At 72.5% G+C, this 56330-nt stretch carries 51 protein-coding genes (1 of these 51 cut by a window edge); 34 read left to right on the forward strand and 17 right to left on the reverse strand.

Annotation, left to right across the window (positions count from 1 at the left end):
- Window positions 1-118: 118 nt before the first annotated feature.
- From ACZ6RT_RS02025 to tkt, 5 genes are read right to left on the reverse strand one after another with little or no spacing between them, the layout of a single operon-like run.
- Window positions 119-1030, reverse strand: coding sequence for a glucose-6-phosphate dehydrogenase assembly protein OpcA (locus ACZ6RT_RS02025; RefSeq protein ID WP_470151917.1), 912 nt, complete (start codon window positions 1028-1030; stop codon window positions 119-121).
- Entirely contained in the window at window positions 1031-2716 is a 1686-nt protein-coding gene (gene zwf / locus ACZ6RT_RS02030) for a glucose-6-phosphate dehydrogenase (RefSeq protein ID WP_344903439.1), read from the reverse strand.
- A gap of 19 nt (window positions 2717-2735) precedes the next feature.
- Complete coding sequence (locus tag ACZ6RT_RS02035) at window positions 2736-4364, reverse strand: glucose-6-phosphate isomerase (protein WP_470151919.1); 1629 nt, start codon at window positions 4362-4364, stop codon at window positions 2736-2738.
- An 8-nt stretch (window positions 4365-4372) separates the two neighbouring features.
- Window positions 4373-5476: a transaldolase gene (gene tal / locus ACZ6RT_RS02040; protein WP_470151921.1), complete on the reverse strand. Its 1104-nt coding sequence runs from the start codon at window positions 5474-5476 to the stop codon at window positions 4373-4375.
- Between the two features lie 2 nt (window positions 5477-5478).
- A complete protein-coding gene (gene tkt, locus ACZ6RT_RS02045) occupies window positions 5479-7512 on the reverse strand; it encodes a transketolase (protein ID WP_470152123.1) in 2034 nt (677 codons plus the stop codon).
- 444 nt (window positions 7513-7956) lie between these two features.
- Here tkt and ACZ6RT_RS02050 point away from each other — a divergent pair, with 444 nt between their 5' ends.
- Together ACZ6RT_RS02050 and ACZ6RT_RS02055 are read left to right on the forward strand one after the other, a co-directional pair.
- Window positions 7957-8916 (forward strand): heme o synthase, encoded by a 960-nt coding sequence (locus ACZ6RT_RS02050; RefSeq protein ID WP_399188374.1) that lies wholly within the window; start codon window positions 7957-7959, stop codon window positions 8914-8916.
- A 323-nt stretch (window positions 8917-9239) separates the two neighbouring features.
- Window positions 9240-10418: a PrsW family intramembrane metalloprotease gene (locus ACZ6RT_RS02055; protein ID WP_470151923.1), complete on the forward strand. Its 1179-nt coding sequence runs from the start codon at window positions 9240-9242 to the stop codon at window positions 10416-10418.
- On the opposite strand, the gene ACZ6RT_RS02060 is transcribed toward ACZ6RT_RS02055, so the two are convergent.
- Complete coding sequence (locus tag ACZ6RT_RS02060; protein ID WP_470151925.1) at window positions 10406-11089, reverse strand: SanA/YdcF family protein; 684 nt, start codon at window positions 11087-11089, stop codon at window positions 10406-10408. The genes ACZ6RT_RS02055 and ACZ6RT_RS02060 overlap by 13 nt on opposite strands.
- A gap of 130 nt (window positions 11090-11219) precedes the next feature.
- Complete coding sequence (locus ACZ6RT_RS02065) at window positions 11220-12251, reverse strand: COX15/CtaA family protein (protein WP_470151926.1); 1032 nt, start codon at window positions 12249-12251, stop codon at window positions 11220-11222.
- A 177-nt stretch (window positions 12252-12428) separates the two neighbouring features.
- Between ACZ6RT_RS02065 and ACZ6RT_RS02070 the strand changes: the two genes are divergently transcribed.
- The 12 genes from ACZ6RT_RS02070 to ACZ6RT_RS02125 all read left to right on the forward strand — a co-directional run bounded on the left by ACZ6RT_RS02070 (window position 12429) and on the right by ACZ6RT_RS02125 (window position 23929).
- Window positions 12429-13661: an NAD(P)/FAD-dependent oxidoreductase gene (locus ACZ6RT_RS02070; RefSeq protein ID WP_470151928.1), complete on the forward strand. Its 1233-nt coding sequence runs from the start codon at window positions 12429-12431 to the stop codon at window positions 13659-13661.
- A 160-nt stretch (window positions 13662-13821) separates the two neighbouring features.
- The gene (locus tag ACZ6RT_RS02075; RefSeq protein WP_470151929.1) at window positions 13822-14262 is read left to right on the forward strand and encodes a (2Fe-2S)-binding protein; all 441 of its coding nucleotides are present in this window, start codon (window positions 13822-13824) and stop codon (window positions 14260-14262) included.
- The gene (locus ACZ6RT_RS02080) at window positions 14259-15806 is read left to right on the forward strand and encodes an FAD-dependent oxidoreductase (RefSeq protein WP_470151931.1); all 1548 of its coding nucleotides are present in this window, start codon (window positions 14259-14261) and stop codon (window positions 15804-15806) included. Before ACZ6RT_RS02075 ends, ACZ6RT_RS02080 begins: the two co-directional genes overlap by 4 nt.
- On the forward strand, window positions 15803-16696 hold the full coding sequence (locus tag ACZ6RT_RS02085; RefSeq protein ID WP_399188390.1) for a dihydrodipicolinate synthase family protein: 894 nt from the start codon (window positions 15803-15805) through the stop codon (window positions 16694-16696). The genes ACZ6RT_RS02080 and ACZ6RT_RS02085 overlap by 4 nt, the downstream gene beginning before the upstream one ends.
- 109 nt (window positions 16697-16805) lie before the next feature.
- On the forward strand, window positions 16806-17807 hold the full coding sequence (locus ACZ6RT_RS02090; protein ID WP_399188392.1) for a proline racemase family protein: 1002 nt from the start codon (window positions 16806-16808) through the stop codon (window positions 17805-17807).
- A gap of 387 nt (window positions 17808-18194) precedes the next feature.
- Complete coding sequence (locus ACZ6RT_RS02095) at window positions 18195-19370, forward strand: branched-chain amino acid ABC transporter substrate-binding protein (protein WP_399188394.1); 1176 nt, start codon at window positions 18195-18197, stop codon at window positions 19368-19370.
- Window positions 19367-19585, forward strand: coding sequence for a hypothetical protein (locus ACZ6RT_RS02100; RefSeq protein WP_470151933.1), 219 nt, complete (start codon window positions 19367-19369; stop codon window positions 19583-19585). The genes ACZ6RT_RS02095 and ACZ6RT_RS02100 overlap by 4 nt, the downstream gene beginning before the upstream one ends.
- Window positions 19582-20475, forward strand: a complete 894-nt coding sequence (locus tag ACZ6RT_RS02105) for a branched-chain amino acid ABC transporter permease (protein ID WP_399188398.1) — start codon at window positions 19582-19584, stop codon at window positions 20473-20475. The genes ACZ6RT_RS02100 and ACZ6RT_RS02105 overlap by 4 nt, the downstream gene beginning before the upstream one ends.
- Complete coding sequence (locus tag ACZ6RT_RS02110) at window positions 20472-21437, forward strand: branched-chain amino acid ABC transporter permease (RefSeq protein ID WP_399188400.1); 966 nt, start codon at window positions 20472-20474, stop codon at window positions 21435-21437. Before ACZ6RT_RS02105 ends, ACZ6RT_RS02110 begins: the two co-directional genes overlap by 4 nt.
- Window positions 21434-22381 carry an ABC transporter ATP-binding protein gene (locus ACZ6RT_RS02115; protein WP_470151935.1) on the forward strand — a complete coding sequence of 316 codons (948 nt, stop codon included), beginning with the start codon at window positions 21434-21436 and terminating at the stop codon, window positions 22379-22381. Before ACZ6RT_RS02110 ends, ACZ6RT_RS02115 begins: the two co-directional genes overlap by 4 nt.
- Complete coding sequence (locus ACZ6RT_RS02120) at window positions 22374-23081, forward strand: ABC transporter ATP-binding protein (protein WP_399188404.1); 708 nt, start codon at window positions 22374-22376, stop codon at window positions 23079-23081. The genes ACZ6RT_RS02115 and ACZ6RT_RS02120 overlap by 8 nt, the downstream gene beginning before the upstream one ends.
- A gap of 164 nt (window positions 23082-23245) precedes the next feature.
- Window positions 23246-23929 (forward strand): GntR family transcriptional regulator, encoded by a 684-nt coding sequence (locus tag ACZ6RT_RS02125; protein ID WP_399188406.1) that lies wholly within the window; start codon window positions 23246-23248, stop codon window positions 23927-23929.
- 101 nt (window positions 23930-24030) lie between these two features.
- On the opposite strand, the gene ACZ6RT_RS02130 is transcribed toward ACZ6RT_RS02125, so the two are convergent.
- From ACZ6RT_RS02130 to ACZ6RT_RS02145, 4 genes are all read right to left on the reverse strand, one after another.
- Entirely contained in the window at window positions 24031-24948 is a 918-nt protein-coding gene (locus tag ACZ6RT_RS02130) for an EamA family transporter (protein WP_399188408.1), read from the reverse strand.
- 202 nt (window positions 24949-25150) lie between these two features.
- Window positions 25151-26599, reverse strand: coding sequence for a glycosyltransferase family 39 protein (locus tag ACZ6RT_RS02135; RefSeq protein WP_470151937.1), 1449 nt, complete (start codon window positions 26597-26599; stop codon window positions 25151-25153).
- An 80-nt stretch (window positions 26600-26679) separates the two neighbouring features.
- Complete coding sequence (locus ACZ6RT_RS02140) at window positions 26680-27447, reverse strand: ABC transporter permease (RefSeq protein ID WP_399188412.1); 768 nt, start codon at window positions 27445-27447, stop codon at window positions 26680-26682.
- Between the two features lie 29 nt (window positions 27448-27476).
- The gene (locus tag ACZ6RT_RS02145; RefSeq protein WP_399188414.1) at window positions 27477-28385 is read right to left on the reverse strand and encodes an ABC transporter ATP-binding protein; all 909 of its coding nucleotides are present in this window, start codon (window positions 28383-28385) and stop codon (window positions 27477-27479) included.
- A gap of 297 nt (window positions 28386-28682) precedes the next feature.
- On the opposite strand from ACZ6RT_RS02145, the gene ACZ6RT_RS02150 reads away from it, so the two are divergent.
- The 10 genes from ACZ6RT_RS02150 to ACZ6RT_RS02195 all read left to right on the forward strand — a co-directional run bounded on the left by ACZ6RT_RS02150 (window position 28683) and on the right by ACZ6RT_RS02195 (window position 38991).
- On the forward strand, window positions 28683-29918 hold the full coding sequence (locus ACZ6RT_RS02150) for a multidrug effflux MFS transporter (RefSeq protein WP_470151939.1): 1236 nt from the start codon (window positions 28683-28685) through the stop codon (window positions 29916-29918).
- 104 nt (window positions 29919-30022) lie between these two features.
- Window positions 30023-30823, forward strand: coding sequence for a helix-turn-helix transcriptional regulator (locus ACZ6RT_RS02155; protein WP_399188418.1), 801 nt, complete (start codon window positions 30023-30025; stop codon window positions 30821-30823).
- Window positions 30820-32232: a Fe-S cluster assembly protein SufB gene (gene sufB / locus ACZ6RT_RS02160; RefSeq protein WP_399188420.1), complete on the forward strand. Its 1413-nt coding sequence runs from the start codon at window positions 30820-30822 to the stop codon at window positions 32230-32232. The genes ACZ6RT_RS02155 and sufB overlap by 4 nt, the downstream gene beginning before the upstream one ends.
- Window positions 32232-33356, forward strand: a complete 1125-nt coding sequence (gene sufD / locus ACZ6RT_RS02165) for a Fe-S cluster assembly protein SufD (protein WP_399188422.1) — start codon at window positions 32232-32234, stop codon at window positions 33354-33356. The genes sufB and sufD overlap by 1 nt, the downstream gene beginning before the upstream one ends.
- Window positions 33353-33670, forward strand: coding sequence for a Rieske (2Fe-2S) protein (locus ACZ6RT_RS02170; protein WP_399188424.1), 318 nt, complete (start codon window positions 33353-33355; stop codon window positions 33668-33670). The genes sufD and ACZ6RT_RS02170 overlap by 4 nt, the downstream gene beginning before the upstream one ends.
- A gap of 37 nt (window positions 33671-33707) precedes the next feature.
- Window positions 33708-34445 carry a Fe-S cluster assembly ATPase SufC gene (sufC, locus tag ACZ6RT_RS02175; RefSeq protein ID WP_470152124.1) on the forward strand — a complete coding sequence of 246 codons (738 nt, stop codon included), beginning with the start codon at window positions 33708-33710 and terminating at the stop codon, window positions 34443-34445.
- On the forward strand, window positions 34445-35704 hold the full coding sequence (locus ACZ6RT_RS02180; protein ID WP_470151942.1) for a cysteine desulfurase: 1260 nt from the start codon (window positions 34445-34447) through the stop codon (window positions 35702-35704). Before sufC ends, ACZ6RT_RS02180 begins: the two co-directional genes overlap by 1 nt.
- 118 nt (window positions 35705-35822) lie before the next feature.
- On the forward strand, window positions 35823-36260 hold the full coding sequence (gene sufU / locus ACZ6RT_RS02185) for a Fe-S cluster assembly sulfur transfer protein SufU (protein ID WP_470151943.1): 438 nt from the start codon (window positions 35823-35825) through the stop codon (window positions 36258-36260).
- A complete protein-coding gene (locus ACZ6RT_RS02190) occupies window positions 36257-36646 on the forward strand; it encodes a metal-sulfur cluster assembly factor (protein WP_344903351.1) in 390 nt (129 codons plus the stop codon). Before sufU ends, ACZ6RT_RS02190 begins: the two co-directional genes overlap by 4 nt.
- 659 nt (window positions 36647-37305) lie before the next feature.
- Window positions 37306-38991 carry a DEAD/DEAH box helicase gene (locus ACZ6RT_RS02195; RefSeq protein WP_399188433.1) on the forward strand — a complete coding sequence of 562 codons (1686 nt, stop codon included), beginning with the start codon at window positions 37306-37308 and terminating at the stop codon, window positions 38989-38991.
- A 217-nt stretch (window positions 38992-39208) separates the two neighbouring features.
- Here ACZ6RT_RS02195 and ACZ6RT_RS02200 read toward each other — a convergent pair whose 3' ends face one another.
- The gene (locus ACZ6RT_RS02200) at window positions 39209-39733 is read right to left on the reverse strand and encodes a GNAT family N-acetyltransferase (protein WP_399188435.1); all 525 of its coding nucleotides are present in this window, start codon (window positions 39731-39733) and stop codon (window positions 39209-39211) included.
- Window positions 39734-39886: 153 nt separating this feature from the next.
- Entirely contained in the window at window positions 39887-40357 is a 471-nt protein-coding gene (locus ACZ6RT_RS02205; protein ID WP_399188437.1) for a winged helix-turn-helix transcriptional regulator, read from the reverse strand.
- A gap of 295 nt (window positions 40358-40652) precedes the next feature.
- On the opposite strand from ACZ6RT_RS02205, the gene ACZ6RT_RS02210 reads away from it, so the two are divergent.
- Entirely contained in the window at window positions 40653-41501 is an 849-nt protein-coding gene (locus ACZ6RT_RS02210; RefSeq protein WP_470151947.1) for an endonuclease/exonuclease/phosphatase family protein, read from the forward strand.
- A gap of 56 nt (window positions 41502-41557) precedes the next feature.
- Here the strand turns inward: ACZ6RT_RS02210 and ACZ6RT_RS02215 are convergent, their stop codons facing one another.
- A complete protein-coding gene (locus ACZ6RT_RS02215) occupies window positions 41558-42592 on the reverse strand; it encodes a LacI family DNA-binding transcriptional regulator (RefSeq protein WP_399188441.1) in 1035 nt (344 codons plus the stop codon).
- 168 nt (window positions 42593-42760) lie between these two features.
- Between ACZ6RT_RS02215 and ACZ6RT_RS02220 the strand changes: the two genes are divergently transcribed.
- The 8 genes from ACZ6RT_RS02220 (at window position 42761) to hisG (ending at window position 52198) form a co-directional block, all read left to right on the forward strand.
- Entirely contained in the window at window positions 42761-44542 is a 1782-nt protein-coding gene (locus ACZ6RT_RS02220) for an ABC transporter substrate-binding protein (protein ID WP_470151950.1), read from the forward strand.
- Between the two features lie 72 nt (window positions 44543-44614).
- Entirely contained in the window at window positions 44615-45610 is a 996-nt protein-coding gene (locus ACZ6RT_RS02225; protein ID WP_470151952.1) for an ABC transporter permease, read from the forward strand.
- Window positions 45607-46467 (forward strand): ABC transporter permease, encoded by an 861-nt coding sequence (locus ACZ6RT_RS02230; protein WP_399188446.1) that lies wholly within the window; start codon window positions 45607-45609, stop codon window positions 46465-46467. The genes ACZ6RT_RS02225 and ACZ6RT_RS02230 overlap by 4 nt, the downstream gene beginning before the upstream one ends.
- Before the next feature lie 13 nt (window positions 46468-46480).
- Window positions 46481-47422, forward strand: coding sequence for an ABC transporter ATP-binding protein (locus tag ACZ6RT_RS02235; RefSeq protein WP_399188448.1), 942 nt, complete (start codon window positions 46481-46483; stop codon window positions 47420-47422).
- Window positions 47423-47464: 42 nt separating this feature from the next.
- A complete protein-coding gene (locus ACZ6RT_RS02240) occupies window positions 47465-48367 on the forward strand; it encodes an ATP-binding cassette domain-containing protein (protein WP_470151955.1) in 903 nt (300 codons plus the stop codon).
- A gap of 56 nt (window positions 48368-48423) precedes the next feature.
- Entirely contained in the window at window positions 48424-50850 is a 2427-nt protein-coding gene (locus tag ACZ6RT_RS02245) for a glycoside hydrolase family 2 protein (RefSeq protein ID WP_470152125.1), read from the forward strand.
- 178 nt (window positions 50851-51028) lie between these two features.
- Window positions 51029-51292, forward strand: coding sequence for a phosphoribosyl-ATP diphosphatase (locus tag ACZ6RT_RS02250; protein ID WP_399188452.1), 264 nt, complete (start codon window positions 51029-51031; stop codon window positions 51290-51292).
- A 60-nt stretch (window positions 51293-51352) separates the two neighbouring features.
- Window positions 51353-52198: an ATP phosphoribosyltransferase gene (gene hisG / locus ACZ6RT_RS02255; protein ID WP_399188455.1), complete on the forward strand. Its 846-nt coding sequence runs from the start codon at window positions 51353-51355 to the stop codon at window positions 52196-52198.
- Window positions 52199-52334: 136 nt separating this feature from the next.
- Here the strand turns inward: hisG and ACZ6RT_RS02260 are convergent, their stop codons facing one another.
- From ACZ6RT_RS02260 to ACZ6RT_RS02270, 3 genes are all read right to left on the reverse strand, one after another.
- On the reverse strand, window positions 52335-53186 hold the full coding sequence (locus ACZ6RT_RS02260) for a siderophore-interacting protein (RefSeq protein WP_470151958.1): 852 nt from the start codon (window positions 53184-53186) through the stop codon (window positions 52335-52337).
- Window positions 53187-53236: 50 nt separating this feature from the next.
- Window positions 53237-54598 (reverse strand): aminotransferase class V-fold PLP-dependent enzyme, encoded by a 1362-nt coding sequence (locus ACZ6RT_RS02265; protein WP_470151960.1) that lies wholly within the window; start codon window positions 54596-54598, stop codon window positions 53237-53239.
- Between the two features lie 180 nt (window positions 54599-54778).
- Complete coding sequence (locus ACZ6RT_RS02270) at window positions 54779-55924, reverse strand: EAL domain-containing protein (RefSeq protein WP_470151962.1); 1146 nt, start codon at window positions 55922-55924, stop codon at window positions 54779-54781.
- Between the two features lie 130 nt (window positions 55925-56054).
- Between ACZ6RT_RS02270 and ACZ6RT_RS02275 the strand changes: the two genes are divergently transcribed.
- Window positions 56055-56330, forward strand: partial view of an acVLRF1 family peptidyl-tRNA hydrolase gene (locus ACZ6RT_RS02275; protein WP_470151964.1) — the 5' portion only. Its footprint extends 381 nt past the window's final position; 276 of the gene's 657 nt are visible here — the first part of the coding sequence; its start codon is at window positions 56055-56057; the stop codon falls past the right edge of the window.

A 56330-nucleotide genomic window follows, 5' to 3' on the forward strand; every position in this document is an offset into this window, starting at 1 on the left:
CCGACCTTCTCCCGTGAAATGCCGAAAAGGGGAACGAGCGCCATTCCTCGTTTCGGGACCCCCCCCCCGGGGGAGCGGCGCGCGGCCCCCCCCCCCCCCCCCGGGGGCCCCCCACCGCTCAGGACCGGTTGGTCTTGGCGAGCCGCTGGAGCGCGGCCGCGTAGACCTCGTCGGGGTCCAGCCGCCGCAGCTCCTCGGCGAGCAGCTCCGACGTCGGGCGCCGGGTCAGGGCGACCCGGCGGTCCGGCTGACGCGGACGCGAGAGCGTGGCCAGGTGGCCGTCGGACCGTGTGATCACGATGTCGCCGTCGGCGGCCGACAGCCTCACCGCGGTCAGGCCCGGGCCCTCGGACTCGGAGACCTTCACGGACGCGCCCAGCCGGTCGCTCAGCCAGGCCGCCAGCAGCAGGGCGCTGGCGTGACCGGGCACCGCCTCCACGCCGCCCCGCTTGACCTTGCCCACCGGCTGGTCGAACGCGGCGGCCAGCAGGCTCCGCCACGTGGTCAGCCGCGTCCAGGCCAGGTCGGTGTCACCGGGCACGTAACCGCGGGCCCGGCCGACGATGGCCTTGACCGCGTCGGCCGCGGCCCGCGCGTCGACGATGCGCCGCTGGGCCAGCATGCCGATCGGGTCCTTGGCCGGCACGTCCGGGCACTCGCCCGGCCACCAGGCCACCACCGGGGTGTCGGTGAGCAGCAGCGGGCTGACCACCGAGTCGGCGTGCCGGGTCAGCTCCCCGTACAGGCGGAGCAGGATCACCTCGCCCGGCGTCGACTCGCCGAACCGGATCTCGGCGTCCAGCCGGTTCGGCTCGTTCGCGTCGCGGGAGATGACGACCAGGATCCGGGAGGGGTGCTCCCTGGCGGCCTCGGTCGCCGCGCGGACCGCGTCGTACTGCTCGCTCTCGCCGCAGACCACCACCAGGGTCAGCACCATGCCGACCGCGGGGGTGCCCATCTGGTGGCGCAGGTGGGTGAGCTGCGAGGAGATCTTCGAGGCGGTCGTGCCGCTCAGCATGAAGCTGGTCATCTACAGCCGCCTCCAGACGCGCCCGTCGCGGGCCATCATCTCGTCGGCCGAGGCCGGCCCCCACGTGCCCGCCGGGTACTCCTCCGGCGGGCCCTGGGAGCTCCAGTACTCCTCGATCGGGTCGAGGATCTTCCACGACAGCTCCACCTCCCGCTGGTGCGGGAAGAGCGGCGGGTCGCCGATCAGCACGTCCAGCAGCAGCCGCTCGTAGGCCTCGGGGGAGGACTCCATGAACGACTCGCCGTAGGCGAAGTCCATCGAGACGTCCCTGACCTCCATCGCGGTGCCGGGCACCTTGGAGCCGAACCGCACCGTGATGCCCTCGTCCGGCTGCACCCGGATCACCAGGGCGTTCTGCCCCAGGATCTCGGTGTCGTCCTTGCTGAACGGCAGGTGCGGCGCCCGCTGGAACACCACGGCCACCTCGGTCACCCGGCGGCCGAGCCGCTTGCCGGTCCTCAGGTAGAACGGCACCCCGGCCCAGCGCCGGTTGGCGATCTCCACCTTGACGGCGGCGTAGGTCTCGGTGATGGAGTCCGGCGGGATGCCCTCCTCCTCGGTGTAGCCGATGACCGGCTCACCGCCCTGCCAGCCGGGACCGTAGCGCCCGCGCGCGGTGGCCAGCGACAGGTCGGCCGGCAGCCGCAGCGCCTTGAGGACCTTCTCCTTCTCCCTGCGCAGCGAGTCGGCCCCGAACGACGTCGGGTCCTCCATGCCGACCAGGGCCAGCAGCTGGATCAGGTGGTTCTGGATGACGTCGCGGGCCGCGCCGATGCCGTCGTAGTACCCGGCCCGGCCGCCGATGCCGATGTCCTCGGCCATCGTGATCTGCACGTGGTCGACGTAACCGCGGTTCCAGATCGGCTCGAACAGGTTGTTGGCGAAGCGCAGCGCCAGGATGTTCTGGACCGTCTCCTTGCCCAGGTAGTGGTCGATGCGGAACACCGAGCTCTCCGGGAACACCGCGCTGGTGATCGCGTTGAGCTCCTGGGCGCTCTTCAGGTCGTGCCCGAACGGCTTCTCGATCACGACCCGCCGCCAGGAACCGTCCGGGCCGTCGGCCAGGTCGGTCCGCTTGAGCTGCTGGACCACGACCGGGAAGAACTTCGGCGGCACCGACAGGTAGAAGCCGTAGTTGCCGCCGGTGCCCCGGGTCTGGTCGATCTCCTTGAGCATCATCGCCAGCGCGTCGAACGCGCCGTCGTCGGTGAACTCGCCCCGGCAGAAGAAGATGCCCTCCGACAGCTGCTTCCAGACCTCCTCGCGGAACGGCGTCCGCGCGTGCTCCTTGACCGCGTCGTGGGTCAGCTGCGCGAAGTCCTGGTCCTTCCAGTCGCGGCGGGCGAAACCGACCAGCGAGAAGCCCGGCGGCAGCAGCCCCCGGTTGGCCAGGTCGTAGATCGCCGGCAGCAGCTTCTTGCGGGCCAGGTCGCCGGTCACGCCGAACAGCACCAGCACGCAGGGCCCGGCCACACGCGGCAGGCGCTTGTCGCGCGGGTCGCGCAGCGGGTTGGCGTCGATCACGGCCTCGGTGATGCCGACGCTGGAGGCGGCGGTGGCCGCGGTGGTGGTGTCCGTCCCCTTCGCGGGACTCTTGTGCCCCTTGTGCCCGCCCTGCCGGTCGGACGCGGCCGGGGAGCCCGTCCTGCTCTCCCCGGCGGGCGCCGGGGAGCTGTCCTTGCTCATGCGAACCTCCAGCGGCCCATCAGACCTCCCTGGCGGCGGCCAGCAGGCGCGCGACGCCCGCGACGCGGTCGGTCAGGTGCAGCCGCACGACGGGACGTCCGCGGCCGGCGAGGGCTCCCAGGTCACCGAGCGCCTGGGCGAGCTGGAGCCTGCCCAGGGTGTACGGCTTGCCGGGTACCTCGAGATCGTTCTCCACGGCCCCGGTGATCTGCAGGAACGCCCCGTTCTGCGGGCCGCCCTTGTGGTACTGGCCGGTGGAGTGCAGGAAGCGGGGGCCCCAGCCGAAGGTGACCGGGCGGTCGGTGCGGACGGCGAGCATCCCGCGCAGCGTGGCCGCGTCGGCCCCGCTCCACACGTCGGTCATCTCCTCGAACGAGGCGCCCTCGGCGTAGGGGGCGTCGAAGGCCGCCTCACGGTCGAGGTAGGCCATCACCGCGAGGTAGCCGTCGGAGGGGATCGCCTCCAGCAGCCGGGTGAGCACGTCGGACAGGTCCTTGGCCTCGCCCTCCCCGGGAAGCTCGCCGTAGACCTCCACCGGGCCGTCCACCAGGAGCGGCGTGCCGACCGGCAGCTCGGCCCGGTCGAGCAGCGCGGCGGTGTTCTCCTTGGACTCCGACACGTTCGGCTGGTTGAACGGGTCGATGCCCAGCACCCGCCCGGCCACGGCCGTGGCGTACTCCCAGACGAGGAACTGCGCGCCCAGCGGACCGGCCACGGTCACCACGCCGTCGGTGTCGATCCCGGCGAGCAGCTCGTCCTCGGCGTCGCTCGGGTCGGCGCCGACCACGGGCAGGATGCCCTTGCCGGACTTGCCGGTGGACTCGGCGACCAGCTGCTCGATCCAGTCGGGCAGGCCGTTGATCTCCGACAGGCCGTCCTCGATGACCAGCTTGTCGCGCCCGGCGGCCGCGGCGGCCCCCAGGGCGGCGCCGAGGTCGAGGCCTGGGTTGCCCTCGGTGCGCGACAGCAGCGGCAGCACCTCGGCCGCGTCGTCGAGCAGCCGCTCGACGTCGGCCCCGGCCAGCGCGCTGGGCACCAGGCCGAACGCGGTCAGCGCGCTGTAGCGCCCGCCCACGTTCGGGTCGGCCAGGAACACCTGGTAGCCGGCCTCGCGGGCGGTCTGCTCCAGCGGCGAGCCCGGGTCGGTGACGACGACGATCCTGCTCGCCGGGTCGATCCCGGCGTCGCGGAAGGCCTTCTCGTAGATCCGCCGGTGGCTGTCGGTCTCGACGGTCCCGCCGCTCTTGCTGGCCACGACCACGATCGTGCTCTCCAGCCGGTCCGACAGGGCCCGGCGCACCTGGCCGGGGTCGGTGGTGTCGAGCACGGTCAGCGGTACGTCGTCGGAGGCCGTGATGACCTCGGGGGCCAGGGAGGAGCCGCCCATGCCGGCCAGGACCACGTGGTCCAGGCCCTCGGCGCGGGCCCTGCGCACCAGCGCGTCGATCTCGGGCAGCAGCTCCCGGCTGGTGTGCGGCAGGTTCAGCCAGCCGAGGCGGACGGCCGCCTCGGCCTGGGCCTCGGGCCCCCACAGGCGGGAGTCGCCCGAGGCCAGCGCCTGGGGGACGCCCTCGGCGGCGAGCCGCCCTGCGGTCTCGGCGGCAAGCTCGGTGAGATCGTCCTCACCGAACGTCACGGACACTGACATGTGCTCCCTCACGCCTTCTTCAGCTCGGCGGAGACGGTCGCCAGCAGCTCGGTCCAGGAGGCCTCGAACTTGTTCAGGCCGTCCGTCTCCAGGAAGCCGACGACGTCGTCGTAGTCGATGCCGGCCTCCTTGAGGGCGGCCATGGTGTTCCAGGCCTCCTCGTAGGAGGAACGGATCGTGTCGCCGTCGATCTTGCCATGGTCGGCGGTGGCCTCGAGGGTCTTCTCCGGCATCGTGTTGACCGTGCCGGAGGTGACCAGCTGGTCGACGTAGAGCGTGTCGGGGTAGTCGGGGTTCTTGGTCCCGGTGGAGGCCCACAGCGGGCGCTGCGGCCGGGCACCGGCCGCGGCCAGCGCCTTCCAGCGCTCCGAGGCGACGACCTCCTCGAAGGCGGCGAAGGCCAGGCGGGCGTTGGCGAGCGCGGCCTTGCCCTTGAGGGCCAGCGCCTCGGGGGTGCCGATCTTGTCGAGCCGCTTGTCGATCTCGCCGTCCACCCGGCTGACGAAGAACGAGGCCACCGACTCGATGCCGCCCAGCTCCAGGCCCTTGGCCTTGGCCTGCTCCAGGCCGGTCATCCAGGCGTCCATGACCGCGCGGTAGCGCTCCAGGGAGAAGATCAGCGTGACGTTGACGCTGATGCCCTCGGCGATCACCTGGGTGATCGCGGACAGGCCCTCGACGGTGGCCGGGATCTTGATGAACAGGTTGGGCCGGTCGACCAGCCACCACAGCGCGCGCGCCTCGGCGACGGTCTTGTCGGTGTCCTTGGACAGCCGCGGGTCGACCTCGATCGAGACCCGGCCGTCGGTCTGACCGCCGCTCTCGTAGACCGGCTTGAGCACGTCGGCGGCCCAGCGGATGTCGTAGGTGGTGATGGCGCGCACCGCCTCCTCGACGTCCACGCCGCGGATCTTCAGGTCGTGCATCTGCTGGTCGTAGGCGTCGCCCTTGCTCAGCGCCGAGGCGAAGATCGTCGGGTTGGACGTGACGCCGACCACGTGCCTGTCGCGGATCAGGTCCTGGAGGTTGCCGGTGCGCAGGCGCTCGCGGCTGATGTCGTCCAGCCAGATGGAGACGCCCTGCTCGGACAGTTTCCTGAGAATCTCACTCATGATCAGTTTCCCGTCGTCTCGCCCTTGTCGGCTCCGGTCTTGGCGAGGGTCGCCTTGGCGGCGGCGGCCACGCGCTCGGCGGTCAGCCCGAACTGCTCGTACAGGGTGCGGTAGGGGGCCGAGGCACCGAAGTGGTCCAGGCCCAGGATCACGCCCTCGTCTCCCACGAACTCCCGCCAGCCCAGCGGGATTCCCGCCTCGACCGCGACGCGCGCCTTGACCGAGGGCGGCAGCACCGACTGGCGGTAGGCCATGTCCTCGGCCTGGAACCACTCCACGCACGGCATCGACACGACCCGGGCGGTGATGCCCTCGGCCTCCAGGAGCTTGCGGGCCTCGACGGCCAGCTCGACCTCGGAACCGGTGGCGATCAGCAGCACCGACGGCTGGCCGTCGGAGGCGTCCTGCAGGATGTAGCCGCCGCGGGCGACCTTGGTGGCGTCCCGGGTGCCCTCGTAGACCGGCAGGTTCTGCCGGGTCAGCGCCAGCGCGGCCGGGCGGTCGTGGTGCTCCAGCACGACCTGCCAGGCGGCGGCCGTCTCGTTGGCGTCGGCCGGGCGGACCACGTCCAGGCCCGGGATGGCGCGCAGCGACCACAGCTGCTCGATGGGCTGGTGGGTCGGGCCGTCCTCGCCCAGGCCGATGGAGTCGTGCGTCCACACGTAGGTGACCGGCAGCTTCATCAGCGCCGCCAGCCGCACCGCCGGGCGCATGTAGTCGCTGAAGACCAGGAACGTGCCGCCGTACGGGCGGGTGCCGCCGTGCAGCGCGATGCCGTTCAGGATCGCCCCCATGCCGTGCTCGCGGATGCCGAAGTGCAGCGTGCGGCCGTAGGGGTGGCCCGGGAAGTCCTTGGTCTGGAACTCCTCGGGGATGAAGGACGGCTCGCCCTTCATCGTGGTGTTGTTGGACTCGGCCAGGTCGGCCGAGCCGCCCCACAGCTCGGGCAGCACCGGCGCGAGGCTGGTGAGCACCTCGCCGGAGGCCTTGCGGGTGGCGACCGAGGAGCCGATCTCGAAGGTCGGCAGCGCGTCGGTCCAGCCCGCGGGCAGCCGCCGGGAGGCGATGCGGTCGAACTCGGCGGCGCGCTCGGGCTCGGCCTCGCGCCAGCTCTCGTAGCGCGCGTTCCAGTCGGCGCGGGCGGCGCGGCCGCGCTCGACGACCTCGCGGGCGTGCCCCAGCACGTCGGCGGGGACCTGGAAGTCCTTCTCCGGGTCCAGGCCCAGGACCTTCTTGGTGGCGGCGACCTCCTCGGCGCCCAGCGCCGAGCCGTGGATCTTGCCGGTGTTCTTCTTGTTCGGCGCGGGCCAGCCGATGATCGTGCGCAGCCGGATGAACGACGGCCTGCCGGTCTCGGCGCGGGCCTCCTCCAGCGCCTGGTACAGCGCCTGGACGTCCTCGACGTAGTCGCCGGTCTGCGTCCAGTCGACGGTCTGGGTGTGCCAGCCGTACGCCTCGTAGCGCGCGACGACGTCCTCGCTCAGCGCGATCTGGGTGTCGTCCTCGATCGAGATGTGGTTGCTGTCGAAGACGACCGTCAGGTTGCCCAGCTTCTGGTGCGCGGCGAGCGCGCTGACCTCGTGGCTGACGCCCTCCTCGATGTCACCCTCGGAGGCGATGCACCAGATGTCGTGGTCGAACACGCTGGTGCCCGGCGCGGCGTCCGGGTCGAACAGGCCGCGCTCGCGGCGGGCGGCCATCGCCATGCCGACCGCGTTGCCCAGGCCCTGGCCCAGCGGGCCGGTGGTGGTCTCCACACCGGCGGTGTGACCGTGCTCGGGGTGGCCGGGGGTCAGGCTCTGCCACTGGCGCAACCCCTTGAGGTCGTCCAGGCTCAGGCCGTAGCCGGACAGGTAGAGCTGGATGTAGAGGGTCAGGCTGCTGTGCCCGGCCGACAGGACGAACCGGTCGCGGCCCGTCCAGGAGGGATCCGACGGATCGTGCCGCATGACCCGCTGGAACAGCAGGTAGGCGGCGGGCGCCAGACTCATCGCGGTGCCGGGGTGTCCCGAGCCCGCCTTCTCAACCGCGTCCATGGCCAGAGCCCGTACGACGTCGACCGCGCGGCGGTCCAGGTCGCTCCATTCAAGGGTTGGCACGAGTTCACTGCTCAAGTGCTCGATCTCCGGATCTTTAATCGTGTGATGATGGCGCCGATCTGGCTAGTTCCCGCCCACACCGGACCCTAACGGTTTCGGCCGCGCCGTCGTGGCGCGAGCGGCTCCCGGGCGGGCCCGCAGGAGCCGTGATCCGTCCGTGCCGTCGTGGCGCGGGCGTTCCCCGACGGGCCCGCGGGATCGGTGAGCGGCCCGGACGCCGTCCCCGCGGGGTGGCGCGCCATGCCGCTTCCGTACCCCGTGCCGGGACCGTCCCCCCCTGCAACTACAGTTGAGTCCTCAAGGCTGGCTGGTGCCCGCATTCACGGATCCGCTCTAATCAGAGGTTACGCGTTGACCCCGCACGTGCTGGAAGCGCCTTAGATGGTGCTCACCGACAAGCAATCGACGGCCCCGCACGAGCCGGGCGCGACCCCGCACACGCCGGGCGCGCCCCGCTCCCTCGGCGACGTCGTGAAGGCGTACGTGGCCCTCACGAAGCCGCGGATCATCGAGCTGCTGCTGATCACGACGCTGCCGGTGATGTTCCTGGCGGCAAAGGGCCTGCCGCCGCTCTGGACCGCCGTCAACACCCTGGTCTTCGGCACCCTGTCGGCCGGTAGCGCCAACGCCCTGAACTGCTACATCGACCGGGACATCGACGCGGCCATGCGCCGCACCCGGCGCCGGCCGCTGGCCCGGCACCTGGTGCCGCCCACCAACGCGCTGATCTTCGGGATCGTCCTGGGCGTGCTGTCCACCCTGGGCCTGGGCCTGACGGTGAACTGGCTCGCCGCGGGCCTGTCGCTGGCCGCGAACCTGTTCTACGTGCTGGTCTACTCGATGATCCTCAAGAGGCGGACCTCGCAGAACGTGGTCTGGGGCGGGCTCGCCGGGTGCATGCCGGTGCTGATCGGCTGGGCCGGCGTCACCGGAAGGCTCGACTGGGCCCCCGTGGTGCTCTTCGGCGTGGTGTTCTTCTGGACGCCGCCGCACACCTGGACCCTGGCCATGCGCTACAAGGAGGACTACGCCGCGGCCAAGGTCCCCATGCTCCCGGTGGTCGCCACCGAGCGCCGCGTGGTGATGGAGAGCATCGTCTACACCTGGGCCACCGTGCTCTGCTCGCTGCTGCTGTGGCCGGTGGCCGGCACCACCGCGCTCTACCCGGTGGTCGCCGCCGTCCTGGGCGCCGCCTGCCTGTGGGAGGTGCACCGCCTCATGGGCCGGGTCAACGCCGGCAAGACCGGGGTCGACCTGCGCCCGATGCGCTTCTTCCACTGGTCCAACGCCTACCTGGCGCTGCTGTTCCTGGCCGTGGCGATCGACTCGATGCTCGTCTGAGGCCGCCCGTCGGGCCGTGGTCTCCACGCGCCCCGGGGCGGGCCCATGGGGGAGACGGGAAGGGACGCTCGTGGTCACCGGTGACGGGTACGGGCCGGATTCCGGGTTCGCTCGCGAAAGCGGGCCCCCACCCGGTAGGGTCACGGGATTCCAGGCGGCCGTACGGGGCCGCCGGACCGTCGGCAGGGTGTGGGGGCCCCGCCGCCGGACGATCCGCCGTCCGGTCGCCCACCCGGTGATCCGCGCCCGGCCGATCGCCGACGCCGGAGGTGGAATCCCCCTGTACGAGCCGTGGTGTGCACATCAGCGGTTACGGTTGCCACATGTCCAGCAGTGATCCCCGATGGGTGCTCAGGGACCGCCCGTCACGCGCGCTGATCGGCGGGCTCGTGGCGACCGGGCTCTGCGGCCTGGTGTCGCTCTCCTTCGACGTGCTGAACGGCGACCCGGTCTACTTCTTCATCGCGCTCCTTCTGGCGCTGGCGCCCGTCCCGGTGCTGCTGGCCGCGGTGCTGGCGCTGGACCGGATCGAACCGGAGCCGCGCGGCAACCTGGTCTTCGCGTTCGCCTGGGGGGCGGGGGTGGCGGTCCTGTTCGCCGGGGTGATCAACTCCTTCAACCTGATCTACCTGGAGAACACCGTCCGGCTGGGCTACGACTACGCGCGCAACCTCACCGCCACGTTCGGCGCCCCGGTGGTGGAGGAGACGATGAAGGGCCTGGTCCTGCTGGGCCTGCTCAGGTTCAGGCGCGCCGAGCTCGACGGGCCCACCGACGGCATCATCTACGCCTGCATGGTCGGCCTCGGCTTCGCCATGAGCGAGAACGTCAGCTACTACGTGGCCGCGCTCGACGAGATGGGCGCGCAGGGCCTGGCGGTGACCGTCGTGCTGCGCGGGGTCCTGTCGCCGTTCGCGCACCCGCTGTTCACCTCGATGATCGGGGTCGCGGTGGCCTACGCGGCGCAGCGCAGCGGGCCGGGCCGGATCCTCGTCATCGTCGCCGGATGGGTCGGCGCGATGCTGCTGCACGGCATCTGGAACGGCTTCGCCTCCTACGTCGGCATCGCCGGCCTGGCCATCGCGTACGTGCTGCTGATGATCGTGTTGTTCGTCCTGATCTGGATCGTCTTCCGCGACCGCAAGCGCATCATCGGGCTCATCCAGGCCTACCTGCCGGCCTACTGGGCGACCGGCCTGGTCTCCTCCGCCGACGTCGCGATGCTCTCGTCCCTGCCGGGCCGCCGTCACGCCAGGCAGTGGGCCAGGGCCAACGGGGGGCGGCCCGGGTTGCGGGCGATGAGCGACTACCAGCTCGCCGCGACCGAGCTGGGCCTGCTGCACGAGCGGGCCAGGGGGCACGTGATCGACGAGCCCACCTTCAACGCCGAGCAGCGGGCGCTGCTGGAGTGCATGGCCGCCGCCCGCACCCGGTTCCCCGCCGTGCCCCCGCCGCCCTCGCCGTTCCCGGGGCCCCCGGCCGGGGGCGCTCACCTCGGCTGAAGCGCCGCGTCCAGGGTGGTCTCGCGCGGCCCGGGGAAGACCGGGGCGGAGTCCAGGACCACCGAGTCCAGGAGCCCCTTGGCCGCGGCGGCGAACTCGCGGGCCGCGTAGGCGTAGGTGGGCGCCGCCCACGCCCGTGAGGAGTCGTCGCCCACACCGAAGGTCTCCAGGCCCGCGGTACGGCAGAGCGTGACGGCCCTGGGCAGGTGGAAGACCTGGGTGACCACGGTGAGCCGGGTGGCGCCGAACACGGTACGGGCCCGCACGCAGGAGTCCCAGGTGTCGAAGCCCGCGTGGTCGAGGACGAGCGAGCGCCCGGGGATCCCCCGGGCGAGCAGGTAGTCGCGCATCACGGTCGGCTCGTCGTAGCCCGTCCGGCCGTTGTCGCCCGAGAGCAGGATCGCTTTGACCCTGCCGGCCCGGTACAGCTCGGCGGAGATGTCCAGGCGCCTGGCCAGCATGGCGGAGGGGGTGCCCCCGAAGGCGGCGGCCCCCAGCACCAGCGCCACCGGCGCCGCGGGCACCCCGGCCGTCCAGCCGGGGGAGGTTCCGGCGACCACGCGGTGTCCGGAACTGGCCAGCCAGACCCAGGTCAGCGGCGCGATCGCCAGGACGCTCAGCAGCACGGCGCCCTGGTAGCAGAGGCGGAGAGCCCGTCGTGACGGTGACATCCGATCATTGTCCCGGCCGGGCGGGACCGTGTCGAACCTGCGGGGCGGGCGCGGGTCCGGGCACGGGGTCGGGGACGAGGCCGGGACAGGGACGGGACGGCCGCCGGGAGGACGCGGGGGCGGGCGAGGGTCAGGCGTGGACGGTGGGGGCGGGGGCGGCGGGGGCGGCGGGGGCGCCGTCGAGCCGGTCCGCGTCGCCGGTCCCGGAGGTGCCGGTGGGCTCGGCCGGGACGTACGGGCGGGTCGCGAAGAGCACCCGCAGCGCGCAGACCCAGACCAGGGCGGCGCCGAGCACGTGCAGGTTGACCAGGGCCGCGGGCACCCCGGTGAAGTACTGGACGTAGCCGACGAGGCCCTGGGCCGCCTCCACGGCCAGCAGTGTCCACGCGGCCTTGCGGGCGCGTCCGGAGGCGCCGGTGAGGTGGAACGCGAACGCCAGCGCGAAGGTGAGGCCGACCGTCACGTAGGCGATGTCGGCGTGGATCCGCGCCACGGTCTCGATGTCGAAGCCGAACCGGGAGGCCATCTCGTCGCCGGAGTGCGGGCCGGTGCCGGTGACCACCACGCCCGCGACCACCAGGACGAACGTGGACGCCAGCAGGGCCCAGGCGAGCGCGCGGACCTCGCGGCGGACCGGCGGCTCGGGGCCCTCGTACCGGCGGGAACGCGCGTACAGCGCGTACGCCGCGGCGGTCATGCCGATGGAGACCAGGAAGTGCACGCTCACGGTGACCGGGTTGAGCGCGCTGCGCACGACCAGGCCGCCCCACACGCCCTGGAAGGCCACGCCGATCGGCTGCACCCAGGCCAGCAGGACCAGGTCGCGGCGCCGGGGCAGCAGCCGCAGGGCGGCGAACAGGCAGCCCAGGGCGATGATCAGCACCACGAAGGAGAGCAGCCGGTTGCCGAACTCGATCGCCATGTTGATCGGCGAGATCTCGTCGTGGGCCCTGGGGATGAAGCTCTCCGGCGTGCACCGGGGCCAGGTGGGGCACCCCAGCCCGGAGCCGGTGACCCGCACCGCCGCGCCCGTGACGGTGATCAGGACGTTGACGGCCACCGCCACCAGCGCCCAGCGGTGCACGGTGGGAAGGGTGGGGGGCCCCACGATCCGTGCCGCGCTCAGGGCGCGCCGGCCGGCCCGGTCAAGGAGGTGTTTCACGGCTCATATGGTAGGCGGCCAGGTGGGCGGTCCCGTGGCGGACCCCGGCGGGCGAGGGGGCCGGGCGGGCGAGGGGCCGGGCGGCGCGTCCCCTCGATGCCTGATTTGGGGCATTGATCCGGTTAAGGGTATGTGACATAGTACTGACGGATCCGGGCCGCGAGAGCGAGGTGGGACATGCCGGACGTCGTGGTCATCGGGGCCGGGGTCGTCGGTGCCGCCTGCGCCTACTACGCCGCCCGCGCCGGACTCGACGTGGTGGTCGTCGACCGAGGACCCGTGGCCGGGGGGACGACCGGCGCCGGCGAGGGCAACATCCTGGTCTCCGACAAGGAGCCCGGACCCGAGCTGGACCTGGCCCTGCTGTCCAACCGCCTCTGGCGCGACCTGGCCGGGGCGGAAACGGGCGACGGACCGGGGAACGGCCGGGGGACCGGGCCGGGGAACGGGTCGGCGGACGCGGCGGGTCGCGGGAACGGGGCCGCGGCGGGCGGGTTCGAGTTCGAGGCCAAGGGCGGCCTGGTGGTCGCCGAGACGGACGAGGTCCTGGAGGCGCTCACCGGCCTGGCCGCCGCGCAGGGGGTCGAGCACGTCCTGGCCGGTCCCGGAGAGCTGCACGACTACGAGCCGCACCTGGCCCGGGGCTTCGCCGGGGGCGTGTTCTACCCGCAGGACGCCCAGGTCCACCCCATGCTGGCGGCGGCAGGACTCATCCGGCGGGGCGCCGAGCGGTTCGGCCACGGCGCCCTGATGCTGCGCACCGGCGTCACCGTGACCGGCTTCGTCCGCCGCGGGGGCCGGATCGCCGGTGTCACCACCGACCAGGGCGAGATCCTCGCCGGGGCCGTGGTCAACGCCGCGGGCACCTGGGGCGGCCAGGTCGCCGCGCTGGCCGGGGTGCACGTCCCGATCCTGCCCCGGCGCGGCTTCATCCTGGTCACCGAGCCCCTGGCCGGGCCGCTCGTCCGGCACAAGGTCTACACCGCCGCCTACGTCACCGCGGTGGCCAGCGACTCCGCCGGGCTGGAGACGTCCGCCGTGGTGGAGAGCACCCCGTCCGGGCCGGTGCTCATCGGCGCCAGCCGGGAGCGGGTCGGCTTCGACCGCACGGTCTCGATCCCGGTGCTCGAACGCCTCGCCCGCCAGGCGGTGGAGCTGTTCCCGGCCCTGGCGGACTACCGGGCGATCCGCGCCTACTGCGGGTTCCGCCCGTACTGCCCCGACCACCTGCCGGTGATCGGCGAGGACCCCCGGGCGCCGGGCCTCTACCACGCCTGCGGCCACGAGGGCGCGGGCATCGGCCTGGCCCCGGCCACCGGCCACCTGATCGCCCGGCTCCTGGCGGGCCTGCGCCCCGAGCTGGACCTCACCCCCTTCCGCCCGGACCGTTTCGCCGAGGAGGCATCGTGAACCCCGCCGACGGCGACCCTCCGAAGGGCGGTCCGGTCCTGGACGGCCGTGCCCGCGGCTCCACCCGGAACGGCGCCGACGGCGCCGACGGTGCCGACGGTGCGGTCCGGGACGGCTCTGCGCGGGGTGCGGCGACGTGCCCGGCCACCGGGAGCGCCCGATGAGGGGGCCGTACGACCTGGTGCGGGCGCGTCCCGAGCCGGGGTTCGAGATCAGCGTGGACGGCGTCGGTGTCCCGGTGGTCCCGGGTCAGACGATCGGCGCGGCCATGCACGGCGCGGGCATCCGGTCCTGGCGGACCACCAGGTTCGGCGGGCGCCCGCGCGGGCTGTTCTGCGGCATCGGGGTCTGCTTCGACTGCCTGGTCACGGTGAACGGCGTCCCCTCCCTGCGCGCCTGCCTGATCGAGGCCCGCCCCGAGGACCGGGTGACCACCGGCGCCACCGGGGACACAGGGGACACTGGGGACACTGGGGACACCGGGGACACCGGGGACACCGGGGACACTGGGGACACGGCAGGCAAAGACAGTGGCGGGGACATCGGGGACCTCGGGGACGAGGGCGGGAGCGACGGAGGACGGGCGGTGAGCGGTCCGTGACGCGGGTCCACGACCTGGCCGTGGTCGGCGCGGGCCCCGCCGGGGTCGCCGGTGCGCTCACCGCCGCCCTGGCCGGGCTGGACGTGGTGCTGCTCGACGGCGCGGCCAGGCCGGGCGGCCAGTACTTCCGCCGTCCGGCCGAGGGCTTCCACGCGGCCCGGCCCGGCGCCCTGCACCACGGCCTCGACGGGTTCACCCGCCGCTGGGAGCTGCTCACGGAGCACGCCGAGGTGCTGCTGCGCCACAGGGTGTGGGCGGTCGAGCGCACCGGGGAGACGGTCGTGCTGCGCTGCCTGGAGGGGGACCGCGAGGAGCGGCCCCGCACGGTGACCGCCCGCGGGCTGCTGATCGCCACCGGCGCGCACGACAGGCCGCTGCCCTTCCCCGGCTGGGACCTCCCCGGCGTGCTCACCGCGGGAGCGGCACAGGCGCTGCTCAAGGGGGACCTGGTCCTCGCCGGCCGCGAGATCGTGGTCGCCGGCACCGGCCCGTTCCTGCTCCCGGTCGCCGCGGGCCTGGCCGACGCCGGCGGACGGGTGGCCGGCGTGTACGAGGCCAACGGCCGGTTCGGGCTGGCCGCGCACCCGATGCTGGCGGCCGGCCGGGCCGGGGAGGCCCTGGGGTACGGGGCGCGCCTGGCCCGCCACCGGATCCCCTACCGGGGACGGCGGGCGGTGGTCGCCGCGCACGGGGACACCGCGCTGACCCACGTCACCGTCGCGACCCTGGACGCCGCCTGGCGGCCGGTCTCCACGACGACCGTCGCGTGCGACACCCTGGCCTGCGGCTACGGCTTCGTCCCCCAGCTCGACCTGCCGGTCCAGCTCGGTTGCGCCACCCGCCGCGACCACGACGGCAGCGCGGTCGTCACGGTGGACGCGGGCATGCGCACCAGCGTGCCCGGCGTGTACGCGGCCGGGGAGAGCACCGGCGTGGGCGGCGCCGTCCTGGCCGAGGTGGAGGGCCGCCTCGCGGGCCGCTCCGCAGTCACCGACCTGGGCCGATCCACTGCCGCCGACCTGGGCCGATCCACTGCCGCCGGCCGGCCCGGTCCCGCGGCCGACCGGCCCGATCCCGCGCTGACCCGCCGCAGGGACCGGCTCGCGGCCTTCGCGCGGGCCCTGCAGGAGGCGTACCCGGTACGGCCCGGCTGGCAGGAGTGGCTCCGCCACGACACGCTCGTCTGCCGCTGCGAGGAGGTGCCCCTGTCGGCCGTGCGCGAGGCCCAGGCCATGGGCGCCGCCGACGCCCGTTCGGTCAAGCTGCTGGCGCGGCCCGGGATGGGCTGGTGCCAGGGCCGGATGTGCGGGTACGCGGTCGCCTGCCTGGCCGGTGAGGATCCCGCCCCGGCCGGGCGCCCGATCGCCCAGCCCATCCGGCTCGGCGCCCTCGCGTCACAGACCGGACCCGAGACCGCACGGACCGATCCCGGGACCGCGCGACCCGGACCCGAGCCTTTTCCCACGGAACCGCCGGTGTCCCCGGCGGGCCCGGACCGGCCCGAACCCCCTCGGGACCGACCCCACCGGAAGGATGAACGATGACGACCCGCGTGAAGCCCTGGCACGGCGTGATGGTGGCCACCGCGCTGCCCCTGGCCGAGGACCTCTCCGTCGACCTGGACGGCTACGCCGAGCACTGCCGCTGGCTGGTCGAGTCCGGCTGCGACGGCGTCGTGCCGAACGGGTCGCTGGGGGAGTACCAGACGCTGACCCCCCAGGAGCGCGCCGCGGTCGTGGAGACCGCGGTGGCGGCCGTCGGCGGCGACCGGGTGATGCCCGGGGTGGCGGCGTACGGCTCCCTGGAGGCCCGTCGCTGGACCGAGCAGGCCGCGGAGGCCGGGTGCCGGGCGGTGATGCTGCTCCCGCCGAACGCCTACCGGGCCGACGACCGGACCGTGGTGGAGCACTACCGGGAGGTGGCCGCGGCCGGCCTGCCGGTGGTGGCCTACAACAACCCCTTCGACACCCGCGTGGACCTGACCCCCGAGCTGCTGGCCACCCTGTACGGCGAGGGCCTGATCGTCGGGGTCAAGGAGTTCAGCGGCGACGTCCGCCGCATCTACGAGATCGCCGAGCTCGCGCCCGGCCTGGACGTGCTGGCCGGGGCCGACGACGTGCTGCTGGAGCTGGTCACCGCGGGCGCGGTCGGCTGGGTCGCCGGGTACCCCAACGCGCTGCCCGTCTCGACCGTGGCGCTGTACCGGGCGGCCGCGGAGGGGGACATGGCCACCGCGCTGCCGCTCTACCGCGCGCTGCACCCGCTGCTGCGCTGGGACTCCCGGCCGGTGTTCGTCCAGGCCATCAAGCTCTCCATGGACCTGGCCGGGCGCACCGGCGGCCCGTGCCGCCCGCCCAGGCTCGCGCTCGCCGGCGAGCAGGAGGCCGCCGTGCGCGCGGCCACCGAGAAGGCGCTGGCCGAGGGCATGCGATGACCCCGGCGCCACCGGTGCCCGCCCGGCCCGTATCCGTACCCGTGCCGGTGCCCGTTTCGCCGGTTCCCGGCCCGTCCGTGGCGGGAGACCCCTCCCGCGAGGAGCGCCCATGAGAACGAAGAGGGTCTTCCACGCGGTGGACTCCCACACCGAGGGCATGCCCACCCGGGTGATCACCGGGGGAGTGGGGGTGATCCCGGGTGCGACCATGGCCGAGCGGCGCGAGCACTTCCTGGCGACGATGGACCACGTCCGCACCCTGCTCATGTACGAGCCGCGCGGCCACTCGGCGATGAGCGGCGCCATCCTGCAGCCCCCCACCCGGCCCGACGCCGACTACGGGGTGCTCTACATCGAGGTCTCGGGCTGCCTGCCCATGTGCGGGCACGGCACCATCGGGGTCGCCACCGTCCTGGTCGAGACCGGGATGGTCGAGGTCGTCGAGCCGGTCACCACGATCCGGCTGGACACCCCCGCCGGGCTGGTGGTCGCCGAGGTACGGGTCGCCGACGGCGCGGCCGTCGAGGTGACCATCACCAACGTGCCCTCCTTCAGCGTGGGCCTGGACCGCGTGGTCCGGGTGCCCGGCATCGGGGAGGTCGTCTACGACCTCGCCTACGGCGGCAACCACTACGCGATCCTGCCGGTCGAGTCCGTGGGCCTGCCGTTCGAGCGCTCGCACAAGCAGGAGATCCTCCAGGCCGGCCTGGCCGTCATGGGGGCGATCAACGAGCAGGACGAGCCCGTCCACCCGCTGGACGCCGCCATCCGGGGCTGCCACCACGTGCAGTTCACCGCGCCGGGCTCGGACGCCCGGCACTCGCGGCACGCGATGGCGATCCACCCCGGCTGGTTCGACCGCTCGCCGTGCGGCACCGGCACCAGCGCCCGGATGGCCCAGCTGCACGCCAGGGGGGAGCTCCCGCTGGGGGCCGACTTCGTGAACGAGTCGTTCATCGGCACCCGGTTCGTCGGGCGGCTGGTGGAGGAGACCCGGGTGGCGGACCTGCCCGCGGTGATCCCGACGGTCACCGGCAGGGCGTGGATCACCGGCACCGCGCAGTACTTCCTGGACCCCTCCGACCCGTTCCCTGCCGGCTTCCTGCTCTGACCCACCGGCCGCGGCCCCGTCGCGACCGTGTCGCGGCTCGCCTGTCATGACCGGGTCGCGGCCCGGCCCCGTCACGACCGGGCCGTGGCCCCGGGGGCCCGTTCCGGTCCTGTCACGAACCGGGTCGCGGCCCCGGGGGTCCGCTCCGGGGACCCGCTCCGGCCGGGGCCGGATTCGGGCTGTCCGGAAACCCCGCGACACCCCCGTGACACCTCCGTACCCAGGGCCGGGCAGGGGCCGCCGGGGCCGTCGCGACGACGGTTCATGCCCGACGAGATGGTTTCGCGGGGAAACGGCCACTTAACGCTAACGGTCTGATTTCGGCCCTTGACGTTGTGCTTCCCTTACCCATGCAATGTCACACATCACCAGATGTGAGGAGCGGCAATGCGCGCCATCCCCCTGAAATCCTTCACGTCCCTGGCCGTCCTCGGTCTCCTGGTCACCGGATGTGGCCAGGGGCTGCTCGGCGGCGGCGAGGACGGCGGCCAGGCGGCCGGCAAGAAGGACGAGCCGATCGTGCTCGGCATGCTGATCCCGCAGTCGGGCAGCGAGGCCGCCATCGGTCCGTACATGAGCAACGCGGCCCAGCTCGCGATCGACGAGATCAACGCCAAGGGCGGCGTGCTCGGCCGCCAGCTGCAGCTGAAGACCGCGGACGACGCCTGTGACGCCCAGTCGGCGGCGGCCGGTGCCAACAAGCTGGTCACCGAGGGGGTCGACGTCTCCGTGGGCGGTTACTGCTCCGGGGCGACGCTACCCACCCTGCCGATCTTCGGCAAGGCCGGCATCCCGATGATCATCCCGGCCGCCAACTCCCAGGAGCTGGTGGACCAGAAGCTCAAGCACGTCTTCCTGATCAACGGCACCGGCTCCCAGCAGGCCGCCGCCGCCGAGAAGTGGATCACCAAGCAGGGCGCCGAGAGCGTCGCGCTGATGCACGACAACACCAGCTACTCCAAGGACATCGCGCTGCGCACCGAGACCCTGCTGAAGGCCCCCGACGGGGCCGAGGCGGTCATCACCGAGGCGGTCACCCCCAAGGAGAGCGACTACAGCGCCAACATCACCAACGTGCTGGCCAAGAAGCCCGACTTCGTCTACTGGACCGGCTACTTCCAGGAGGGCGGCCTGATCGCCCGCCAGCTGCGGCAGGCCGGCTACAAGGGCTCCATCATGGTCGGCGACGGCTCGGTCTCGCCCAAGCTGATCGAGATCGCCGGGGACGAGGCCGCCGAGGGCGTCTACGCCACGATGACCCAGACCCCCGACACCCTCGAGGGCGCCGAGGGCTGGATCGACGCGTACAAGAAGAAGTTCGGCACCGACCCCGGGCCTTACTCCAACCAGGCCTACGACGCGGTGCGGCTGGCCGCCGAGGCGGTCACCAAGGCGGGCGGCACCGACGGCCCGAAGGTGATCGCGGCCCTGGAGGCGGTCGACGGCTTCTCGATGTTCTCCGGGCCGCTGAAGTTCACCCCCGAGCACACCCTGGCCAACGGCGGCTTCCAGATCCTCGTCGTGAAGGGCGACGCCTTCACCCTGCAGGACTCCCTCAAATGACCGGCAACACCTCACCCGGCGCCTACGGCGGCGACGCCGGGTGCGACAGGGCCCGGGGCGGCGAGAACGACGCCCGCCCAGAGCCCTCCGAGGACCGGCAGCCCGCCGGGTACCGGGGCCGTCACCGGCGCTTGGGCACCGGCGGCACCGGCAACGGCGGCAGCGGCGGGCACGGCGGCCCGGACCGCCCGCCGGGGAAGCGGGCCGCGCGATGACGCAGCTCGTCTGGAACGGCCTGTTCGTCGGCTCGTTCTACGCCCTGGTGGCACTGGGCTACAGCATGGTGTACGGGATCATCAAGCTGCTCAACTTCGCCCACGGCGACCTGTACATGCTCGGCGCGTTCGCCGGCTTCGCCATCCTCGGCGCGGTCGGCGGCGTGACCTCCTCGATGGCGCTGCCGCTGCTGCTGGCGGTCCTGCTGGCGAGCATGGCGCTCACCGGCCTGGCCGGGGTCGCGCTGGAGCGGATCGCCTACCGGCCGCTCCGCCGGGCCCCGCGCCTGTCCCTGCTGATCACCGCGGTCGGCGCCTCCTTCGCCCTGGAGTACGGGATGCGCGCGGTGGCCGGGGCCGACCCGCGGGTCTACCCGGTACGCCTGGGCGGCACCTCGATCGAGATCCTCGGCGCCCGGATCACCCTGCAGCAGCTCGCCCTGATGGGGGTCGCGGTGGTGCTGATGGCCGGGCTCAACCTGCTGGTCACCCGCACCCGCGAGGGACGGGCCATGCGGGCCATCGCGCTGGACCCGCGCACCAGCGCGCTGATGGGCATCGACGTCAACGCCGTGATCTCCCGCACCTTCTTCATCGGCTCGGCCCTGGCCGGGGCCGCGGGCGTGATGGCCGGGGCCTACTACGGGAAGATCGACTTCCTGATGGGCTTCCTGATCGGCCTCAAGGCCTTCACCGCGGCGGTCATCGGCGGCATCGGCAACATTCCGGGCACCATGCTCGGGGGGCTGCTGCTCGGGCTGCTGGAGTCGTTCGGCACGTTCTGGCTGGGCGGCGAGTGGCGCGACGTGTTCGCCTTCGGGGTGCTGATCCTGTTCCTGACCGTGCGGCCCACCGGCCTGCTCGGCGAACGCGTCACGGAGCGGGTGTGACGGCCGGGACCAAGGTCCGCCGCCGCGGCACGGACCGTCCCCCCAGCCTGGCGTCGAAGCTGATGCAGAACAGGTGGGCCGGCACCGCCGGCCTGCTGATCGCGCTGCTGGCGCCCTTCGTCAACGCCAGCCCGTACGCGCTGTCGGTCATGACCAGCGCGGCCATCGCCGTGATGCTCGCGGCCGGGCTGAACATCGTGGTCGGCTACTGCGGCCTGCTCGACCTGGGCTACGTCGCCTTCTTCGCGGTCGGCGCCTACACCAGCGGCGTGCTGGCCACCCGGTTCGACCTGCCGCTGCTGGCCACGGTGCCCGCGGTGATCGTGGTCACCGTCGTCGCCGGGATCGTCATCGGCGCGCCCACCCTGCGGCTGCGCAGCGACTACCTGGCCATCGTGACGCTCGGCTTCGGCGAGATCATCCGGATCACCGCCAACAACCTGGACGTCACCGGCGGCCCGTCGGGCATCTACGGCATCCCGTCCCTGGTGGACAGCCCGGTGCTCTTCTACTACGTCACCGTCGCCGTCGTCTCGCTGGCGGTCCTCGGCTCGGCGCGGCTGGGCCGCTCCCGGCTGGGCCGGGCCTGGCGGTTCGTCCGCGAGGACGAGGACGCCGCCGAGGCGATGGGCGTGCACACCTACCGGGTCAAGCTCGCCGCCTACATCGCCGGCGCGGTCTGGGGCGGCCTGGCCGGGGTGCTGTTCGCCGCGCAGCTGTCCGCCGTCTCACCGGGCAGCTTCACCTTCCTGGCATCGGCGCTGGTGCTGATGGCCGTCGTGCTCGGCGGCATGGGCTCGGTCTCCGGCGTCGTGGTGGGCGCCGTCGTGATCAGCGTCCTGCCGGAGATCCTGCGGGACCTGGCCGACTACCGTTACTTCCTGTTCGGCGTCCTGCTCATCGCCTTCATGCTGCTGCGCCCGCAGGGCCTGTGGCCGGCCCGTTCCAAGGAGGTGCCGTGAGCCTGCTGAGCGTGACCGACCTGCGCCTGACCTTCGGCGGGGTGACGGCCATCGACGGCCTGTCGTTCTCGGTGGACGAGGCGGAGATCGTCTCCGTCATCGGACCCAACGGGGCGGGCAAGACGTCGGCCTTCAACTGCGTCACCGGCTTCTACCGGCCGACCGCGGGCCGGATCACCCTGCGCGGCAAGGACCTGCCGGGACTGCGGCCCTCGGCCGTGGCCGCCCTCGGCGTCGCGCGCACCTTCCAGAACCTGCGCCTGTTCGGCGAGCTGTCGGTCCTGGACAACGTACGGGCCGGATCGCACCTGTGGCTGCGCCAGAGCGTCTTCGACGCCCTGCTGCACACCCCCCGGTACCGGCGTTCCGAGCGCGAGTGCACCGAGCAGGCCCACCACTGGCTGGACTTCGTGGGCCTGCGCGGCGACCGGTACGGGCAGGCCCGCAACCTGCCCTACGGCGAGCAGCGCCGCACCGAGATCGCCCGCGCCCTGGCCCGCAAGCCCGACCTGCTGCTGCTGGACGAGCCCGCCGCCGGGCTCAACCACGGCGAGAAGGCCGAGATGCTCGACCTGATCCGGCGCATCCAGGCCCTCGGCGTGGCCATCGTGCTCATCGAGCACGACATGGGACTGGTCATGGAGGTCTCCGAGAGGGTGGTCGTGCTCAACTTCGGCAGGGAGATCGCCGACGGCCGTCCCGAGGACGTCCGGCGGAACCCGGCCGTCATCGAGGCCTACCTCGGCGGTGACATCACCGCGGGGGAGAGGGACACCCCGCAGGACGATCCCTCCGGGACCACGCCGGGCACGGACGCCGCGCACACGCGGGCCCCGGACGCCGACGGCGCCGACGGTGCCGACGCCGCGGACGGCTCCGGGGACGGGGCCGGGAACCGTACCCCCGCACGTGACAGGACCGCCGGGAGCGACGCCGATGCTTGAGATCGAGGACCTCGACGTCCACTACGGCGGCGTGCACGCGCTGCGCGGGCTCTCCCTCACCGTCGGCGAGGGGGAGATCGTGGCCCTGCTCGGCAACAACGGCGCGGGCAAGACCACCACGCTGTCCGCGGTCTCGGGGCTGGTACGCCCCAGCGGTGGCGGCGTGACCTTCGACGGGCGGAGGATCACCGGTGAGAAACCGCACCGGATCACCGCCTCCGGCCTGGTGCACGTCCCCGAGGGACGCAGGATCTTCAGCACGCTCAGCGTCCACGAGAACCTCCAGCTGGGCGGCTACCTGGTCCGCGACCAGGCGGAGGTCCGCAGCCGGATCGAGCGGGTCTACGGGCTGCTGCCCCGCCTGGCGGAACGGCGTACCCAGCAGGGCGGCACGCTGTCGGGCGGCGAGCAGCAGATGCTCGCCATCGGCAGGGCGCTGGTCACCGGGCCGCGCCTGCTGCTGCTCGACGAGCCGTCCATGGGCCTGGCCCCGCTGGTGGTCGCCTCGGTCATGGAACTCATCGCGGGCATCAACGCCGAGGGGACCTCGGTGCTGCTCGTCGAGCAGAACGCCACGGCCGCCCTGGGGATCGCGCACCGCGGGTACGTGATCGAGAACGGCGCCTGCCTGCTGGACGGGCCGGCCGCCGGGCTCCGCCGGGACCCCCGGGTCGTCGAGGCCTACCTCGGCGGGGTCTGACGGCCGGGGTCCGGCGACGGGGTCCGGTGCGGGCTCGGCACGGGTTCGACGGAGAACCCCGCAGGACCTCGGATGTTCGATGGCGGGCGCACCGCCTGGGAGGATGTGACGGTGGCGGGTTCCGTCCGCCGGACATGGACGCGGTCGACAGGAGAGGCTCCGTTATGGCTTCGAGGGCGGACGGCCGGCTCGACCTGCCCGCGGTGGGGGAGAGACAGAGCCTGCGGGAGCAGGTGGCCCACGCGCTGCGGGCGGCCCTGATCACCGGTGAGATGCGGCCCGGCATGGTCTACTCCGCCCCGCTGCTGGCCGCCCAGTTCGGCGTCTCGGCCACCCCGGTGCGCGAGGCCATGCTCGACCTGGCCAAGGAGGGCCTGGTCGAGGCGGTGCGCAACAAGGGCTTCCGGGTCAGCGAGATGTCCGAGCGCGACCTGGACGAGCTGGCGGAGATCCGCGAGCTCATCGAGGTGCCCACGGTGACGCGGCTGGCCGACGCCGGTCGCGCACCGGCCTTCGAGACGCTCCGCCCGATGGCCCAGGAGATCGTCGACGCGGCCGAGCGGGGCGACCTGCTCGCCTACGTCGACGCCGACATCCGCTTCCACCTGGAACTGCTCGCCCTGGGGGGCAACTCCCACCTGGTGGAGGTGGTCCGCGACCTGCGCAACCGGGCCCGCCTGTACGGGCTGTCCGGCCTCCACCGGCGCGGGCGGCTCGCCGACTCCGCCCGCGAGCACCTCGCCCTGCTGGAGCTGCTCTCCACCGGTGACGCGAACGGCGCCGAGCGGCTGATGCAGCACCACATCCAGCACGTGCGGGGCATCTGGGCCGGGGCCACCGAGCCCTGAGACCCGCCCCGGACACCCCGGCCGGAGCCGCGAACAGGCCGGGAACAGGCCGGAGCCGCAGTGGGATCCCCGAGCGCGGTGGATCGGCCCGAGCGGTGGGGTCAGCCGGAGGAGCGGGTGGCGCCCAGGGTCGCGATGACCACGCAGCCGACCGCCGCCCACTCGCGCGCCTGGAGCACCTCGCCCAGGATCACCAGGCCCGCCAGCGCGGCCACGGCCGGCTCCAGGCTCATCAGGATGCCGAAGACCCGCTTGGGCATCCTGCGCAGCGCCTCCAGCTCGATCGAGTAGGGGATCACCGACGAGAGCAGGCCCACCCCCAGGCCGATCAGCAGCACCTCGGGCCGGAGCAGGTCGGCGCCGCCCGAGGAGATCCCGACGGGGGCGACCACCACGCAGGAGATGATCATCGCCAGGGAGAGCCCGGTCGCCCCGGGGAAGCGCCGGCCGACCGAGGCCGACAGCAGGATGTAGGCGGCCCAGCAGGCCGCCGCGACCAGGGCGAAGGCGATCCCGGACCAGCTGATCCTGGACGCCGACGTTCCCCACGGTGCCAGCAGCACCACGCCCGATCCGGCGAGCGTCACCCAGAGCAGGTCGAGGCGGCGGCGCGAGGCCGCGACCGCGACGCCGAGCGGGCCGAGGAACTCGATGGCCACCGCGATCCCCATGGGAAGGCGGGCCAGCGCCTCGTAGAACGACAGGTTCATCACGCCCAGCGTCACGCCGAACGCCAGGCCCGCCGCCGCGTCCCCCCGGCTCAGCCCCCTCAGCCGTGGCCTGGCGACCGCCCCCAGGATCAGCGCGCCGGTGGCGATCCGCAGGAAAACCACCGCGCTCGGCGAGAGCTGGCCGAACAGGTCCTTGGCGAACCCCGCGCCGACCTGGACCGACAGGATGGCCAGCAGGACCAGCCCGGACGGCGGAACGGCGTCGGAGGCGGCCTTCAGCAGCGCGCCGGGCCTGACCGGGCCGGGCTCGTAGGGTTCTGCGGGCCCGTGCAGGGCTTCGGCGGTCACGGCACTCCTCAGGTGCGAAAAGGTCGGTCACACCTTACCGGGCGGGGTGTCCCCGCTCAGGGGCATCCGCCATGTGAGACGGAGCCCGCCCGCCCCGGGCCCGCCGGCCACGCGGGCCCGAAGCGATCCCACGGACCCGCTCCGGCCCGCCGTGCCCCCGAAGCGCCCCGCGATCCCGCTCCGGGCCCGCGGGGGTACGCGCTCAGCGGGTGTAGAGGGCCACCGTCATGCCCGGTACCCGGCCCGTCCGCCACGCCTTGGCACGGACGAACCCCTCCCCGGTCAGGACGGCGACCCGGTCGACGCGCGAGGCCGCCTCGGACCCGCCCCGCCAGACGACCCAGACCCGCTCGCGCCCGGCGACGGCGGCGGCCAGGTCGGAGCGCTCCGGGTAGCCGAACGAGGCCGGCAGTGGGTCGCGGCCCGTGAGCATCACGTCGTCGGGCAGGCCCGCGCCGCCGTAGTAGAGCAGGCCCTGGCGCAGCGAGGAGCGCCCGTAGACGAGGGCGTCGCCGGGCCGCGCCTCGCTCGCCAGGATGCGCGCCGCCCGGGGGAAGTTCTCGTGGTGCCCGTCCTCCCCGCGGACGTCCAGCTGGCCGGGGAACCCGGCCGCCAGCACGCCCGCCACCGCCAGGACGGCGGGCGGCCGGGGCAGCGCGGCGACCGTGAGCCCGGCCAGCAGCGCGTACCCGGGCACCGTCGCGAACAGGTAGCGGTCCACGTACACCGGGGTGATCAGGTGGGAGACGGCGAACAGCGCCAGGGGCGGCAGGAGGGCCCAGCCGGCCAGCAGCGCCACCCAGAGCCGGTCGGCGCCGTGGCGCCGCAGGAAGGGGGCCGCCGCCGCGAGCAGGAACAGCGCGCCCCCGGCCAGGGCGGTGCCGCCGATCATCTTGGGCAGCGCCAGGAACACGTCGGGTCCCGGCAGGGTGATCCAGCTGATCGCGTGCCGTTCGGCGAACCCGACCACCGCCCAGACGGCCCCCGGCACGAAACCGGCCGCCAGGCAGGCCAGCACCCTGGGCGCCACTCCCCGCCCGTACAGCGCGACCGCCGTCAGGTGCGCCGCCGTGACGAGCAGGGCGAACACCTGGGTGCAGCCGAGCAGCGCCACGGCGGCCGCGTACCCCCACCAGCCGCGGCGCCGTCCCGGCTCCTCGATCGCCCGGTACAGCGTCCAGGTGGCCAGGACCGCGGCGGCCGCGGCGAACGCGTACGAGCGGGCGTTCTGCCCGTGGTAGGAGACCGACGGCAGCGCGACGTAGACGACGGCCGCGGCCGGCCCGGCCGGCCCGGCCGGCCACGAGCTCATCCGGCGTCCCAGGTCGGCGATCAGCGCGGTCGCCACACCGGTGGCGAGCGCGGAGGGCAGGCGCATCCACCACTCCGCCTGCCCGAACTCCAGCCACAGGTGCATGAACGCGTAGTACGGCAGGAAGTGCCCGTCGATGTGCTGGGCCAGCTCCCAGAGCCCCGCGGCGCTCCGGCGGGCCGCGCTGAAGGTGGCGAGCTCGTCCGAGGAGTGGGAGACCGCGGAGGCGCCCGCGACGCAGACGAGCGTGGCGACGATCCCCGTGGCCGGGCCCGCCCACGTCCGTCCCTGCCGTTCCCGCGCAGGCCGGGATGGACGTCGCGCTCCGGTAATGATCACCCGGAGGATGTTAGGCGGAAACGATCACCCTTGATCGTCTTTCTCTGACAAAAGACCGTATTTCTACGGGAAAAGTCGGATCATTCCCAGCGGAAGGTCCGCGCGGTCAGCAGGAGCGACCCCGCCGCCCATGCCGCGAGGACCACCACCGCGGCCGGCGGCGGCCCCGACCCGTCGGCGAGCACCGCGCGGAGCCCGCCGGTGAGCGCGGAGATCGGCAGCAGCTCCAGCACCGGCCGCACCGCCTCGGGGAACCGCTCCAGCGGGAAGGCGACCCCGCCGCAGGCCAGCAGGACCAGGTAGACCAGGTTCGCCGCGGCGAGCGTGGCCTCGGCGCGCAGCGTCCCGGCCATCAGCAGGCCCAGGCCGCTGAACGCGGCCGTGCCCAGCACGATCAGCAGCAGCGCCGCGAACGGCGAGCCCGCCGGGCGCCATCCCAGGGCGGCCGCCACCGCGCAGAGCACCGCGACCTGGACGACCTCCACGGCGATCACCGCGAGCGTCTTGGCCAGCATCAGCCCGGTCCGCGACAGCGGGGTCGCCCCCAGCCGCTTCAGCACCCCGTAGCGGCGCTCGAAGCCGGTCGCGATGGCCTGCCCGGTGAAGGCGGTGGACATCACGGCCAGCGCGAGCACCCCCGGGGTCATGAAGTCGATCCGGGAACCGCCGCCCACGTCCAGGATGGGGGCGACCGAGAGGCCGACGAGCAGCAGCACCGGAATGATCATCGTGAGCAGCAGCTGCTCGCCGTTGCGGAGCATCGCCCGGATCTCCGCGCCGGTCTGGGCCGCCACCATCCGTCCCAGCGGCGCGGCCCCCGGGGCCGGGGTGAGGTCCAGGGTCGTCATGTGCGTCGTCTCCTTCGGGGCGGGCCGCGTCAACGGAGCTCACGCCCGGTCAGTTCGAGGAAGACGTCCTCCAGGGTGCGCCGCTCGATGCTGAGGTCGTCCGCGGTCACGCCCTCGGCCGCGCACCAGGTCGTCACGGTCGCCAGCAGCTCCGGCACGACCTGTCCCTCGATGATGTAGTGCCCGGCCGGCGACTCCTTGGCCGCGCTGCCGACGGGCAGGGCGGCGAGCAGCTCGTCCAGGGAGAGTCCCGGCCGGGCGCGGAAGCGCAGCTGCCGCTCGGCGCCGGTGAGGGAGGAGGGGGTGCCCTCGGCGACCACCCGGCCGCGGTCGATGATCACGATCTGGTCCGACAGGCGCTCCGCCTCGTCCATGTGGTGGGTGGTGAGCACCACCGAGACCCCGCTCGCGCGCAGCTCGCGGACCAGCTCCCAGCAGGCGTGCCTGGCCTGCGGGTCCAGGCCCGCGGTCGGCTCGTCGAGGAAGACCAGCTCGGGACGGCCGATGACCGCCCCGGCCAGCGACAGGCGCTGCTGCTGGCCGCCGGAGAGCCTGCGGTACGGGGTGCGGGCGTGCTCGGTCAGCCCGAGCCGCTCCAGCAGTGCCCCGGGGTCGAGCGGACGGGCGTGGAAGCGGGCCATCAGCCGCAGCCACTGCCCGCAGCGGGCCGCGGGCGGGACGCCACCGGCCTGGAGCATCACCCCGACCCTGGCCCGCAGCTCCCGCGCGGACGGGTCGAGCCCCAGCACCTTCACGCTGCCCGCGTCGGCCCGGCGGAACCCCTCGCAGATCTCCACGGTGGAGGTCTTGCCGGCCCCGTTGGGGCCCAGCACCGCGGTGACCGCGCCGCGGGCGGCGGTGAGGGTCAGGCCGTCGACCGCGGTCGTCCCGCCGTATCTCTTGACCAGGTCGACGATCGCGACGGCTGGGGAGTCCATGGCCACGAGTTTAGAGACCGCCTCCGGCGCTCCCGCTTCCGGACCACGCGTCCGGCGCGCCCGCGGTTCGCGGGCGGCGCGGAAGGGTGGCCCGACGCCCCGCTCCGACGCCCCGCTCCGACGCCCCGGCCCGGCGCGCCGGAGCGCGCGACGGACCTGCTTTTTTCTGCCCTTTTCAGGAAATTTCCGGAACAAAGGAATTCGGATGACCGATCGGTGGTTGGGACGCTTCGGCTCACGCGGCCCCTCGGGGCTCGTGGGCCGTCTTGCGCCGGTGACCGGAGAGGGAGGACGAGTATGACCGCGGCCGTCGTCGAGCCGGGGGTGACGCCGGGCACGCGGCGCAGGGGACTGCTGCTGCTGATCCTGGGTGCGCTGTCGGCGATCGGCCCCCTGTCGATCGACATGTACCTGCCCGCCTTCCCCGCCATCGCCGAGGGGCTGGGCACCGGGCAGGCGCAGGTGCAGCTCACCCTCACCGCCTGTCTCATCGGGGTCTCCGCCGGGCAGGTCGTCGCCGGGCCGCTCAGCGACGTCCGCGGGCGCCGCGGCCCGCTGCTGATCGGCATCGCCGCCTACGCCGCGGCCTCCCTGCTGTGCGCCTTCTCGCCCTCGGTGTACGGGCTGATCGCCTTCCGCCTGCTCCAGGGCTTCGCGGGCGGCGCCGCGCTGGTGATCGTCCGCGCGATCGTCCGCGACCTGTACGAGGGCGCGGCCATCGCCCGCATCTTCGCCACCCTGATGCTGGTGACCGGCCTGGCCCCGATCCTGGCCCCGATCGCCGGCGCCCAGCTGCTCGCCCACACCTCCTGGCGGGGCGTCTTCGTCGCCCTCAGCGTCGCGGGGCTGATGCTGCTGGTCTCGGCGCTGGCCGGGGTGCGCGAGACCCTCCCGGCCGACAGCCGCGAGGGCGGCGGGCTCCGGCACACCCTGGTGACCTTCTGGTACCTGCTGCGCGACCGGCCCTTCATGGCCGCCGCGCTGTCCGGCGGGATGGGGTTCGCCGCCATGTTCGCCTACATCTCCGGGTCGCCGTTCGTGCTCCAGGAGGTCTACGGCACCTCTCCCGAGGTGTTCTCCCTGGTGTTCGGGCTGAACGCGCTCGGCCTGACCATCACCGCGCAGATCGGCGGGCGCCTGGCCGGGCGCCGGGTGGACCCGGCCCGGCTGATCCTCCTCGGGCTGCTGCTGAGCGTGGCCGGGGCCGCGGCGATCCTGGCCACGGTCGTGTTCGGGCTGGGCCTGCCGGTGCTGGTCGCCGGGTTGTTCGTGATGATGTGCGGGGGAGGTTTCGTGCTGCCGGGCAGCGGCGCGCTCGCCCTGGCCGGCCAGCCCCCGCAGATCGCCGGGAGCGCGGCCGCGCTGACCGGTGTGCTGCAGTTCGGGCTCGGCGCGCTCGCCGCGCCGCTGGTGGGCCTGGGCGGCGAGGGAAGCGCCCTGCCGATGGCCGTCGTGCTGACCGGCTTCACCGTGGCGGCGCTCGCGATCTTCGCCGGTCTGGGCCGGGGACCGGGGCGCGTTTCCGCAGGTTAGGTAAGCCTTTCCTACGTGATGCATCACATTCCCGGCACGCCCACACCGGTTTGTCAGCGGGGAAGTAATTACGGCACACTGATGTTGTGAAATACGTGACCGGGATGCGAGACACCGAGAAGGCCGCCGCCGCGCGGCTCTCCGGCGTGTCCGCCGAGCGCAGCACGCGAGCGCGTGTCGCCCGGCTCATCCTGGAGCACGGACCGATCACCGCCGCCGCTCTCGGCGAGCGGCTCGGCCTGACCCCGGCGGCCGTGCGCAGGCACCTGGACGCGCTGCTGGCCGAGGGGATGACCGAGGTCCGCACCGCCCGGCCGCGCGGCCAGCGCGGGCGCGGGCGGCCGGCCAAGCTGTTCGCGATGACCGACCAGGGCCGCAGCGCCTTCGAGCACGCCTACGACGACCTGGCGGGCAGCGCGCTGCGCTTCCTGGCCGAGCGCGTGGGCGAGGAGGCCGTGGCCGAGTTCGCCCGTTCGCAGGTGGCCGGCCTCGTCGACCGGCTGCGGCCGCAGATGCGCGAGGTCCCCGCCGACCAGCGGGTGCGCGTCCTGGCCGAGGCCCTCTCCGACGACGGCTACGCCGCCTCGGCGAGCAAGGCCGGTGTCGGCGGCGAGCAGCTCTGCCAGCACCACTGCCCGGTGGCGCACGTCGCCGCCGAGTTCCCGCAGCTGTGCGAGGCCGAGACCGAGGCGTTCGCGCGCATTCTCGGCACGCCCGTGCAGCGGCTCGCGACCATCGCCCACGGCGACGGTGTGTGCACCACCCACGTGAGCCCCCACCGGGCTCCGGGAGCGGGCGCGCGGGAGGGCGCGACGTCATCCCCACCCTCCCCACGCTCCGAACCGGCACCACCGCCGGCCGTCCACGAAACGATCGACATATCGAGCAAGGAGACCGGAAGGTGACTGTCACCGACCGCCCGGAGCTGGAAGGCCTCGGGAATTACAAGTTCGGCTGGGCCGACTCGGACGCCGCGGGAGCGACGGCCAAGCGTGGCCTGTCCGAAGAGGTCGTCCGCAACATCTCCGCGCTGAAGAACGAGCCGGAGTGGATGCTGGACCTGCGCCTGAAGGGGCTCCGCCTCTTCGGCAAGAAGCCCATGCCGAACTGGGGCTCCGACCTCAGCGGGATCGACTTCGACAACATCAAGTACTTCGTGCGCTCCACCGAGAAGCAGGCCGCCTCCTGGGAGGACCTGCCCGACGACATCAAGAACACCTACGACAGGCTGGGCATCCCCGAGGCCGAGAAGCAGCGCCTCGTCGCCGGGGTCGCCGCCCAGTACGAGTCCGAGGTGGTCTACCACAAGATCCGCGAGGACCTTGAGGAGAAGGGTGTCATCTTCGTCGACACCGACACCGCCCTCAAGGAGCACGAGGAGATCTTCAGGGAGTACTTCGGGACCGTGATCCCGGTCGGCGACAACAAGTTCGCCGCGCTGAACACGGCCACCTGGAGCGGCGGCAGCTTCATCTACGTGCCGCCGAACGTCAACGTGGAGATCCCGCTCCAGGCCTACTTCCGGATCAACACCGAGAACATGGGCCAGTTCGAGCGGACCCTGATCATCGTGGACGAGAACTCCTACGTGCACTACGTCGAGGGCTGCACCGCGCCGATCTACACCTCCGACTCGCTGCACAGCGCGGTCGTGGAGATCATCGTGAAGAAGGGCGCCCGCTGCCGGTACACGACCATCCAGAACTGGTCGAACAACGTCTACAACCTGGTCACCAAGCGCGCCGTGGCGTACGAGGGCGCGACCATGGAGTGGGTCGACGGCAACATCGGCTCCAAGGTCACCATGAAGTACCCGGCCGTCTACCTCATGGGCGAGCACGCCAAGGGCGAGACCCTCAGCGTCGCCTTCGCCGGTGAGGGCCAGCACCAGGACGCCGGGGCCAAGATGGTCCACCTGGCGCCCAACACCAGCTCCTCGGTGATCTCCAAGTCCGTCGCCCGCGGCGGCGGCCGGACCTCCTACCGCGGCCTGGTGCAGATCGAGGAGGGCGCGCACGGCAGCGCCAGCACGGTCAAGTGCGACGCGCTGCTGGTCGACCAGATCAGCCGCTCCGACACCTACCCGTACGTGGACGTGCGCGAGGACGACGTCTCCATGGGGCACGAGGCCACCGTCTCCAAGGTCTCCGACGACCAGCTCTTCTACCTGATGAGCCGCGGTCTGGGCGAGGACGAGGCGATGGCGATGATCGTCCGCGGCTTCGTCGAGCCGATCGCCCGCGAGCTCCCGATGGAGTACGCCCTGGAGCTGAACCGGCTGATCGAGCTGCAGATGGAAGGAGCCGTCGGCTGATGGGCCTCGACACCGCTGTGAAGCCCCTCTCGACGCTGCACGAGAGGGCCTCCTACGACGTGGCCGACTTCGCCGTCCCCACCGGCCGGGAGGAGGAGTGGCGCTTCACCCCGCTCTCCCGGCTGCGGGGCCTGCACGAGGGCGTCCCGGCCTCGGCGAACGTGGCCGTGCACGTCGACGCCGCGCCCGAGGCCGTCGTGGAGACCGTCGGGCGCGACGACGCCCGGCTCGGGCGGGCCTACGTGCCCGCCGACCGGGTCAGCGCCCAGGCGTACGCCTCCTTCGAGAAGGCCACCGTGATCACGGTGCCCCGCGAGGCCGTCGCCTCCACGCCGACCGTGGTCACCTTCACCGGGTCGGGCACCGGCACCGCCTACGGCCACACGGTCGTGCGCCTGGAGCCGATGGCCGAGGCCGTGGTCGTCCTGGACCACCGGGGCAGCGCGGTCTACGCCGACAACGTCGAGTTCGTCGTGGGCGAGGGCGCCACGCTCAAGGTCGTCAGCCTGCAGGACTGGGCCGACGACGCCGTGCACGTCTCCCACCACCACGCCCAGCTCGCCAAGGACGCCGTCTTCCGCGGCTTCGTGGTCACCCTCGGCGGCGACCTGGTCCGGCTCTCGCCGTCGGTCTCCTACTCCGGCCCCGGCGGCGACGCCGAGCTGAACGGCCTGTACTTCGTCGACGCCGGCCAGCACCTGGAGCACCGCCTCCTGGTCGACCACTCCACGCCCGACTGCCGGAGCAACGTCGACTACCGCGGCGCGCTCCAGGGGGCCGACGCCCACGCGGTCTGGATCGGCGACGTCATCATCCGCGTCGAGGCCGAGGGCACCGACACCTACGAGCTGAACCGCAACCTGCTGCTCACCGACGGCGCCCGCGCCGACTCGGTGCCCAACCTGGAGATCCTCACCGGGGAGGTCGCCGGGGCCGGCCACGCCAGCACCTCCGGCCGCCTCGACGACGAGCACATCTTCTACCTCCAGGCCCGGGGCATCTCCTTCGAGGACGCCCGCCGCCTGGTCATCAGGGGCTTCTTCGCCCAGCTTCTGGAGAAGATCGAGATCCCCGAGCTTCGCGAGCGCGTTCTCGCCCGGGTCGAGGCGGAGCTCGAGAAGTGACGTTCGAGAAGGTCTGCAAGCTCGCCGACATCCCCGACGAGGGAGTGATCGGCCTTGAGGTGGGGGACACCCCCGTCGCCCTGGTCCGCCGGGGCGAGGAGGTGCACGCGCTGCGCGACGTGTGCTCCCACGCCGAGGTGAAACTCAGCGAGGGGGAGGTCTACGACGGCACCCTCGAGTGCTGGCTGCACGGCTCGTGCTTCGACCTGCGCTCGGGCAAGCCCACCGGCCCGCCCGCCATCAAGCCCGTCCCCGTCTACCGAGTAAAGATCGACGGCGATGACGTCCTCGTCTCGCTCTCGAAGGAGTCATAACGTGTCTGACACCAGCCGAGTCACCTCGGGTTCCACCCTGGAGATCCGCGACCTGCACGTCACCGTCGCCGACAAGGAGATCCTGCGCGGCGTCGACCTGACCGTGCGCGCCGGTGAGACCCACGCCATCATGGGCCCCAACGGCTCGGGCAAGTCCACCCTCGCCTACGCGATCGCGGGCCACCCCAAGTACGCCGTCACCGGCGGCCAGGTCCTGCTCGACGGGACCGACCTGCTCGACCTGTCGGTCGACGAGCGCGCCCGCGCCGGCCTGTTCCTCGCCATGCAGTACCCGGTCGAGGTCCCCGGCGTCAGCGTCGCCAACTTCCTGCGCACCGCGGTCACCTCGACCACCGGTGAGGCCCCCAAGCTCCGCCAGTTCGCCAAGGACCTCAAGTCCGGCATGGACGCCCTGTCCATCGACTCGGCCTTCGCCCAGCGCAACGTCAACGAGGGCTTCTCCGGCGGCGAGAAGAAGCGCCACGAGATCCTCCAGCTGGAGCTGCTCAAGCCGAAGATCGCCGTTCTCGACGAGACCGACTCCGGTCTCGACGTCGACGCGCTGCGCGTGGTCTCCGAGGGCATCAACCGCTTCCGCGCGGGCGGCGAGACCGGCGTGCTGCTCATCACCCACTACACCCGCATCCTGCGCTACGTGAAGCCGGACTTCGTCCACGTCTTCTCCGCCGGGCGGATCGTGGAGCAGGGCGGCCCCGAGCTCGCCGACAAGCTCGAGGAAGAGGGCTACGAGGCCTACACGAAGGCGTCGGCCTGATGAACAACGGCCTTGACGTGGAGAGGATCAGGAAGGACTTCCCGGTCCTGTCCCGCGAGCTTCCCGGCGGCAGGCCGCTGATCTACCTCGACTCCGGAAACTCCGCGCAGAAGCCCACCCAGGTGGTCGAGGTGATGCGCGAGCACATGGCCATGCACTACAGCAACGTCGGCCGCGCCATGCACGTGCTGGGCGCGGAGTCCACCGAGGCGTACGAGGACGCGCGCGACAAGATCGCCGCGTTCATCGGCGCGCCCGGCCGCGACGAGGTGGTCTTCACCAAGAACGCCTCCGAGGCGATCAACCTGGTGGCGTACGCCTTCGGCAACCCGACCTGCGAGGACCCGCGCTTCCGGCTCGGCCCCGGCGACGAGATCGTGATCTCGGAGATGGAGCACCACTCCAACATCGTGCCGTGGCAGATGCTGGCCCAGCGCACCGGCGCGACCCTGCGCTGGTTCTCCGTCACCGACTCCGGCCGCCTGGACCTGTCGAACCTCGCCGAGCTCGTCACCGAGCGCACGAAGATCGTCTCGATCGTGCACCAGTCGAACGTGCTCGGCACGGTCAACCCGGTCGCCCCGGTGCTGGCCAGGGCCCGCGAGGTCGGCGCCCTGATGATGCTGGACGCCTCCCAGTCGGTCCCCCACCAGGGGGTGGACGTGGCCGCCCTGGGCGTCGACTTCCTGGCCTTCACCGGCCACAAGGTCGTCGGCCCGTCCGGCATCGGCGTCCTGTGGGGTCGCGCCGAGCTGCTGGAGGCCATGCCCCCGTTCATGGGCGGCGGCGAGATGATCGAGGCGGTCTGGATGGACCACTCGACCTACGCTCCCGCGCCGCACAAGTTCGAGGCCGGCACCCCGCCGATCGTCGAGGCCATCGGCCTCGGCGCCGCGGTGGACTACCTCACCGAGATCGGCATGGACGCCGTCGCGAGCCACGAGCGCGAGCTCACCGCCCACGCGCTCGACGCCCTGGGGGAGATCCCGGGCCTGCGGGTGATCGGCCCGGCCGACCTGGCCGACCGCGGCGGCACCGTCTCGTTCACGCTGGAGGGGATTCACCCGCACGACGTCGGGCAGATCCTGGACGACAACTTCGGCGTGGCCGTGCGGGTGGGTCACCACTGCGCCCGCCCGCTCCACCTCAGGTTCGGGATCCCCGCCACCACGCGGGCCTCCTTCTACCTGTACAACACACCGGCCGAGATCGACGCGTTGGTCCGCGGCCTCCACCACGTGCGGAAGGTGTTCGCCTAGCCATGCCCGAGCAGTCGAGCCGGCGTACGGGCGGACGGCGGGGGCCCGGTGCCCTCCGCACGGCGGCCGGCGACGCGCGAGCGCACGGCGCAGCGAACGAGAAGGTGAGCACGACCCTATGATCGCCGAGTCCATGTACCAGGAGCTGATCCTGGAGCACTACAAACACCCGCAGGGGAGGGGTCTTCGCGACCCCTACGACGCCGAGGTCCGCCACGTGAACCCGACCTGTGGCGACGAGATCACCATGCGGGTGAGGCTGGGCGACGGCGGCAAGGTCGAGGACGTCTCCTACGACGGCCAGGGCTGTTCCATCAGCCAGGCCGCCGCCTCGGTGCTGCACGAGCTGGCCATCGGCTCGACCGTCGAGGACACCCTCGGCGTGGTCGACGAGTTCACCCGGCTCATGCAGGGCAGGGGCAAGGTCGAGGCCGACGAGGACGTGCTGGGCGACGCGGTCGCCTTCGCGGGCGTGGCCAAGTTCCCCGCCCGTGTGAAGTGCGCGCTACTGGCCTGGATGGCCTACAAGGACGCGGTCGTGAGGAGCACGAAATGAGCAAGGCTGTTGAGACGCCGACCACGGCGCAGGACGACACCGCCACCCATGACGAGGTCATGGAGGCGCTCAAGGACGTGGTGGACCCCGAGCTCGGCATCAACGTCGTGGACCTGGGCCTGATCTACGGGCTGCACCTCGACCCGGCAGGGGAGGGCGCCGAGGGCACCGATGGCGCTGCTGCGCTGCCGGTCGCCACCATCGACATGACGCTGACCAGCGCGGCCTGCCCGCTGACCGACGTCATCGAGGACCAGGCGCACTCGGCCCTGGAGGGCATGGTCTCCGACGTGAAGATCAACTGGGTGTGGCTCCCGCCGTGGGGCCCGGACAAGATCACCGACGAGGGGCGCGAGCAGCTCCGCATGCTCGGCTTCAACGTCTGACCGAGGCACCGTCCGGGACGTCCGGGGACGAGGGGCCCGCGCCCCGCGTCCCCGGACGTCCTTCCGGCTCTCCGGGGGCGGCGGGGCGACGTGGAGCGGCGGGGCGACGTGGAGCGGCGGGGAACCACACGGAGGCGCCGCGGGTGCTCGAAGGGCTCGCGGGACGGCTCCCGAGGGTCCGCCGGGGCGGGGCCCCGGGTCCGGCGGAGAGCGTCCGGAGGACCTGCCGGTCCTCCGGAGCATCCCCCGCCGGGGCGGGTCTCGCACGCTCCGGTGCAGGTCAAGGCACGAGGGGACCGTGCCCGGTGAGGAGCGCGAACCCCCGGATTCGAGCTGTGCCGAATTGTGTGAGAGTATTTCCGAGGCCGGGAAGAAAAGCCCGGCCGGGAGTGTTGACTCCAATCGACGGACAAGCGGACGGCCGATGCCGGACGCCCCGACCGAACCTGGCACTGCGAACGCCGGGTATGCTTGATCGTGGTTTGACTGCGTGCGGGTAAGCTAGACCCGCCCCGTGCGGTGCGCCTCGACTTGCACCGCACCACCGCCCCGATGTGGGTGTTCATCCAGCGCGGCCTCAGGCCGCGCGCTCCAGGCTCGTCCTTTCGCAGAAGTGACGTGCCCCGTTCTTCTATCGAAAGGCACGAGTCTTCGTGACCATGCTTGACGCTGTTCTGCCCGAGTTCACCGAGATCACCGAGATCTCCCAGGCCCCGTCCGGGCCGTCCGAGTTCACCCTTCTCGGCCTGCCGAAGCCCCTGGTGACCGGGCTGTCCCGCGCGGGCATCGACAGCCCCTTCCCCATCCAGCGGGCCACGATCCCCGACATTCTCGCCGGGCACGACGTCCTGGGCCGCGGCCAGACCGGCTCCGGCAAGACGCTCGCCTTCGGCCTGCCCATGATGACCCGCATCGCTGGCGCCAAGGCCCGTCCCGGCCGCCCGCTGGCCGTCGTCCTGGTGCCGACCCGCGAGCTCGCCATGCAGGTGACCGACGCGCTCGAGCCGCTCGGCCGTGGCCTGTCGCTGCGCATGAAGACCGTCGTCGGCGGCATGTCCATGGGACGCCAGATCGAGGCGCTGCGCCGCGGCGTCGAGGTCGTGGTGGCCACCCCGGGCCGGCTCACCGACCTCATGCAGCAGGGTGAGTGCACGCTGGACGAGGTCCAGGTGACGATCCTGGACGAGGCCGACCACATGTGCGACCTCGGCTTCTTCCCGGTGGTCAGCGCGATCCTGCAGCAGACCCCGGCCGACAGCCAGCGCCTGCTGTTCTCCGCCACCCTGGACGGCGACGTCGACAAGCTCGTCCGCCGCTTCCTCACCAACCCGGTGACCCACTCCATGGACCCGGCCACCTCCTCGGTCGACACCATGGAGCACCACGTCCTCGAGGTCCACCGCGACGACAAGTTCCCGGTGACCGCCGAGATCGCCAACCGCGAGGGCCGGACGATCATGTTCGTGCGCACCCAGCACGGCGTGGACCGGCTCTGCAAGCAGCTCGCCCAGGTCGGCATCCGCGCCGGCGGCCTGCACGGCGGCAAGCGCCAGAACCAGCGCACCCGCATCCTGTCCGAGTTCAAGGAAGGCGCGATCAACGTCCTGGTCTGCACGGACGTCGCGGCCCGCGGCATCCACGTCGACAACATCAGCCTCGTGCTGCACGTCGACCCGCCCCAGGACCACAAGAGCTACCTGCACCGCGGCGGCCGTACCGCCCGCGCCGGGGAGAAGGGCACCGTCATGACGCTGGTGCTCCCCAACGAGCGTCGCTCCACCGAGTCGATGACCCGTCGCGCCGGCATCAAGCCGTTCCGCATCAAGGCCACCCCGGGCCACCCCCGCCTGGAGGAGGTCGCCGGTGCGCGTACCCCCAGCGGCGAGGCGATCCCGGTCTGGGAGCCCTCGGCCCCGGCCGCCAAGCAGCGTCAGGGCCGTGGCGGTTACGGCAACGGCGGCGGTAACGGCGGGGCCCGTGGCCCGCGCCGCTTCCGCTCCGACCGTCCCGCCCACGGCGCCGAGGGCGGCCAGCCCCGCGAGCGTTCCTTCGGTGACGACCGTCCCGCCGGTGGCGGTGGTTACCGCTCCGAGCGTCCGGCCGGTGGTGGCGGCTACCGTTCCGAGCGTCCCGCCGGTGGCTACCGCGGTGGCGAGCGGCGCGAGCCGTTCCGCGCCGACCGTCCGGCCCCGGCCGGTGGTGGCGGTTACCGTTCCGAGCGTCCCTCGGGCGAGCGCGAGCCCTTCCGCGGCGAGCGTCAGGGCGGCGGCTTCCGCGGTGGCGAGTTCCGCGCCGACGGCCGCGGCTCGGCCCCGCGCAGCGGTGGCAGCCGCTACGGCCGCTGATCGCTGATCCATCGTCGGGACCCCTCGGGGGTCCCGGTACGACCCTTCGAAGGGCCGGTACGGCATCCGCCGTGCCGGCCCTTCGGCGTTCCGCCCCCGGCGGGTGTACCGGCCCTTCGTTCCCGGCCCGGTGGGCGCACGGGCTCAGTGGACGGCCGGCGACCGGTCGGGCCGGTCGAGTCCTGAACGGCCGATCCGCCCCGGTGGGCGCGCGGGCTCAGTGGCCGGCCGGGGCCGGATCGTCGCGCAGCCTGCTGTAGAGGTGGCCGTCACGCCACCGGCCGGCGCGGAACTCCACGGCGCGCAGGACGCCCTCCAGGGTGAAGCCCGCCTTCTCCAGCGACCTCTGCTCCGCGATGTTCTCCGGGTGGGTGGCCGCCTCGATGCGCTGTGCCGGGGTGTGCGTGAACAGGTAGTCGCAGAGCATCGCCTGTGCGCGCCAGCCGATGCCGCGCCCGCGCCGGTCCGGGAGCAGGGCGATGCCGATCTCCCAGTACCGGGAGAGCGCGGACCCGCGTGCCACCCAGCTCATGAAGCCGGCGGTCGTGCCGTCGGCCTCGACGACGAGCCTGCTGTCGTCCGCTCCGAGATAGCCGTCCAGGGCGAAGCGCCTGGCCGGGGCCTGCGCGTCGCGGAACCCGGCCCAGTCCAGGCCGATCAGCCCGGGTTCGGTGCTGAAGCGCCGGAACATGCCGAGGTCGTCCTCGGTCACCGGCCGGAGCCGTACCTCGGGGCTGCTCACCGTAGTGCCTCCTCGGGAACCGCCCGCGGGGGCGTGATCATGTCGACGCCCGGACCATACCTCGCGCGTCCCGGCGGCGCGGAGCGGTCCTCGGGGAGGGGCGGGCCGGATCGTGCGGCCGGGACCGGTCCGTGCAGGTGGCGGCGTACGTCCTCAGGGGGTGGTGGCCGGTGGCCGGGCGCCCGGGCCGGGGAGCACGTCGACGTCGGTCGCGTGCATCGGCCGGTGGCAGACCGAGCAGTGCGGCTCGACGTGGCTGATCTCGCCGCAGGCGTGGTGCCGGTAGAGCACCGGGGGGCCGGCCTCGCCGGCCGTCCAGCGGTCGCCCCAGCGCACCATCGTCAGCAGCAGGTCGCACAGCTCCATGCCCTTGGTGGTGAGCGTGTACTCGTGACGCGGGGGCCGGCTGGAGTACTCGGTGCGCTCCAGGACGCCTTTCTCGACCAGCCACCTGAGCCGTTCGGCGAGCACCTTGCGCGAGATGCCCAGGCTCTGCTGGAGCCGTTCGAAGCGGGTGATGCCGACGTAGACGTTCCGCAGGATCAGCGGTGACCACGGCTCGCCGATGACGTCCAGGGTGCGGGCGATCGAGCAGGCCATGTCACCGAACGGGGTTCGCTGCATGATGACAGTCTAAGGGAAGGGTTTCCTCAGGGAACTGTCTCCGGTCGCGGCCCCTGCACGTTCCTTTCGGAAGCTCGGTCGGGACGGCATGTGGATCACATGTTGACGATCTAGATCCAGTCGTCATCATGGGCTTATATCCCCTCATGTCGAGTCATGTCAGTGTCCCTGTCATCCCCGTCGTTCCCGTCGTCCCCGCTCGTCGCGGCCCCGGGGCCGGGCCCCCTCCGCCGGGCCGCCCGCACGGCCGGCCGACGCGCCGGAGCTGGTCGAGACGTCCGAGATAAGAGGATCAATGCGCCGCTCGTGGTTCGGCCCCCGCACGTCCGCCCACCTTCGTCTCGTCGTCCCGCGGGCCCTGGCCGCCCTCCTGGTCGCGGCGACGACCCTGCCCATGACGTCCCCGGTGTCCGCGGCGTCCGTCGCGTCCGCCACCGCCGTCCGCTCCCCGGCCGGTACGACCGCCGCGCAGAGCTACCGCGTCCTGCAGCTCAACCTCTGTCACAGCGGGGTCAACACCTCCTGTTTCAACGGTGAGAACACCGTCCGGGAGGCGCTGGACGTCATCGGCGCCAGGCAGCCGCAGGTGGTCACGCTGAACGAGATCTGCCGCGCGGACCTGGCCCGGCTGGCCTCCGCGATGGGCGACGGCCACCGGGTGTTCGCCCCCGCGCTGCGTCCCGACGGCACGCCGGTCCGCTGCGTCGACGGCGACGAGTACGGCAACGGGATCGTCTTCCGGGCCACCGGGGCGACGAACTTCTCCGGCGTCCACGCCACCCAGGACGGCGGGAGCGAGAGGCGCGTCTACGTGTGCGCCGAGTTCGCCGACCTGACCGGCTGCACCACCCACCTGTCGACCACGGGCACCGTCGCGATGGCGCAGTGCAAGGCGACCGTCGCCCTGCTGCGCGACAGGGGCGCGGCCACGAGACCGACCTTCCTGGCGGGGGACATGAACATGAAGTACGCCCCACTGTTCGGGCAGAACGTCCAGAACTGCAACTCCGCGCCCTTCTTCCGCAAGGGGGACGGGGACGTCCAGCACGTCTTCGCGGCGAGCATGGGCTTCGAGCGCACCGACGTCATCCCCATGCGGTACACCGACCACCCCGCGCTGCTCGTCACCCTGACCCGGCCCTGAACCGGCCCCCACGCGGCCCGCGGACGGGACGTCCCGGGACCGCGACCGAACCGTTCTCACCCGTCCGCGGGGACGCGCTCCCGTACCCGCGGGGGAGCGGTGCTGCCGCGCGGGGTGAGGCGGGCGGCCTCCTCCTCGTGCGGGCCGGGGTCCTGGCCGGAGACCAGCGAGAGCAGCCGGCGGGCGGCGTGCGCGCCGTAGGCGGCGATGTCGCGGCTCAGGGCGGTGAGCGGGGGGCGGACGACCTGGCAGAGCGGGGAGTCGTCCCAGGCGACGACGGACAGGTCTCCGGGGACGTCCAGGCGCAGCTCCTGGGCGGCGGACAGCCCGGCGACGGCCATGATGTCGTTGTCGTAGACGATGGCGGTGGGCCGGTCCGGGGAACTGAGCAGCCGCCGGGTGGCGCGGGCCCCCTCCTCGCCCGTGTAGTCGGTGTGCACGGTCACGTACTCGGCGACGCCCTCGCACGCCTCGGTGAAGGCGCGGTCGCGCAGCACGGTGTGGACCAGGCGCGGCAGGCCGGCGACCCTGGCGATCCTGCGGTGGCCCAGGGCCAGCAGGTAGCGCACGGTCTCGCGGACGGGGCGGTCGTCGTCGGACCAGACCGGGAGCAGCGGCCCCGCCCCGGAGGGATGGCCGATCACCACGGCGGGCAGTCCCAGCGACGCGAACGCGGCCGGGCGGGGGTCGTCCACGTGCAGGTCGACCAGGATGGCGCCGTCGATGCGGCCCTCGCCCCACCAGCGGCGGTAGATCGCGACCTCCTGGTCGTGGTCGGCGGCCATCTGCAGCATGAGCGCGTACGAACGGTCCGACAGCTCGCCCTCGATGCCGCTGATCAGCTCCATGAAGAACGGCTCCACGCCGAGCGTGCGGGCCGGGCGGCACACGGCCAGGCCGACGGCGCGGGCGTGCGCGCCGTTCAGGGCGCGGGCCGCGCTGCTGGGACGCCAGCCGATCTCCTCGGCGATCGCCAGGATCCGGGCCCGGGTGCTCGCGGACACCCCGGGCTGCCCGTTGAGCGCGTACGACACGGCCCCCTTGGACACCCCGGCCTGCCGGGCGACGTCCGCGATCGTCGGTCTTCTCATGATCCCCCCGTCGACGATTGGAGCGATTGTAACTGAACCGGTCCAGTGTTCTATTGACAGGGCCGACACATGGACTTTACGGTCTCGATACTTATCCGGTTCAGCAAGCGCATGCGGTCGCGTCTGGTCGGTTGGGAGCGCTCCCATGCTGGAGAGGAGAACTGTCCAATGCGGATTCGACGAAGGTTCGCGGTCCTCGGGACGGCGGCCTGCCTGGCCGCCGCCGGATGCAGCGGGGGTTCCACCACGCCGTCGGCCCCCTCGGGGGCGCCCCCGGCGTCGGGCGGTGCCGGGGCCCCCTCGGCCCCTGCGGGTCCGGGCGCGGCGGACGCCGCGTTCCCGCGCAACGAGACCCTGTACACCAGCGGCACCCAGTGGGGTCCCCCGGCCAACTGGAACCCGCTGCGCACCTGGGACTCGGCCACCGGCACCAAGGGACTCGTCTACGAGACCCTCTTCCTGTACGACCCCCAGAACGACACCTTCACCCCCTGGCTGGCCGAGAGCGGCACCTGGACCGGTGAGGACACCTACGAGCTCAAGCTCAGGCAGGGTGTGACCTGGGCCGACGGCAAGCCGTTCACCGCCGACGACGTGGTCTTCACCGTCGAGCTCGGCAAGATGAAGACCGTCCCCTACGCCAACCTGTGGGGCTGGCTGGAGAAGGCCGAGGCGGTCGACCCGAACACGGTCAGGTTCACCTTCTCCAAGGCCAACCACCAGCAGTGGGCCAACTGGGTCTACAACAACGCGATCGTCCCCAAGCACATCTGGCAGGGCCGCTCCGAGGACGACGTGATGAACGGCGTCAACGAGAAGCCGGTCGGCACCGGGCCGTACGCCTACCACAGCCACGACCAGGACCGGATGGCCTGGGTCAAGCGGGACGGCTGGTGGGCCACCAAGGCGCTGGGCAAGGACGTCAAGCCGAAGTACGTCGTCGACATCGTCAACTCCAGCAACGAGGTGGCGATGGGCCTGCTGCTGCAGAAGGGCCTCGACCTCAGCAACAACTTCCTGCCCGGCGTGGCCAACCTGGTCAAGGGCGACTTCGGCATCCAGACGTACTTCCCCGAGCCGCCGTACATGCTCTCGGCCAACACCGCCTTCCTGGTCCCCAACACGAAGAGGAAGCCGCTGGACGACCCGGCCTTCCGCAAGGCCATCGCCAACGCCATCGACACCAAGAAGATCGTCGAGGGCGTCTACGGCAACCTCGTCAAGGCCGCGAGCCCCACCGGCCTGCTGCCGCAGTGGGACAAGTACGTCGACCAGGCCGTGGTGAGCGAGAAGGGGTTCTCCTTCGACACCGCCAAGGCCAAGAAGCTGCTGGCCGACGCCGGGTACAAGGACCGCGACGGCGACGGGCTCGTGGAGAACAAGGACGGCTCCAAGGCGTCCCTGAAGCTCATCGTCCCGGCCGGGTGGACCGACTGGATGGAGGCGAGCCGGGTCATCGCCGAGGGCGCCAAGGCCGCAGGGATCGACCTCACCGCCGACTTCCCCGACTTCAACGCGCTGGTCGACCAGCGCTCCTCCGGCAAGTTCGACCTGGTGCTCAACAACGAGCGGCAGCTGTCGAACACCCCCTGGATGTACTACGACTACATCTTCCAGCTCCCGGTGAACAAGCAGCAGAACACCGTCAACTTCGGCCGGTACGAGAACAAGAAGGCCTGGGACCTCGTCCAGGAGCTCGACGGCAAGAAGGTCGACGACGTCGAGGGCATGAAGAAGGTCACCTCCGAGATCCAGAAGATCCAGCTCGACGACCTGCCGGTGATCCCCCTCTGGTACAACGGCCTGTGGGCCCAGACCAGCACCGCGGTCTGGACGAACTGGCCCTCCTCGGCCCCCGGCACCCCCAAGAGCCCGCCGACCATGTGGCGCAACTGGCTGGAGCTGGGCGGCGTGCTGACGCTGACCGAGATCAAGCCGGCCGGGGGCTGACCCCGCGATCCTCGCCCCCTCCCGCGCCCGGCGCGCGGGAGGGGGCCCATCTCGCCGATTCTGGAGGATCGCGTGCGACGTTACTTCGGCCGGAAACTGCTGGTCTACGGGCTGACCTTCCTGGTGGCCGTCACCGTCAACTGGATGATCCCGCGCTTCATGCCGGGCGACCCGGTGCAGAGCATGCTGTCGCGGGCCAACGTGTCCCAGCCGGCCGCGGTGGAGGCGATGCGCGCCCACTACACCGCACTGTTCGGCCTCGACCTGCCTTTGTGGCAGCAGTACGGCAACTTCTGGGCCGCGCTGTTCCGGGGGGACCTGGGGATCAGCATCTGGGTGTTCCCCACCCCGGTGACCGACCTCATCATGCGGGCGGTGCCGTACACGCTGGCGCTGCTCATCCCGTCGATCCTGCTGAGCTGGTGGGCGGGCAACAGGTTCGGCGCCTTCGCGGCCCGGCGCAAGTGGCTCGACAACACCGCGCTGCCCATCGGGTACGTGCTGACCGCCACCCCGTACATGTGGCTGGCCATCCTGCTGGCCTGGGGGCTGGGCGTGGTGGCCGGGATCTTCCCCGTCTCGGGCGGCTACAGCTTCTCGATGCGGCCCAACTGGTCGTGGGAGTTCGTCGGGAACCTGGCGCTGCACTGGTTCCTGCCGTTCGCCTCGCTGTTCCTGGTCGCGTTCGGCGGCTGGGCCATCGGCATGCGCAACATGATCATCTATGAGCTGGAGGCGGACTACTCCACCTACCTCGCCTCGCTCGGCGCGCCGCGCAGGCTCATCCGCCGCTACGCGTTCAGGAACGCGGTGCTGCCGCAGATCACCGGCCTGGCCCTGCAGCTGGGCGTGCTGGTGGCCGGGGCGCTGGTCACCGAGATCGTCTTCTCCTATCCGGGGCTGGGCCACCTGATCCTCAAGGCGATCCAGAACCAGGACTTCTTCCTGCTCCAGGGTGCCTTCCTGTTCATCGTGGTGGGCGTGCTGGTCGCCAACTTCGTCATCGACATCGTCTACGTCCTGGTCGACCCGCGTACCAGGATCGGCATGGGAGGGGAGGCGACGTGACGGCCGTTCCCGCGCGACGGCGCGAGGGCCTGTACTTCGCGGTCCGCAACGGCAAGCTGCTGGCCGGCCTGGCCGTGCTGGTCCCGCTGCTGCTCCTGGCCGCGGCGGCCCCGCTGCTCGGCGGCCAGGACCCCAACGCCTACGTCGCCGCCCCGGCCTCGCCGCCCTCGGCGCAGAACTGGTTCGGCACCACCATGTTCGGCCAGGACATCTTCGCCCAGTTCGTCTACGGGCTGCGCTCCACCTTCATCGTGGGGGCGCTCGGCGGCGGGCTGGCCGCGATCATCGGCATGACGATCGGCTTCACCGCCGGGTACCGGGGCGGGATCGTCGACGAGGTGCTGAACATGCTCACCAACATCGTCCTGGTGCTGCCGGCGCTCGCGGTGCTGCTGATCGTCAACGCCTACCTCGGCGTGCGCAGCGTGGGCGTGCAGGCGCTGTTCATCGGCCTGACCTCCTGGCCGTGGGCGGCCAGGGCCATCAGGGCCCAGACCTTCTCGCTGCGCTCGCGCGACTTCGTGGACCTGGCCAGGCTCAGCGGGGTGCGCACCTGGAAGATCATCGCTCGCGAGATCGCGCCCAACATGAACTCGTACCTCTTCATGACCTTCATCCTGCTGTTCGGCGGGTCGATCCTGATCGCGGCCTCGCTCGACTTCATCGGGCTCGGGCCCAGCCAGGGCATCTCGCTCGGCCTGATGCTCAACAACGCGGCCCGCTGGAGCGCCCTGCACCTGGGGATGTGGTGGTGGTTCATCCCGCCCGGCGCCGGGATCACCGCGATCGTCGGCGCCCTGTACGTGATGAACGTCGGCCTGGACGAGGTCTTCAACCCCCGGCTGAGGGAGCTGTAGTGGAGGAGAGCACATGACCCTGAGCGTGCGCGACCTGAGGGTCCACTACAGGACCCTGCGCGGTGAGGTGAAGGCCCTCGACGGCGTCGGCTTCGACGTCGCCGACGGCGAGATCCTCGGCCTGGCGGGCGAGTCCGGGTGCGGCAAGACGACCCTGGGCAAGAGCCTGATCAGGATGGACGGCCGGATGCGGCTGGCCGGGGGCACCGCCGAGCTGGACGGCGAGGAGCTGCCGATCGGCGACGACCGCCGGATGAACCGCTTCCGCTTCGCCAGGGTGTCGCTCATCCCGCAGTACTCGATGAGCGCGATGAACCCCACCCGGAAGATCGGGAAGATGGTCGGCGAGCTGCTCGCCTCCCGAGGCGAGAAGCTGGACCTCGCCGAGCTGGAACGCCGCCTGGACCTGGTGGAGCTCCCGCGCGACGTGCTCGGGCGCTACCCGATCGAGCTGTCCGGCGGGATGAAGCAGCGGATGGTGATGGTCATCTCCACCCTGCTCGACCCGTCCCTGCTGATCGCGGACGAGATCACCTCCGCGCTCGACGTGTCCACCCAGAAGGCCGTGGCCAGGACCCTGGTGGAGTTCCGGGACCGCGGCTTCGTCCGCAGCATGATCTTCATCACCCACGACATCTCGCTGACCTACCAGATCGCCGACACGATCATGATCATGTACGCCGGGAAGCTGGCCGAGAAGGCCCCGGCGGGCGTGATCGTCAGCGAGCCGCGCCACCCGTACACCCGGATGCTCATCTCCTCGCTGCCCGAGGTCGGTGTCCGGCACGCCGAGCGCAGGCTGTCGGGCATCCCCGGCAGGCCGCCCTCGCTGCTCGACCCGCCCACGGGCTGCCGGTTCCGGGACCGCTGCCCGCTGGCCTTCGAGCGGTGCGCCGAGGAACCCCCGCCGATCGAGGTCGCCCCCGGCCACCACGTCGCCTGCTGGAAGGCCTGACATGCCCGCGCCGAGCCCGTACGCGCCCGCAGGAGTGAGACGATGCTGAGCCTCGAAGGGGTCACCAAGACCTACCGGGTCGGTGCCTTCGGCACCTCCACCCTCACCGCCGTCGACGACGTGAGCCTCGACCTGGCACCGGGGGAGGTGGTCTCCCTCATCGGCGAGAGCGGCAGCGGCAAGACGACCCTCGGCAAGGCGGTCCTCGGGCTGCTCTCCCCGACGAAGGGAAGGATCACCCTCGACGGCGAGCGGGCCAGGCCGGGCAAGGCGTACTACCGGCACGTGCAGGGCGTCTTCCAGGACCCGTTCAGCTGCTACAACCCGGTCTTCAAGGCCGACCGGGTGCTCGCGATGATCAGGAACGAGTACTTCCCCGGCGTCGCCGACTCCGAGTGGCAGGGCAGGATCGAGACCTCTCTCAAGGACGTCGGCCTCGACCCCGGCCAGATCCTGGGCCGCTACCCGCACCAGCTCAGCGGCGGCCAGCTGCAGCGCCTGCTGATCGCCAGGGCGCTGCTGCTCGACCTGCGGTACCTGGTCGCCGACGAGATCACCAGCATGCTGGACGCGTCCACCAGGATCGACGTGCTCAACCTGCTCGCCGACCTCAAGGCGCGCGGGCTGGGCGTGCTGTTCGTCACCCACGACCTGTCGCTGGGCAACTACATCAGCGAGCGGGCCGTGGTGCTCTACCGGGGGCGGGTCGTCGAGTCGGGCTCGACCGCGGCCGTCTTCGGCAACCCCCTGCACCCGTACACGATCAGGCTGCTGTCGTCGGTGCCGAGGCTGACCGCGCGGTGGGGCGGCGAGGAGGACACCGGGTCCGCCGAGGTGCCCGAGCCGGACGACCGGAAGGGGGCCTCCGCGCTGGTGGAGGCCGAGCCCGGCCATCTCGTCCGGCGCGCCGACGCCGGGACCGCATCGCTGAGGAGCGCGAGTTGAGCACCGAGCCGAGCACCGGGTTGAGCACCGGGTTGAGCACCGAGCCGAGCACCGGGTTGAGCACCTACCGTCCGCTGCACGACGGGTGGACCCTGCGCCAGGTGGACGGGGACGTCTCCGGCGTCCCGGCCACGGTGCCGGGGTGCGTGCACACCGACCTGCTGGCCGCCGGGCTCATCGAGGACCCCTACCTGGACGACAACGAGAACCGGCTGACCTGGATCGGCCGCTCGGCCTGGGAGTACGAGACGGTCTTCGACTGGCACGACGACGGGCACGAGCGCGCCGACCTGGTCTGCGAGGGCCTGGACACCGTCGCCACGGTCGAGCTCAACGGGGTACGGGTCGCGTCCACGGCCAACCAGCACCGCTCCTACCGGCTGCCCGTGCGCGAGCTGCTGCGCGAGGGCGGCAACACGCTGCGGGTCCGCTTCGACTCCCCGGTGGCCTACGCCGAGGCACGCCGTGCCGAGCTGGGGGAGCGGCCCGGTGCCTACGAGGCGCCGTACCAGTTCATCCGCAAGATGGCCTGCAACTTCGGCTGGGACTGGGGACCGGCCGTGGTCACCTCCGGCGTCTGGCGGCCGATCGGGCTGCACTCGTGGAGCGGGACCCGGCTGGCCGGGGTCCGGCCGCTGGTGCGCACCGACGGGCCGGACGGCCTGGTCGAGGTGCACGTCACCCTTGAGCACTCCGGCGGGCCCTCGTCGCCCGGTGGGACTCCGGTGGTCGTGACGGCCTCGGTCGCGGGCGTCCGGTGCGAGGTGCGGCCGGCGCCGGGCGAGCGCGAGGCCGTCCTGACGCTGCGGGTCCCGGACGCGGAGCGCTGGTGGCCGCGCGGGTACGGCGCCCCGCACCGCCACGAGCTCACGGTCGGCCTCGGCGACGAGACGCCCGAGACGCCCGGGAGGTCCCAAGAAGGCGGGGAGCGGTGGAGGGGCCTGATCGGTTTCCGCGACGTGCGGCTGGACCGGGCCGACGACGCCTTCAGTCTGGTCGTCAACGACGTGCCGGTGTTCGTGCGCGGCGTCAACTGGATTCCCGACGACTGCTTCCCGTCCCGGATCACCCGCGAGCGGCTGGCCGAGCGCTTCGGCCAGGCCGTCGGCGCGAACGTCAACCTGCTGCGGGTCTGGGGCGGCGGCCTGTACGAGAGCGAGGACTTCTACGACCTGGCCGACGAGCTGGGCCTGCTCGTCTGGCAGGACTTCCCGTTCGCCTGTGCGGCCTACCCCGAGGAGGAGCCCTTCGCCTCCGAGGTCGAGGCCGAGGCGCGCGAGAACGTCGCCCGGCTGGCCTGGCGTCCCTCGCTGGCGCTGTGGTGCGGCAACAACGAGGTGCTGGAGGGACACGCCGACTGGGGCTGGCGCGACAGCCTGGGCGAGCGCACCTGGGGGGCGGGTTTCTTCCACGACCTGCTTCCCGCGGTCGTGGCCGGGCTGGACCCCACCCGTCCCTACTGGCCGGGCAGCCCCTACTCCGGCGACCCCGACCTGCCGCCCAACGACCCCTCGCGCGGCACCCTGCACATCTGGGACGTGTGGAACCGCGAGGACTACACCCGCTACGGCGACTACCGGCCCCGCTTCGTGGCCGAGTTCGGCTTCCAGGGCCCGCCGGTGCACGCCACGCTGCGCGCCGCCGTCAGCGGGGAGCTGGCCCCGGACGCGCCCCTGGTGCTGCACCACCAGAAGGCGCACGAGGGCAACGCCAAGCTGCTGCGCGGCCTGGGCGAGCACCTGCCCGCACCGGGCGCCTACGACGACTGGCACTACCTGACCCAGCTCAACCAGGCCAGGGCGGTCGTCCACGGCATCGAGCGCTTCCGCGCGCTGGCCCCGTACTGCTCGGGCACGATTCTGTGGCAGCTCAACGACTGCTGGCCGGTCACCTCCTGGTCGGCCGTCGACGGCGCCGGGCGGCGCAAGCCGCTGTGGTACGCGCTGCGCCGCGTCTACGACGACCGGCTGCTGAGCGTCGTCGACGGCGCCGTGGTCGTGATCAACGACGGCCCGCAGCCGTGGGCGGGCGAGCTGGAGCTGCTGCGGCTCGGCCTGGACGGCGAGCCGCTGGCCAAGGAGACGTCCGTCGTCGAGGTGGGCCCCCGTTCGGTGGCCACGATCCCGCTGCCCGGCCCGGTCGCGGTCCCGGGCGATCCCGCGGCCGAGCTGCTGCTGGCCCGGCTGGGCGACCGGCGCGCGGTCTCGTTCTTCGCCGAGGACACCCGGGTCGCCTTCCCGGCCGCGGCCCACCGTACCGAGGTGACCCCGGTGCGGGGCGGTCTGGACGTCACCGTCACGGCCGTGACCCTCCTGCGCGAGCTGGCGCTGTTCCCCGACCGTCTCGACCCGGCCGCCTCGGTCGATGACATGCTGGTGACGCTGCTCCCCGGGGAGAGCGTCACCTTCCACGTCGCCACCGAACGCGCGCTCGACCCGGCCGCGCTCGTCACCCGCCCGGTCCTGCGCTGCGTCAACGACTGAACGGCCCGCCCGGCCCGCCCGGGGCGCGGCCCCGTGTCCGGTCACCGGGCGGCCCCGGATCACCGGCGGGGCCGCCCGATCGGCGGACCTGCGGCGTCCCGGAGCGTGGACCCGCACACGCGGAGGCCGGGCGGCCCGTTAGGCTTGACGCGCACATCCGACGACGCCGAGAGAGATCATGAAGACCTTCGAAGAGCTGTACGCCGAGCTGTCCGAAAAGGCGCGCACCCGGCCCGAGGGCTCGGGCACCGTGGCCGCGCTGGACGCCGGGGTCCATGCCATCGGCAAGAAGGTCGTGGAGGAGGCCGCCGAGAGCTGGATGGCGGCCGAGCACGAGTCGAACGAGCGGGCGGCCGAGGAGATCTCCCAGCTCCTCTACCACGTGCAGGTCCTCATGATCGCCAAGGGGATCGGGCTGGACGAGGTCTACAAGCATCTGTGAGCCGGTGCGCCCGGCTCCGGTCTCGCAGGCAGATCCCGTCCACACCTAAGGAAACCCGTCATGCTCCGTCTCGCCGTACCCAACAAGGGCGCCCTCACCGAGGGTGCCCAGACGATCCTCAAGGAAGCCGGATACCGGGCCCGCAAGGACAGCAAGGAGCTCGTGGTCGTCGACCCGGAGAACTCCTGCGAGCTGTTCTTCCTGCGTCCCAAGGACATCGCCGTCTACGTCGGCGAGGGCACCCTGGACGCCGGGATCACCGGCCGTGACATGCTGCACGACTCCGGGGCGCAGGTGGAGGAGCTCATCCCGCTCGGCTTCGGCCGCTCCACCTTCCGCTTCGCCGCCAACCCCGGCGACTTCGACTCCGTCGCCGACCTCAAGGGCAGGCGCATCGCCACCGCGTACGCGGGCCTGCTGGAGTCCTACCTCGCCGAGCGGGGCGTCGAGGCCCGGGTGATCAAGCTGGACGGCGCGGTCGAGACCGCCATCCGGCTCGGCGTGGCCGACGCCGTGGCCGACGTCGTGGAGACCGGCACCACGCTGCGCAACATCGGCCTGGAGGTCTTCGGCGAGCCGATCGCGCAGTCCGAGGGTGTGCTGATCAAGCAGGTCGGCGCGGCCGAGACGCCCGGCCTGCGCCAGCTCATCCGCCGCCTGCAGGGCGTGCTGATGGCGCGCGACTACGTGATGATGGACTACGACATCCGCGCCGAGCGGATCGAGGAGGCCATCACGCTCACCCCCGGCATGGAGGGCCCGACGGTCTCCCCGCTGCACCGGGAGGGCTGGGTCGCGGTCCGCGCCATGGTGCCGCGCAAGGGACACCAGCAGATCATGGACGAGCTCTCGGAGATCGGCGCCAAGGCCATCCTGGTGACCGCCATCTTCGCCTGCCGCGTCTGACGCTTCGCGTCCGACCCGACGCGACCCGTCCGGCCCGTCGCATCCGGCGCGCCGTGCCGGGCACGACCGGGCCGGTGACGCCCGGCCCGGCGCGTCCGGCCCGGTGGCGACCGGGTCCAGAAGGGCTCAGGAGGACTCAGGAGGACAGGGCCGCGGCCTCCTCGGCCTCGATCTGCTCGTTCCACTCGCGCTTGGAGGAGCGCCACGCCTCGTCGTCGCGGCCCAGCCGCCAGTAGCCCGAGATGGACAGCCGCGACAGCGGGATGCCGCGCTCGGTGCGCAGGTGGCGCCTGATGTCGCGGACGGCACCGGCCTCGCCGTGCACGAAGGCGTGCACGACGCCGTCGGGGAAGTCGAGCTCGCGGACCGCCGTGACCAGCGCCTCGCCGTACGGGGCGTCCCCCCGGTGCAGCCAGACGATCTTCACGTCGCCGGGGGAGTCGAGCCGCTGCTCCTCCTCGGGACCGGCGACCTCGATGAAGGCCCAGGCCGGGGCCCCGGCGGGCAGGTGCTCCAGGGCGACGGCGATGGCCGGCAGCGCGCTCTCGTCACCGGCGAGCAGGTGCCAGTCGGCCTCGGGGTCCGGGGTGTACGCGCCACCGGGGCCGAAGAAGTGCAGCTCGTCGCCGGGCCGGGCCCGGTCGGCCCACGGCCCGGCGAGGCCGCTGTCGCCGTGGTGGACGAAGTCGATCGTCAGCTCGCCCGCCTCGGCGTCCCAGCGGCGGACGGTGTAGGTGCGGGTGGTGGGCCACTGCTCGCGGGGCAGGTCGCGGCGGACGGCATCCATGTCGAACGGCTGCGGGTAGCTCACCCCGGCCGGGGCGAACAGCAGCTTCACGTAGTGGTCGGTGTACTCGTCGGCGCTGAAACCGGCCAGGCCCTCACCGCCGAGCACCACCCGGATCATGTGCGGGGTGAGCCGTTCGGTGCGCAGGACCCGGCCGGTCGTCACCTTCCGCGCGGGGCGTTCAGCCTTGTCGTCTGCCATGTGGTCACTCCCGGGGGTACGAGTTAGGTAAGCCTAAGTCTCACCTTACGTCACCGGAGGGTGGCGACGGCCTTGACGGCCTGGTCGACCTGCTCGGGGGTGGTGACGATCCCGGGACCGAAGCGCAGGTAGACCTCCCGGTAGGGGGTGACGCTGGTGACGATCCGGTGCTCCCTGCGCAGCCTGCCCGCGGCGGCCGGGGCGTCCACGCCGTCGATCTCGCAGCAGACCAGCCCGGCCGACAGCTCGGGGGAGACCGGGGTGACCAGCCGCACGTTGGGCAGGGCGGCCAGTCCCGCCTTGAGCCGGGTGGCCTGCTCGGTGATCCTGGCGGCCACCCGTTCCCTGCCGATCGCCCGGTGGAAGCCGAACGCCTCGCTCAGCGCCCAGCGGTGCTCGAAGCTGTGGTAGCCGCCCGGGGTGGCGACCAGCCCGCCCGGCCCGTACGGCCGGTACGAACGCCCGGCCTCGTCGCCGGCCTGGAGGTCGAGCCTGCCGGAGAAGGTGGGGATCACCGGGAGCATCGCGTCCCAGGCCCGTCCCCGTCCCCACAGCACGCCGGTGCCCCGGGGGCCGAACAGCCACTTGTGGGTGCCCGCGACCAGGAAGTCGCAGCCCAGCTCCGCGGCCTCGTCGGCCACGGCGCCGAGGCCGTGCACCCCGTCCACGCAGAGCAGCGCCCGGTCGGCGGCGTCCCTGTCCCGGTTGGCCTCGGCGATCATGTCGGCGATCGCCCTGACCGGTGTCCGCACCCCGGTGCCCGAGTGCACCCAGGTGATCGCCACCACCCGGGTCCTGGGGCCGAGCCCGGCCTTGAGCCGGGAGACGATCTCGGCGGCCGAGGCCGTGGCCGGGTCGTCGTACAGGCGGACCCTGCGCACCGGGGCGCCGGTCCTGGCGGTGAGCAGCCGCAGGCTCTCGTGGGTGGCGTAGAAGTCGTGCTCGGTGGTGAGCACGTCCTGGCCCGGCAGCAGCCGCATGCCGCCGTAGAGCAGGCCGAGGCCCATCGTGGTGCTGTCGGTCAGCGCCACGTCGGGGGCGTCGGCGCCCAGGTAGGCCGCGGCGGCCTCGCGCACGGCGTCCTCCCGGTCCTCGCCGTGCAGGTAGGCGTCGGTGTCGGTGTCCAGGCCGCGCCGGTGCTCCTCGATGGCCCGCCGCACCGGTGCCGGGTGGGCGGCCAGCACGTAGGCGGCGAACTGGGCGTGGGAGGGGTCGAGCGGGAACTGGGCGCGTACCGACTCCCAGTCCTGGGGGTCGAAGGGCGGCGGCCGCCTCCCGGTCGCGGGGTCGGGGGGAGGGGAGGCGGCGTCGGAGGTGCAGCCGGTCAGCGCGGCCCCGGCCAGCGCCCCCGCGCCCAGCAGCCCGGCCCCGAGCAGCCCGCGCCGTCCGACGCCAGGTCCCTGATGGTCCATGCCGTGCCCCTGTCGCCCCGCCCGCGGCCCCGATCGCCGTCCTGACCGTGACCTTCTGCCCTGTACGCCCCTTCCTATCGGGATCATGCGCGCCTGCCAAGGGGCGCCGTAATGAATCTACAACGTAAAGGCGCCGACACGGTGAAACGACGGGCGCGGGCGATGGAGCGTTCCGGAGGGTCAGTGGCGCATGGCCGCGACCTGGCGGATCAGGTCGGCGACCCGGACGACGCCCATGCAGCGGCCGACCTCGTCGGTGACGACCAGGTCGTCGTAGACGCGCTCGGCGTCCCGGCCCGCGACCTGCATGGCCGCGATCACCGGGGTGGTCCTGGGGACCGTGCGGGCCGGGTCGGCCAGCCGTCCGGCCGGCTTCCTGCCGTGCAGGGCGTGGCCGAAGCGGCCGGCGATGGAGAGCAGGAAGCGGCTGCGGTCGAGGCTGCCCGTGGGGCGCTGGTACTCGTCGACGAGGATCACGCTGGTGATCGACGGCTCGCCGCCGAAGGCGTTGACCACGGCCTCGGCGCTCGCCTCCTGCGGGAGGGTGACCGCGGGGAGCAGGAACTCCTGGACGCGCGGGCCGAGCGCGGCCCCCGCCGCCTTCGGCTCGACGACGGGCAGCGGCACGCGCACGCGGCCGGACGGGCCCGGGGTCAGCAGCGGCCCGTGCGCCAGCCGTACCCCCCAGCCGCGGACCGCGGCGAGCTGCGCCTCGTCGTTCACCCCGGGGGCCAGCACGTGCGCCCCCGTTCCGCGGGCGAGGGCGGCCAGGCCCTCGCCGATCGCGGCGCGGCGCGGGTCGCGGGCCGCCTGGGCGACCAGGTCGCGGGAGAGCACCGCCAGGTACGGCACCGCGTCGGCGAGCAGGTCCAGCGGGATGTGGCCGCAGCCCAGCTCGCCCACCGCGATGAGGTAGCCGATGGCGCGCAGGCCGTCCAGCCCGGTGAGCAGGGAGCCGCGCTCGAACTGCGCGAAGTCGCCGCGCACGGTGAGGATCACCTCGCGGGGACGCCGGCCGGACGCGCGCAGGGCCTCGTGCAGCGGTGCCAGCGCAGCCGATCCGCCGATGACCGCGGACGTCGGCAGGGTCAGCAGCAGCGGGAGCGGGACGTCGCCCCCGGCCAGGGCGCGTACCGTCTCGACGGTGGAGGAGATGTTCCCCCGGTGCCCGCCGTCGGCCTGGAGCGCGATGACGCCCCCGGTGTCGAGGTCGACGACGGGTGTGACGCCCGCCGGGGCCGCTCCCGGCGTCCCCGCCGGGGCCCCGGCGGGTGCCGTCAGGGGCGGCGCGGGGGTGTGCGGGACGGTGTGCGCTCTGGTCGTCACGTTCAGATCATGGAGCATCCCTTACCGTCACGAAAGTGACGCACAGTTATGTTCACCGATATTTCGCCATCCGTTGTGATCGTTCGGTGAGATCGCGGGCTCGCCGGGGCGCCCGGTAGTGTCTCGTTCCATGACGTCGCGACCGGCCAAGGGGGGAGGCCGCTGGGTCTCGGTGGCACCCGAGCGGCTCAACCGCTGGATCGACGGCTTCGTCGACCGGCACGGCCCGCCGGAGGTGACGGCCTCGCCCGGCGTGGTGCGGCTGGCGGGCGCGGACGGCGCGGTGGCCGAGTGCCAGGTGCCCTTCCCGCCGCTGACCGGCTCCGGGGGCGGGCCGCTGGGCCGGCTGGTCACCCACGTGCGCACCGAGCGCAGGATCGGCGTGCTGCTGGTGCGGCTGGGCGGT

This window comes from Streptosporangium sp. NPDC050148, assembly GCF_055586505.1.

What these genes read in the sequence shown, in the direction of transcription:
- ACZ6RT_RS02025 (WP_470151917.1), bottom strand. Translation starts at nt 1,030, where the DNA reads ATGACCAGCTTCATGCTGAGCGGCACGACCGCCTCGAAGATCTCCTCG.
- zwf (WP_344903439.1), bottom strand. Translation starts at nt 2,716, where the DNA reads ATGAGCAAGGACAGCTCCCCGGCGCCCGCCGGGGAGAGCAGGACGGGC.
- ACZ6RT_RS02035 (WP_470151919.1), bottom strand. Translation starts at nt 4,364, where the DNA reads ATGTCAGTGTCCGTGACGTTCGGTGAGGACGATCTCACCGAGCTTGCC.
- tal (WP_470151921.1), bottom strand. Translation starts at nt 5,476, where the DNA reads ATGAGTGAGATTCTCAGGAAACTGTCCGAGCAGGGCGTCTCCATCTGG.
- tkt (WP_470152123.1), bottom strand. Translation starts at nt 7,512, where the DNA reads ATGGACGCGGTTGAGAAGGCGGGCTCGGGACACCCCGGCACCGCGATG.
- ACZ6RT_RS02050 (WP_399188374.1), top strand. Translation starts at nt 7,957, where the DNA reads ATGGTGCTCACCGACAAGCAATCGACGGCCCCGCACGAGCCGGGCGCG.
- ACZ6RT_RS02055 (WP_470151923.1), top strand. Translation starts at nt 9,240, where the DNA reads ATGTCCAGCAGTGATCCCCGATGGGTGCTCAGGGACCGCCCGTCACGC.
- ACZ6RT_RS02060 (WP_470151925.1), bottom strand. Translation starts at nt 11,089, where the DNA reads ATGTCACCGTCACGACGGGCTCTCCGCCTCTGCTACCAGGGCGCCGTG.
- ACZ6RT_RS02070 (WP_470151928.1), top strand. Translation starts at nt 12,429, where the DNA reads ATGCCGGACGTCGTGGTCATCGGGGCCGGGGTCGTCGGTGCCGCCTGC.
- ACZ6RT_RS02075 (WP_470151929.1), top strand. Translation starts at nt 13,822, where the DNA reads ATGAGGGGGCCGTACGACCTGGTGCGGGCGCGTCCCGAGCCGGGGTTC.
- ACZ6RT_RS02085 (WP_399188390.1), top strand. Translation starts at nt 15,803, where the DNA reads ATGACGACCCGCGTGAAGCCCTGGCACGGCGTGATGGTGGCCACCGCG.
- ACZ6RT_RS02090 (WP_399188392.1), top strand. Translation starts at nt 16,806, where the DNA reads ATGAGAACGAAGAGGGTCTTCCACGCGGTGGACTCCCACACCGAGGGC.
- ACZ6RT_RS02095 (WP_399188394.1), top strand. Translation starts at nt 18,195, where the DNA reads ATGCGCGCCATCCCCCTGAAATCCTTCACGTCCCTGGCCGTCCTCGGT.
- ACZ6RT_RS02100 (WP_470151933.1), top strand. Translation starts at nt 19,367, where the DNA reads ATGACCGGCAACACCTCACCCGGCGCCTACGGCGGCGACGCCGGGTGC.
- ACZ6RT_RS02105 (WP_399188398.1), top strand. Translation starts at nt 19,582, where the DNA reads ATGACGCAGCTCGTCTGGAACGGCCTGTTCGTCGGCTCGTTCTACGCC.
- ACZ6RT_RS02120 (WP_399188404.1), top strand. Translation starts at nt 22,374, where the DNA reads ATGCTTGAGATCGAGGACCTCGACGTCCACTACGGCGGCGTGCACGCG.
- ACZ6RT_RS02125 (WP_399188406.1), top strand. Translation starts at nt 23,246, where the DNA reads ATGGCTTCGAGGGCGGACGGCCGGCTCGACCTGCCCGCGGTGGGGGAG.
- ACZ6RT_RS02140 (WP_399188412.1), bottom strand. Translation starts at nt 27,447, where the DNA reads ATGACGACCCTGGACCTCACCCCGGCCCCGGGGGCCGCGCCGCTGGGA.
- ACZ6RT_RS02145 (WP_399188414.1), bottom strand. Translation starts at nt 28,385, where the DNA reads ATGGACTCCCCAGCCGTCGCGATCGTCGACCTGGTCAAGAGATACGGC.
- ACZ6RT_RS02150 (WP_470151939.1), top strand. Translation starts at nt 28,683, where the DNA reads ATGACCGCGGCCGTCGTCGAGCCGGGGGTGACGCCGGGCACGCGGCGC.
- ACZ6RT_RS02155 (WP_399188418.1), top strand. Translation starts at nt 30,023, where the DNA reads ATGCGAGACACCGAGAAGGCCGCCGCCGCGCGGCTCTCCGGCGTGTCC.
- sufD (WP_399188422.1), top strand. Translation starts at nt 32,232, where the DNA reads ATGGGCCTCGACACCGCTGTGAAGCCCCTCTCGACGCTGCACGAGAGG.
- ACZ6RT_RS02180 (WP_470151942.1), top strand. Translation starts at nt 34,445, where the DNA reads ATGAACAACGGCCTTGACGTGGAGAGGATCAGGAAGGACTTCCCGGTC.
- sufU (WP_470151943.1), top strand. Translation starts at nt 35,823, where the DNA reads ATGATCGCCGAGTCCATGTACCAGGAGCTGATCCTGGAGCACTACAAA.
- ACZ6RT_RS02190 (WP_344903351.1), top strand. Translation starts at nt 36,257, where the DNA reads ATGAGCAAGGCTGTTGAGACGCCGACCACGGCGCAGGACGACACCGCC.
- ACZ6RT_RS02195 (WP_399188433.1), top strand. Translation starts at nt 37,306, where the DNA reads ATGCTTGACGCTGTTCTGCCCGAGTTCACCGAGATCACCGAGATCTCC.
- ACZ6RT_RS02205 (WP_399188437.1), bottom strand. Translation starts at nt 40,357, where the DNA reads ATGCAGCGAACCCCGTTCGGTGACATGGCCTGCTCGATCGCCCGCACC.
- ACZ6RT_RS02210 (WP_470151947.1), top strand. Translation starts at nt 40,653, where the DNA reads ATGCGCCGCTCGTGGTTCGGCCCCCGCACGTCCGCCCACCTTCGTCTC.
- ACZ6RT_RS02215 (WP_399188441.1), bottom strand. Translation starts at nt 42,592, where the DNA reads ATGAGAAGACCGACGATCGCGGACGTCGCCCGGCAGGCCGGGGTGTCC.
- ACZ6RT_RS02220 (WP_470151950.1), top strand. Translation starts at nt 42,761, where the DNA reads ATGCGGATTCGACGAAGGTTCGCGGTCCTCGGGACGGCGGCCTGCCTG.
- ACZ6RT_RS02235 (WP_399188448.1), top strand. Translation starts at nt 46,481, where the DNA reads ATGACCCTGAGCGTGCGCGACCTGAGGGTCCACTACAGGACCCTGCGC.
- ACZ6RT_RS02240 (WP_470151955.1), top strand. Translation starts at nt 47,465, where the DNA reads ATGCTGAGCCTCGAAGGGGTCACCAAGACCTACCGGGTCGGTGCCTTC.
- ACZ6RT_RS02250 (WP_399188452.1), top strand. Translation starts at nt 51,029, where the DNA reads ATGAAGACCTTCGAAGAGCTGTACGCCGAGCTGTCCGAAAAGGCGCGC.
- hisG (WP_399188455.1), top strand. Translation starts at nt 51,353, where the DNA reads ATGCTCCGTCTCGCCGTACCCAACAAGGGCGCCCTCACCGAGGGTGCC.
- ACZ6RT_RS02260 (WP_470151958.1), bottom strand. Translation starts at nt 53,186, where the DNA reads ATGGCAGACGACAAGGCTGAACGCCCCGCGCGGAAGGTGACGACCGGC.
- ACZ6RT_RS02265 (WP_470151960.1), bottom strand. Translation starts at nt 54,598, where the DNA reads ATGGACCATCAGGGACCTGGCGTCGGACGGCGCGGGCTGCTCGGGGCC.